The following is a 57,671-nucleotide window of genomic DNA, read 5'->3' as shown; positions in this document are numbered from 1 at the left end:
GCGGGCTGACGCTGAAGGTGAAGTTCAGGACCGACACGCTGCCGCATCTGCAGGTCTGGCGGAACCAGAAGGCGCCGGCGCATGTACTCGGCATCGAGCCAGTTTCGCATCGCCTGGCAAGCCGCCAGGAACTTGAGGCGAATGGGGAACTCGGGTGGGTCAAGCCCGGCGAAAGTGTCGAATACGGCCTACGCTTCTGCTTCGTCTGAGAGTTGTCGTTCGGCGATTGACGCCCAAAGGGCACCGTCGTAATGCTTGCGCCTCAAATAGAACGGAGGGCTAAGTCCATGGATATCCGCCAGATCAACGACGAGTATTCCGTCACCGGCCAGATCACCGTCGAGGAACTCGACCAGGTCAAGGCCATGGGTTTCAAGTCGGTCGTCTGCCATCGTCCCGATGACGAGGAGCCGGGCCAGCCGCATTTTGCGCAGATCGAAGCCCGCGCGAAGGAACTCGGCCTCGACATCCGCCACATCCCGGTCGGCCGCATGGGCGTCGACGAACAGGGCGTCAAGGCGATGGTCGATGCGCTCGACGAATTCCCGCGCCCGATGCTCGGCTTCTGCCGGTCGGGCGCCCGTTCGACGGCGATCTACGAAAAGAGCCAGCATCTGCGCGGCTAAAGATTTTCCGCGGCCTCGTGCCTTTTGCGCGGGGCCTCTTCCTGAAGCTCAATTTTTTTGAGGAGAATTCCATGAGCATCCAGCGCATCGAGCCTGCCGCCCGCATGAGCGGCGCCGTCGTCCACGGCAACACCGTTTATCTCGCCGGCCAAGTCGGCGAAGGCGAGAGCGTCACCGACCAGTGCAAGGACGCGCTCGCCGAAGTCGACCGCCTGCTGGCAGCCGCCGGTTCCAACAAGTCGAAGATCCTGCAGACGATCATCTATCTCTCGGACATCGCCTATTTCGGTGAAATGAACGCCGTTTGGGAAAGCTGGGTTGATCCGGCCAACCCGCCGGCCCGCGCCACCAGCGAAGCCAAGCTCGCTGCGCCGAAATACAAGGTCGAGTTCATCGTCACGGCCGCGATCTGATCGCTGCGCTATTGATTCAAAAAGCCGGCATATCGTTCTGATAGGCCGGCTTTTTCTATTTCAGGCCCTTTCGCGGATCTGGGTCAGCGTCCTTGCCGGCGTGATCGCTTCCGGGTCCAGCCTGACCTCGATGATCGAGGGCTTGCCGCTGGCGCGCGCCCGCTCGTAGGCAGGGCCGAATTCTTCCGTCTTCTCAACCAGTTCGCCATGACCGCCGAAGGCCTTGGCGTAGGCGACGAAATCCGGGTTGACGAGGTCGGTGGCGCTGACGCGGCCCGGATATTCCCGCTCCTGATGCATGCGGATCGTGCCATAGATGCCGTTGTTGACGAGCACCGTGATGATCGGCAGTCCATAGCGGACGGCGGTGATGAATTCCTGGCCATGCATCATGAAGCAGCCGTCGCCGGCAAAGCAGACGACTTCGCGTTCCGGAAACAGCTGCTTGGCGGCAACGGCGGCGGGCAGGCCGTAGCCCATCGAGCCGGAGGTGGGGGCGGACTGGGTATTGTATTTCCGGAAGCGGTGGAAGCGGTGCAGCCAGGTGGCGTAATTGCCGGCGCCGTTGGTGAAGATCGCGTTGTCGGGCACGTTTTCCTCGATCCATTGCATGATCGGGCCCATCCTGACCGGGCCGGGGCCGGCCTCAGGCGGCGTCGACCATTTGAGGTAGGCGTCGTGCAGCGCCGATTTCCGTTCGGCCCAGAGCGGCAGGGCGGGTGGTTCGAGGTCCTTCAGCGCGGCGACGAATTCCGCTGGCGCGGCGCAGATCGCCAGGTCCGGCCGGTACATGCGGCCGAGTTCTTCCGGGTCGGGGAAGATGTGGACGAGCTTCTGTTGCGGGTAGGGAATGTCGATCAGCGTGTAGCTGGAGGAGGGCATTTCCGACATGCGGCTGCCGATTAGTACCAGCAGGTCCGCCTCCTTGACCGCCTTGGCGAGCACGGGATTGATGCCGATGCCGACATCCCCCGCATAGGAGGGGTGGAGGTGATCGAACAGCATCTGGCGGCGGAAGGAGCAGCCGACCGGGATCTTGAAACGGCTGGCGAAAGCCTGGAAATCGGCAACGGCCTGTTCGCTCCAGCGGGTACCGCCGAGAATGAACATCGGACGCTGAGCGTTCTTCAGCATGATTTCGAACGCTGCGATCTGGCTTTTTCCGGGATGGCTTTCGACCGGCATATAGGCGCGGGCTTCAGGCGCCTCGACTTCATCGACCAGCATGTCTTCCGGCAGTGTCAGTACGACCGGGCCGGGACGGCCGGAGGTGGCGACCGCAAAGGCGCGGGTGACGAATTCGGGGATGCGGCGGGCGTCGTCGATCTCGCCGACCCATTTGGCGAATTCGGTGAAGGCGCGGCGGTATTCGACTTCCTGAAAGGCTTCCCGTTCCTTCATGTCGCGGCCGATCTGGCCGACGAAAAGGATCATCGGGATCGAATCCTGCTTAGCGATGTGCAGGCCGGCCGAGGCGTTGGTGGCGCCTGGGCCGCGGGTCACCATGCAGATGCCCGGCTCGCCGGTGAGGCGGCCCCAGCTGTCGGCCATCATCGCGGCGCCGCCTTCCTGGCGGCAGACGAGCACCTCGATGCCGCTTTCATGCAGCGCGTCGAGCACGGCGAGATAGCTTTCTCCGGGCACGCAGGAGATGCGCTTGACGCCGTTAGCCTTCAGCGCCTCGACGATGAGCTGCCCTCCGGTCTTGATGACGGTGTTCATTTTTCTCTCCCCTCTTTTTCGATTTGATCGAGCTGCGCCAGCACGTCAGCGGTATGTTCGCCAAGCGCCGGGCTCGGCCGGTGATAGACAAGCGGCGTTTCCGACAGGACGATCGGGCTGCGCACGCCGGGAATGACCGTACCGTCGGCTGCCTCGAGGTCGATTCGGAGCCCGCGCTCCTTGACCTGCGGATCGTTAAACATTTCGGCAATCGAATTGATCGGCCCGGCCGGCACGGCATTGTCACCGCAGGCGGCGAGCAGCTCGGCCTTTTTCCATTTCGACGTCTGCGCGAGGATCAGCCGGCGCACTTCGACGCGGTTGGCGACGCGCGCCTTGTTGGTGGCGAAACGCTCGTCTTCGGCCATCCCATCGATGCCGAGGATGCGGCAGAGGCGGCGGAACTGGCCGTCATTGCCGATGGCGAGAATGAGATACCCGTCTTCGGTGGCTAGGACCTCGTAGGGGCTGATGTTCGGATGGGCATTGCCAAGCCGCACCGGCGCCTCGCCGGAAACCAGGTAATTCATGTTCTGGTTGGCGAGGATGCCGGCCTGGACGTCGAGCAGCGCCATGTCGACATGCTGGCCTTCGCCGGTTTTCATCGCATGGATCAGCGCGCCCTGGATGGCGGTCACCGCATAGATGCCAGTGAAGATGTCGGCGATCGCGACGCCAGCCTTCATCGGCTGGCCATCCGGCTCGCCGGTAATCGACATGAAGCCCGACATGCCCTGGACGATGTAATCGTATCCGGCGAGATTGGCGTAGGGGCCGTTCTGGCCGAAACCGGTGATCGAGCAATAGATCAGCTTCGGATTGATCTTTTTCAGGCTCTCGTAGTCGAGCCCGTATTTGACGAGGCCGCCGAGCTTGAAGTTCTCGATCAGCACGTCGGCGGTCGCGGCCAGCCGACGGACGATGTCCTGGCCTTCCTCCGTCTTCAGGTCGACGGCGATCGAGCGTTTGCCGCGGTTGGTGGAGTGGTAATAGGCGGCCGACAGGTTTTCGCCGTCCTTGCCTTCGACGAAGGGCGGCCCCCAGGCGCGGGTATCGTCGCCGCCATCGGGATTTTCCACCTTGATGACGTCGGCGCCCATGTCCGCCAGCATCTGGCCGGCCCAGGGACCGGCAAGCACGCGGGCGAGTTCGATGACACGGATGCCGGTAAGCGGCGGTTTTTTAGGGGTCTGGGTCATGTCACGGGGTCACAGTTGATTTGGCGGCGCTGGTTACCGGCTTCATGGAGGCGACGCGGCGTTCCCGCCAGATGATGTAGAGGCCGGAGCCGATAATGATCGAAATGCCGAGCCATTTGATCGGATCGGGGAAGTCGCCAAAGACCAGCCAGCCGAACAGCGTCGCCGAAACGATCTCGAAATATTGCAGCGGCGCGATCACGGATGCCGGTGCGGCGCGATAGGCATAGACGGCCAGGATGCCCGACAGGGCCGCGAAGGCGCCGACGCCCGCGAGCCACAGCAAGGTCGTCCAGTCCGGCATGGAGGGCGCCAGGAAGGCGATTCCGGTCCGGTCGCCGACAAAGAGCAATATGGCTGAGATCGGAATTCCCCAGAGCGCCATCTGGAACTGCATCGACCAGGGATCTTCACGATGCGCCAGCGCCCGGGTCAGGATCGCGAAGATCGCCACGCAGAAGGCGGTGACGATCGGAAGCAGCGCCACGAAGCCGATCTCCTGGAAGCTCGGGCGGATGACGATCATGGCGCCGACGAAGCCGGCAGCGCACGCTGTATAACGCCGCCAGCCGATGGTCTCCTTGAGGAAGATGCTGGAAAGCACCGTCAGGATGATCGGCTCGACGAAGAAGATGGCGATCGCATCGGCCACTTCCATGACTGCCAGGGTCGCCACGAAGCAGACCATGGAGACCGTGATGAGGGTGGCGCGGATCGCATGGAAGACGCTGAGCCGCCAGGAGAATGTCCGCCAGTATCCATTCCAGAGCACGATCGGCAGCATGCAGAGCGCCTGGAAAACGAAGCGCGCGGCAGTGATGAACGTGGGCGACGCGGTATCGGTCGCAAGCTTCGAAAAGATGTCGATGAACGGGGCGATCAGCATCGCGACGATCATCAGGCCGAGGCCGTTGACGATCCGGTTCGGGGCTGATGCGGCAAGGCTTGCGGACGACGAACTCATCGATTTCCTATAGCCGGGACCGGTCCCGGAAGCACTTGATTAAATGTCATGAACTCATTCCGTTTGATATGCGGGGCCGTTTGATATGCAGGGCCGTTTTATATGGACTGTCGATTCAGATCGCCTGCGCCGGGACGGGCAGGGCAGCCCGGGCCCAGGCGGCGAACTCGGCGGTGGCGCGGGCGCGCACCGTATCGTTCAGCGTTTCGTGTCGGGTGCCCGGCCAGATCTTGGTCGTGACGTTCGAAAAGCCGTTGCGCTTGAAATGCTCCGAGAGCCACAGGATTTCACGGCCGCCATTGGTTGCCGGATCCTCGGCGCCGCCGATCAGGTGGATCGGCAGGGTTTTCGCGAGCCGATTGATGAGTGTCGGGGCGCGAAACGTGAGTTCGAAGAGATTGAGCCACAGCGAGACGCTGGCATCGAAACCGCACAGCGGGTCGGCGATATAGGCGTCGACGATATCCGGGTCGTGGCTCAGCCAATCGAATTCCGTACGGTGGCCGGGAATAGACTTGCCCCAGGCGCCGAACGTGAGTTTCGGCAGAAGCCCGCTCGGCACATCGGAGCCTTTGAGGGCTTTTTCGATGCGCAGGATTATTTGCGCAGCGCGTCCAGCCGGGCCGGGATGGAAGTTGGAATTCCAGACCGCGACGGCATTAAAGCTGTCGGGATGGTCTACAGCGGCATTGAGCGCGATCAGGCCGCCCATGGAATGGCCAAAGAGCAGGACCGGCAGGCCGGGATGGGCGCCCGCCGCCATGTCGCGCATGGCTTTGACGTCTTCGAGCACCAGGCTGACGCCGTCGTGCCGGGCGAAACGGCCGATCGGCGCATCCGGCGCCGTCGTCTCGCCGTGGCCACGATGATCGAAGGCATAGACATGGAAGCCCTGGCCGGCCATCGCTTCGGCGAAAGCCCTGTAGCGCTTGGAATGCTCGGCAAGCCCGTGCGAGATCAGCAGGATGGCATGCGCCGGTTCGGCCGGCGGCTGGTAATGATAGGCAAGGTTTGCGCCTGTCGGGCTCTTAAACCGCCTCGTTTCGTCGAACATCCTCGCTCCCTCGACCGTTCGCGCATTGCTCCCGGCCACCAATTCGCCTACATAGCGGCAAACCGAAATTCCCCCCGGAGCACTTTTATCCATGGCACGTCAGTTCATCTATCACATGTCGGGACTCAACAAGTCCTACGGCGCCAAGAAAATCCTTGAGAACGTCAATCTGTCTTTCTACCCCGATGCCAAGATCGGTATCCTCGGTCCGAACGGCGCCGGTAAGTCGACCGTGCTGCGCATCATCGCCGGGCAGGACAAGGAATATACCGGCGAAGCCTGGCTCGCAGAAGGCGCGACCGTCGGTTATCTCGAACAGGAGCCGCATCTCGATGCGTCCAAGACCGTTTTCGAGAATGTCATGGAAGGCGTCGCCAAGAAGACGGCCGTCCTCGACCGCTACAACGAACTGATGATGAACTATTCCGACGAGACTGCGGACGAGGGCGCCAAGCTTCAGGACGTCATCGACAGCCAGAACCTTTGGGACCTGGAAAGCCAGGTCGAGATGGCGATGGAGGCACTACGCTGCCCGCCGCGCGATTCGGAAGTCACCAGCCTGTCGGGTGGTGAACGCCGCCGCGTCGCGCTGTGCCGTCTTCTCCTGTCGCAGCCGGACCTGCTGCTGCTCGACGAACCGACCAACCATCTGGACGCCGAGACCATCGCCTGGCTCGAAAAACACCTGCGCGACTATCCGGGCGCCGTGATGATGATCACCCACGATCGCTACTTCCTCGACAACGTCACCGGCTGGATCCTCGAGCTCGACCGCGGCCGCGGCATTCCGTACGAAGGCAATTACTCGGCCTACCTGCTTGCCAAGGCCAAGCGCATGCAGCAGGAAAACCGGGAAGAGGCAGGCCGCCAGAAGGCGATCAGCCGCGAACAGGAATGGATCGCTTCCAGCCCGAAGGCGCGTCAGGCAAAATCTAAGGCCCGTATCAAGTCCTACGAACAGCTGGTGGAGGCCGCCGACAAGCAGCGTCCCGGCGACGCGCAGATCATCATCCCGGTCAGCGAGCGTCTCGGCCAGGTGGTCATCGAGATGGAAGGCATCACCAAGGGCTTCGAGGGCCGCACGCTGATCAACGACCTGTCGATCAAGCTGCCGCCGGGCGGCATCGTCGGCATCATCGGCCCGAACGGCGCCGGCAAGACCACGTTGTTCCGGATGATCACCGGCCAGGAAACGCCGGATGCCGGCACGGTCCGTATCGGTGAGACGGTCCATCTCGGTTATGTCGATCAGAGCCGCGATGCGCTTGCTGCCGACAAGACCGTCTGGGAGGAAATCTCTGGCGGCGCCGAAATCATCAAGCTCGGCAAGTTCGACATGAACTCCCGCGCCTATTGCGGTGCGTTCAACTTCAAGGGCGGCGACCAGCAGCAGAAGGTCGGCAATCTCTCGGGCGGCCAGCGCAACCGCGTTCACCTTGCCAAGATGCTGAAGGCCGGCGGCAACGTTCTGCTCCTCGACGAACCGACCAACGACCTCGATACGGAAACGCTGGGTGCGCTCGAAAGCGCGCTGGAAAACTTTGCCGGCTGCGCGATCATCATCAGCCATGATCGCATGTTCCTTGACCGCCTGGCGACGCATATTCTCGCCTTCGAAGGCGACGGCCATGTGGAGTGGTTCGAAGGCAACTTCGAGGACTATGAGCAGGACAAGGTCCGCCGACTCGGCCCCGACGCCCTCAACCCGGGCAGCCAGGCCCACAAGCGTCTGACGCGTTAAGTTTTTTAGCTTTGCCTAAGGTAAAACCCCGGCTCCGCCGGGGTTTTTGTTTTGTGCGAAGTTAACAAAAGCTAAAATCCGAACCCCCAAAATTATGGGTATTTTTGACGTGGCCCGATAAAGACAATCGCAAAGATTCCCGGCGCATTTTCTCGCCCCAGGGAGACCATGTCCGCCTGGGTCTTGACGCTGTCATGATGACGGCCCGTTTCAGAGGGTTTTATTCATGCTGCGTTTGATCGAACGTTTGCCTTTCCGTACATCGTTGACGCTTCTTGCTTCCGTTCCGCTTCTGGCCGTGATTGGGCTCGGCGCGTTCGCCAGCTGGGAATCCTACAACCAATACCGGGAGCTGAACCGTGCGATCGCTCTTGAGAGCCTGGCGCTTGCCGGTGGCGAGCTGATGAACGCCATCCCGGAAGAAAGCTTTGGTTCTATGGCGCAGCGGCCCCAGGCCCGCGCTAGCGTGGACGCGGCGGAAAAGCGACTTGTAAACCAGTATAAGGTCATCGATGCGCAGGGTTATGGCGAGGCCAGTTTGCGCGAGCTTGTCGCGGCGGTGGATGAACGCTTCCTGCGGATGCCGGAATATCGTGCCAAGATCGATAGCGGGGACACAAACCAGCTTCTGTCTGCGCAATACGTGACGCCGGTTTCGGAAAAGACGCTGGATATCATCGGCCGCGTCGGCGGCCTGACCGAAGACCGCGCGCTGGCGCGCTATGTCGACGGCTTCCATGCCCTTGTCCAGCTTAGCAACGGCTACGTCATCGTCAACCGGATGGGGCAGCAGTACACCAAAAACGGTGCATTGACCGTCGAAGAAGCCGCCCGTTTCATGCAGGGGCGGCAGCAGGTCCGGCTTTATGAAAAGCCGATGCGCGCTTTCCTGTCCTCCAAGTTGATCGCGCAGTACGACGCTTATTTCCAGACGCCCGACGGTCAGCTGATCACCAATACGATGAAGGCGCTCGACAGCCTGAAGCCCTATACGCCGGCCGCCGACGACTATAGCGCCTGGGCACGGGCCATGGAGAACCGTCGCACCTTCACTTCCGGCATCATCGCCCAGGCTGCGAGCGAGTTGAAAGCGTTGGGCGATCAGAAATCTTCCGACGCTGCGTCCAGCCTGCAGGTACTTTTTGGCTCACTCTCGATCTTCATCCTGGCTGTCATCGCGCTCAGCGTGATCATTGCCCGCAGCCTGTCCGGCTCGATCCGCAAGATCGGCGACCGGATGGCAAGTCTTGCGTCCGGCAATACCGAAGAGGCGATCCCTTATTCGGATCGCAGGGACGAAATCGGCGCCATGGCCCGCTCGGTCGAGGTTTTCCGTGAAGCCGCGATCCGCAATCTTCAATTGGAAGCCGAGGCAGAAGCCACCCGTCGTCGCTCGGAAGCCGAGCGTCTCGAAATGCAGCGCCAGAGCGAGGCAGATGCCGAGGCGAAGCTGACGCAGGCGACCGGCGCGCTTGCCGCCAATCTTCGTCGTCTTGCTGCCGGCGACATGCTCTGCGAAGTGAACGAAGCTTTGGCACCGCAGTTTGAAGGCCTGCGCCACGACTTCAATACCTCGGTCCGCCAGCTGCGCGACGCGCTGCTCAGCGTCGGCAATTCGGTTTCCACCGTCACCAGTGGTTCGCGGGAAATTTCCGACGCATCCGACAACCTGTCGAAGCGCACCGAGCAGCAGGCTGCTTCGCTGGAAGAAACAGCCGCAGCACTCGAGGAGATCACCGCCAATGTGGTCGCCACCTCGAAGCGCACCGGCGAAGCCCGCGACGTCGTCCGCGATGCCCGGACACGAGCCGATCAATCGGGCCAGGTCGTCCGCAACGCAGTATCTGCCATGGAACGGATCGAGAAATCGTCGCAGCAGATCGGCCAGATCATCGGCGTCATCGATGAGATCGCTTTCCAGACCAACCTTCTCGCCCTTAACGCGGGCGTCGAGGCAGCGCGAGCCGGCGAGGCCGGCAAGGGCTTTGCGGTCGTCGCACAAGAAGTCCGCGAACTCGCCCAGCGCTCGGCGAACGCCGCCAAGGAAATCAAGTCGCTGATCTCCAACTCGGCGGTTGCCGTCGGCGAGGGCGTCAAGCTCGTCAGCGAGACCGGCGAGGGGCTCAGCGTCATCGAACAGCTCGTCCAGACCGTCAACAGTCATATGGATGCGATCGCGATCGCAGCGCAGGAACAGTCGGTCGGCCTTGCGCAGGTCAATACCGCCGTCAATCACATGGACCAGTCGACCCAGCAGAATGCCGCCATGGTCGAAGAGATGAACGCCGCCGGCGCAGGCCTTGCCCAGGAAAGCGGCAAGCTCAGCGATCTGCTGTCGCACTTCCAGCTCGGCGGCAGCCCCTCGGGCCAGCTTCGCGAGACGGCAAGCCGTATGCGCGCACCGGCGGCTCCGGTCTCACGCCCGGTTGCCGCTGCCCCCACCCGGCCGGCGCCGGCCCGCGCTCCGGTTTCCCGCGGAAATACGGCTCTCGCACAATCGACCGACGAATGGGAAGAATTCTGATCCCACGCCACGAACAGAACTTGAGAGGGCGGCTTCGGCCGCCTTCTGCGTTTCAGGCGACCTCGTCGGATCCATCAGTTGCCGCTTGCATAGAACGGCAAAACGATATAAACATATCTTTATATCTTGATTGCGTAAGGATGCGGCTGAATGGGATTGGCGCTCGACACCCTGGTGGACGTACTGAAAACGGCGGGCGAACCGACGCGCTTCCGCCTGCTTGCGCTTCTCGCTGCCGGGGATCTGACCGTCACAGATCTTACCGAAATCCTGGGCCAATCGCAGCCGCGCATTTCGCGGCATCTGAAGCTGCTTGCCGAAGAAGCACTGATCGATCGCTATCAGGAAGGCGCCTGGGCCTATTTCCGGCTGAAGCAGGAAGGCAAGGCGGCAACGCTGGTCAGGACGCTGCTGGCGGCCGCTTCCGAGGAGGATCCGGTCCTGCTGAGAGACAGCGAGCGGCTGACGATGGTCAAGCGCCTGCATGCCGAACGCGCTCAGGCCTATTTCAGCCGCAACGCATCCGAATGGGACGAGCTTCGCCGCCTGCATATCAGCGACGCGGCCGTCGAGTCGGCGCTGCTGAAACTGATCGGCACGACGCCGGTCGATGCGCTTCTCGATCTCGGCACCGGCACCGGCTGGATCCTGCAGCTTCTGTCCAACATCTACCGTCGCGCCGTTGGCATCGACGCGAGCCGTGACATGCTCTCGGTCGCCCGCTCCAATCTCGACAAGGCTGGGATCGTCAAGGCGTCGGTGCGGCATGGCGACATTCTCAACCTGCCGCTCGAAGGCCAGGATTTCGACCTGATCACCGTTCATCAGGTGCTGCACTTCCTCGACCAGCCGGAACTGGCGATCGCCGAGGCAGCTCGCGTGCTGCGTCCGGGCGGCCGCCTGCTGATCGTCGATCTCGCACCGCATACGCTCGAATACCTGCGCAACGACCATGCCCATGTGCGTCTCGGCTTTTCCCATCAGGTGATGGCGGAATGGCTCGAGAAGGTGGGCCTCGAAGTCGAGCAGGCAATCGATCTGGGTTCGGGCAAGGAAGGCGGGCTTACGGCCACCGTCTGGCTCGCCCGCGACCGCCGCCTGCTGATTGCTGCCCATCACGCCTCCGCCCAATCGCAAACCGTTCTTTAAGGGAGCTGAACCAATGACCGCCGATAGCGAAACTTTCAGCGTTTCCTTCGAATTCTTTCCGCCGAAGTCGGACGAGATGGAGGGCCAGCTTTGGGATACGGTCGATGAACTGGCGCTCTGGGATCCGAGGTTTGTTTCGGTCACCTATGGTGCGGGCGGTTCGACCAAGGCGCCAACGATCAATACGGTGCGCCGACTGGTCGGAGAGACCTCGCTTGTGACCGCCGCACATCTGACCTGCGTCGACGCCACGCACGAAGAAACCCATTCGGTCGTCAGCGAGTATCGCGCCGCCGGCATTCGCCATATCGTTGCCCTGCGCGGCGATCCGGCGAGCGGTGTCGGCACCGAATATCGTCCCCATCCGCAGGGTTATGCCAATGCGGCGGACCTGGTGCGCGGATTGACCGAGCTCGGCGGCTTCGACATTTCCGTCTCCGCCTATCCCGAAAAACATCCGGAAAGCGCCGATCTTGGCGCCGACATCGAAATGCTGAAGCGCAAGGCGGATGCAGGCGCTGCCCGGGCACTGACCCAGTTCTTCTTCGACAACGACGTTTTTGAACGTTACCTCGAAAAGGTCCGTGCCGCCGGTATCCCGATCCCGATCGTGCCGGGCATCATGCCGATCCAGAACCTGACCCAGCTCAAGCGTTTCGCCGGCCGCTGCGGTTCCTCGGTTCCGTCCTTCCTGGATGCTCGTTTCGAAGGGCTGGACGACAAGCCCGAGGATCGCGCCAAGGTGGCCGCCGATATCGCCGCCGAACAGATCGAAGACCTGATCCGCCGCGGACTTGGCGACTTCCACATCTACACGATGAACCGGGCACCGCTCGTATCCGCCGTCCTGCAGCGGCTCGGCCGCCGGCAGATCCGCACGCCGCGTATCGCCGCTGCCTGAGCGCATTGAAAAAAACGCATGCTCCTACGAAAGGAGCATGCGTTTTCACCGGAAGTGCTGATTATCAAACGGTCGTGGATGCGATATTTTGAACTGGTAGTGGAACTGGTGGCGCTCAAATGAAGAGCATGGATGCCACAAACACAAACGCTGCACCGACTACCAAGACATTGAGAGAGTATGTACGTCCCATGTCTGCCTCCTTGCGTTGACGGGCAGACTTTATGTCGGTTTTGTGCCGGTTGGGAAGCGTCTTTCGATGCTGCAGCGCCGTGCGCCTGTTCACCTTGCGCCGACAATAAATACGCAAGTAATTGGTTTTTATCGATAAATCATCCGTTAATCTTAATTTCCGCAAAGTTAAAAAGCCGTGTACGGCTGTTAACTTCTGACATATTCCGTGATGGTTTCGCCCCGTTACGGCGCTCTCGATGCCACATTGCTGCGCCTGCGAAGAAGCCTTCCATCGAGCAGGACGAGGCCGAAGCCGATCAGCAGCATGCCGATCAGGTCGGTCGCCTCCAACCTTTCATCTAGGAAAAGCGCGCCGAGGAGGATAGCGCTCGGAGGCACGACGAGCGTGACCAGAGACGCATTCGTGGCACCCGCCAGTGCAAGAATCCGGAAATAGAGAAGATAGGCGAAGGCGGTCGACAGGAGCGCCAGGGCGAGGATCGCAAGAACGGCGTGTGTCGACGGGGCGGGCAGTGCCCAGGGCTGGTCGGCGAAGAGCGACACGGGCAGCATGATCAGGCTGGAGGCCGTAAGCTGTCCGGTGGCGGTGACAGGTGCCGGCAGGCCGCGGAAACGTTTGCCGTAGGTGCCGGCCACGCCGTAGGAGATTGCCGCAAGGATAGGCAGGATCAGCGCCCAGAACGGTACGGAGGCGGCTGCCGCGACGCCGGGACCGATGAGCACGGCCGTACCGGCAAGCCCCGTCAGGCAGCCGGCGATTTTTGCGGGTGTCAGCTTTTCGTCGGTGGTCCAGCGATTGGCGATCAGAACCGTCCAGATCGGCGTGCTGGCGTTGAGGATCGAGGCAAGCCCGGCGCCGATCTCGGTCTGGCCGAAGAAGATCAGCGTGTGGGGCAGGGCGTTGTTGATGAAGCCCATCACCAGAAACCAGCGCCAATGGGTGCGAAGCGTCGCATAGAGCCCGAAGCGACCGTGCAGGTAGATATGGAGCGCCAGCGCCGCCAGAAACAGGCGCAGGAAAACGAGCGTGAAGGGCGGAACTTCCAAGACCGCTACGCGCGCGAAGAAGAAGGACCCGCCCCAGATCAGCCCGAGCAGCAGTATCAGCGCCCATGCCACGGCGCCGGGTTTCGAAATGGCGGCGGTTGTCATGCGAAATCTCCTCGCGGTCAAGGCGAAGGGATATCCCGATGATCCACGAGTCGCCACCCGATTTCGCCGGGCGGCGATTGAATTTCAGAGCGCGGAGAGCAGGCCCTGGGTCGGCCAGCCGTCGGCCGGCAGGCCGAGGCGTGCCTGTTCTTTCTGGACGGCCTGGCGCGTACCCGATCCGAGGATGCCGTCGACCTTGCCGATATCGTGGCCGAGCGCTTCGAGCTTGGTCTGCAGCGCCTTCATGCCGGTATCGTCGAGACCCTGGTCCGGCGTGCCCTTCTGATAGGTCGGAGCGCCGGAAAGCCGGGTTGCGAAATAGGCGGCCGAAGTCGTGTAGATGAACGACTGGTTCCATTCCAGATAGATGTTGAAGTTCGGATAGGTGAGGAAGGTCGGTCCCTTGCGGCCCTGCGGCAGGATGAGGGCTGCGGGCAGGTTGCCGAAATTGGTTACGCCATCGCGCGGGACGACGCCCAGCTTGAACCATTCGCTCGCCGGGATTTCGTTGCCAAGGCCGGACTTGTCCCAAGGCAGGTTCTCGGGCAGCGTCACTTCCTGCATCCAGGGCTGGCCGGGTTTGAAGCCCATGCTCTGGATGAACTTGGCGGCTGTCAGGATGGCGTCCGGAGAACTGGTCTTGACGTTGACATGGCCATCGCCGTCACCGTCGACGCCGTGCGCGACGATATCCTTGGGAAGCATCTGCACCTGGCCGATCTCGCCGGCCCATGCACCCGTGTTGGTGGAAGGATTGAGGTCGCCGTGCTGGACCATCTCGATCAGGGCGATCAATTGTGGGCGAAAAAGTTCCGGGCGGCGGCAGTCATGCGAAAGCGTCACCAGGGCGTTGCGGGTGTTGAAGTCGCCCTGGACGGCGCCGAAATCGGTCTCCATGGCCCAGAAGGCGGTAATCACGCCTGGCGGCACGCCCAATTCCTTTTCGGCGCGGGCAAAGACGTCCGCATACTGCTTGATCTTCTGGCGGCCGATATCGAGGCGGGCCTGGCTGACGGTGCGCTGCGAGAACTCGAGGAAGGTCTGGCGGAAGACGCCCTGGGCCCGGTCGCGGGACAAGACCTTCTGGTCGATCTGCGCGCCGGCGAGTGCTTCATCCGCAGCACTTGCCGATGCGCCCTTGGAAATGGCTTCTGCCTTGACGCCGTTCAGGAAGGCACCGAGATCGCCGCCGCAGGCGGGAGCCGAGGTCTGGGCGAGAGCGGTGGAGGCGAGGCAGCTGGTGATGACGGAGGCGAGGGCGAGGCGGCGGGCAAAGCGAGCGGACATTCGGCGTTCCTAGAATCTGAGTAAGCGCCGCCTGATCTCGGAAAATTTTGTGACCGAAACATGGGCGGCAGCTCTGGTGGCGCAGTTTTTATCGCAACTGCTCACACATTGCCAGACACCTATTCGCCCTGCGAACGGAGTTACTTGTCCACCGCCGCAATCCAGTTATGCCAATTCTTGGACGTGCCCGCAAAAACGTTGATATCCATCTCGCCCTTGATGCCCGGAACGATGCCTGTCGAAGTATACTGCCAGAAAGCCCAGCGGCGATCCGGGTAGATCTTGGTGGGATGCTGCGCCACGGCGCGGAGCCAGAAATGGTAGTTGCTGAAGGCGCCGACCAGATTGTCCCGGTGGAAATCCACCGACGTATAGATGATCGGGCGCTTGCCGTAATAGGCCTCGAGACGGTCCATGAAGCGCTGCATCGACGCACGCACTGTTTCGGGATCGGGACGCGTCTTGCAGGTCGGCGAAGCCTGGTTCCATTCCATGTCGAGGACCGGCGGCAGCTTTACCGCATCCTTAGGCACGTTGTTGATGAACCAATCGGCCTGTTCGTCGGCCGTCGAGCAGAAATAATAGAAATGGTAGGGGGCGTAAGGAATGCCGGCCGACGCGGCACCTCGCCAGTTCAGCTCGAAGGTCGGATCGATGCGATCCCTGCCTTCGGTCGCCTTGATGAAGACGAAGGCTATCCCGGATTTTTTGACGGCGGGCCAGTCGATATCGGTGCCGTTCCACTTGGAGACGTCGATGCCATGGATTTCGTGCAGGCCCGGGTGGTTCTTGCCGAAATCCTGCGGGTCATTGTCCTTGAACCGCATCTTCTTGACCGATGACGTTTCCATCAGGTCATAGCTTGAGGATGTGCATCCCGTGATAAGGAACGCGGTCGCAAGGAGGGCCAGAAGGAGCCGAGGCATGAACATCCCGTGTGGTGTCGATGTGGAAGCCTCTTGCCCCGTTCGACGCGAAACAGGGAGGCGTGAACTCCATATTCACCATAACGTCGTAAAAAATCAGTTAGGGCAAGAGGAATTCCAGCTTCAAACGTCAGGAAGCGCCGGGATTCAGCGCCGGCGGCGGATGACGGCGTGCCACGCGTAGCCCCCGCCGATCTCCTCGAAGATCATATCGGCGTCAGCGTCGGCAAGCTTGCTTTCGAGCACCTCGTGCAGGTTCGGCCGCGGCGTGACGTGGAAACGCATGAGCCACGCCTTCAAAAACCGCCCGAACCAGCCCGGCAACCGTTCCTGCTGGCCGAAGTCGACGATGTGCAGCGAACCATGCGGCGACAGTGCCGCAAGCGAGGCTTCGACCGCCTTTTCCCAGTCGGGAATCATCGACAACGCGTAGGAGATCAGGATGCGGTCGAAGCCGGTCGTGCCGAATTCTTCCGCTTTGAAACTGGTGGCATCGGCGACCCGAAATTCCGGGGTGACCGGCTTGCCGCGGAAGTTGGCCTGGGCGCTTTCCAGCATCTCGGCGGAGATATCGAGGCCATAGAGCTTTGCAGCCGGGTAGTGCCGATGAGCGAGGGCGAGGTTACGGCCTGTGCCGCAGCCGACTTCGAGCAGCGAGGCATTCGGCGGAACATTCAATCCCGCGATCGCCCGGTCGCGGCCGAAGAGGTAATATTTGCGCGTGATATCGTAGATATGACGCTGATACCGGTACATCCGGTCCATGCGCTCGGCGTGGCCATTGGACAGGGGGCTGTTCGCCATATCCGTCGCCATCAGGCTTTTTTCACATAGATGTGGAAACCGCCATAGATCGCCGAGCGATCCTCGAGGTTGAGCTCGCTGGAGCGCTCTTCCAGATAGGACCACTGATCAAGCAGCGCCGGCGAGAGGCGACCGTCGAGCACGCTCTTTTCGGCGGCGGTGCGGAAGATCACGCGGGCGCCGGGGGCGGCCGTGCGGGTGATTTCCGACCAGACGTCGTTGAGCTGCTCGTCGTTCATCCAATCCTGCGCATCGAGCAGGACGTAACGATCGACCGAACCCGCGGCCTTCTGGGCCAGAAGCTCGGTGAAGCTGGCATGATGGACCGTGACGCGCTCGGCATTGTCGCGGATGGCGCGGTAGTTCTCGGCCTTCAGGTAGGTTGGCAGCGTGCCTTCCTCGGGCTTCGGATAACGGCGGGCGAAGGCCTGCCAGGCGAAATAGTTGTCGCGTAGCGGAAAGTGGCAGGCGAGCTTTTCGAGGCGCTGACGCAGGACCGGTGCGATCGAGCCGTCGGAGGCGAGGCTCGCCAGCTCGTCATATTGCTGCGGCGGAATGCCGAGACCGAACAGCGAGCTCTTGCGGCTGGTGATCCAGCGGATCAGCGGCCTGTCGAACAGCGGAGCGATGCGAGCGTCGAAGAACTGGCGCTGTTCGCGCAACGATTTGGCTTCTGCCATTTGGGTGAGGTCGATGCCATGCAGGCGGGCGATCAGGTGGCCGGCGCCGATGAAACGGCCGAGCAGGCCGGTCTTGTAGATATTGCGGTCGAACACCTCGATCCGGCGGCGGCCGGCGATCGAGCGCTTGTCCCAATAGGCGCGGGTTGCCGCATCGAGGTTCGGGGCGATGAAGGCGTCGTAGCTCTTGCTGTTGGTGCGGATGCCGTCCATGCCGAAATGGCGAACGACATCGCCGTGGCCAGGCAGATGGCGGAAGGCGGCGAGCTTCAGGCGGTTCAGCGCGACGTGATGGGGGTTCAAATCGACGACGTCGATCTTCTTCGGTGAGCGGGACAGGTAGGCGAGCATGTTGCAGCCGCCGGAGCCGATGGTGACGATCGAATGCTGGTCGGAAAGCTCCATGGCGATCATGTCGACTTCCGGGTCTTCCCAGATCTGCGGATAGACGAGACCGGAGAACAGCAGGCCGAAAAGCCTTTCTGAAAAACCCTGCCGAGACAGAGCTTTATGCTGCAAAAGTGCATCCTTGAGCTTCTGGTTTTTCCGAAAACCGGCTTCCTGTGCAATATCCGCCATGGTCGAGTCCCGCCTTGTTCAGAGTTTCAGGGCGTGTAAACCCGTCATGCTACAGATTGATGACGAGGCCTGTGTCCAGTCCCGCAATAGGCCCGGGCGTTGCCGATCGCCTCTTCCTTGGATCCGAGAATCCTGATTGCATGCGGCCGTCCAATGGGAGGCAGGCATGCGGTTCTTGATCCGGTCTTTGAAAATCCTCGTCGGCCTTATCTTCGTTGGCCTGATCGGGCTCGGGATCTGGCTCTATACGTCGCCTCCGGAACTGCTGAGGGTCGGCAGCGGCTATTCGGCCAAGATGGTCTGCTCGAACGTCTTCCTTGCCGGACGCGACAGCGATGAGGTTCTGGCGGTCGATGTCCAGGCTCCCGGCCATCCGCTTCTGAGATTGATGCGGGTTTCCGTCGATCGAACGGAAAAGCGGGTTCATGCGGCACTGCTTGGCATTTTCGCCGGCAATGACGCGGTCTATCGCGAAGGGCTCGGCTGCACCGTCACGCCTGACGGCGCAGCCGCGGCAGCCGCCACCGTTCCGGTGCCTGCCGTTACGTCAGCCGATCCGTCCGCGCTTTGGCCGGAAGGCGGAAAAGTGGAACCTGATCCGTCGGTTGCGCGGCTCCTCTCAGATGCGAATCTTGTCGGACCTGGCATGCGGGCGGTGGTGGTGGTCAAAGGGGGACGGGTCGTCGCCGAGACCTATTCGAGCGGTTTTTCGAAGGATACGCCGCTGCTCGGCTGGTCGATGACCAAGACCGTGAACGCCGCGATCCTCGGCACGCTGATCCGCGACGGGAAGCTCTCGCTGGATGACAAGGGACTGTTTCCCCAATGGCAGGGCAACCAGCGCGGCGATATCCGGATTGCGGACCTCGCAGCCATGGAAAGCGGGCTTGCCTTCAACGAGGATTATGGTGCGGTCGCGGATGTGACGCGTATGCTCTATCTCGAGCCGGACATGGCAAGTTTTGCCGCGGACCAGCCGCTCGAGGCCGATCCAGGTTCGCGGTTCAGCTATTCCTCCGGCACCGCCGTGCTGCTCTCAAGAATCTGGATGGAAAAGGTCGGCGACGGGACCTCGGCGCTCGCCTATCCCCGCACCGCCCTGTTTGGTCCGCTCGGGATGACAAGCGCCGTGATGGAGGCGGATGCGGCCGGCACTCTCGTCGGCAGTTCCTATATGTATGCGACGGCGCGGGACTGGGCCAGGATGGGGCTGCTGCTTGCGCGAGACGGCGTCTGGAACGGCAGCCGGATCCTACCGAACGGTTTTGTCGCGCTGATGTACCAGGCCAACGCCACGTCGAACGGCCGTTATTCGAAGATGCAGACCTGGCTGCGGGGCAAGAACAATCCGGACATGCCGGCGGATGCCTTTTTTATCCAAGGGCACGATGGGCAGACCATCACGGTCATCCCGTCGCTCGATCTGGTGGTGGTAAGACTTGGGCTGACGCCGAGCTGGAACCGCTACGACCCGACACGGCTTGTCGCCGAGGTCGTGAAAACAACAACGGCGCCCTGAGGCGCCGCGAGCGTTCTGGCTAAGCACTTTTCAGGCCCGGCTTACTTTTCCAGGACGTCCAGCATATCCTTGCGCTTGGCGTCATAATAATAGCCGCGCGCATAGAGCTTGATGGCGTTGTCGTTCTTGTTTTCGGCGACAAGCCAGGCGCCGCGCAGATACTTGATCGCGTATTTGAGGTTGGTCTCGGCATCGAGCAGGCCGGCCGGCGGGCCTTCGTAACCCATCGACTTGGCGGTCGAATACTTGATCTGCATGAGGCCCCAATAGCCGTTCTTGTGATAGGCCTTGGGATCGTATTTGCTTTCCCGATGCACGACGCGGTGCACCAGCGATTCCGGCACGCCGTACATGCCGGCATAACGCTTGATGAGCTTGCTCAATTCCGGCGGCGCATCGGACGCCGTGGTCGGCATAGGCTCGCCCGGAGCCGGCGGGAATTCCATGGCGGACAATGCTGCGATCGCTCTCGGCTGCGCTGCATAGGCAAGCGTCGCAGTGTCCGGGCGAGGGATCGGGACGACGGTCTGGAGTGCGACCATATCAGGCGTAAGTTCGGGTTCGTCGAGCGCGATTGCCGAGGCTGCGGCCGGCTGGATCCGGCCTTCGGTGACGGCAGGCGCGATCGGCGGCGACACGAGGCGGCTGCCCTTTGGCATCGCAAGGTTCGCCGGCTGGGCGGACGCGAGGATAGTCGAGGTTGTGCTGGCAGCGGGCGGCGGCATCATCGCCGGTCCCGGCGCCGGCGCAAAAGCGACGAGCGGGGCCATGGTGGGCGATGCCATCGCGGCCGACTGAACGGACATCGCATCGGCGGCGGCAGGCATCGGAACGGGAAGTCTTGCGGTCTTGGCGAGTGCCGCGGTCGGCTGGGTGCCGGCTACCTGGACGGTCGAGGCAAGCTGGACCCCCGGAAGGATCGTCTGGCCTGCAACCTGAACCGGCCCGTAGACCGGCAGGTCGGCTTTATGGGTGGTCGTCTGGCCATCCGCGGAAGCTGTCTGAACAGGTCCGGTCGCCTGGCCGTTGATCGGAGCAACCGACTGCGTCGCTGCAAGCTTCTGCTCGCGTTCGACGCTCGAACATCCTGTGAGAGCCGAAGAAACGGCGCACGCCACAACCGTCCCGCGGCCGAGGAATCGGATTATCGCCATTGGGTCGCTTTCATGAAAAAATGGTTACCCCAGTCCGCCCAAACGCCACCAAAAGAGCATTTCCATTAACCTATTGGGCGGCGTCCGGCAAGACGGCGAGCCTCACGCGGCGATCCGGCGATAGCCGGCGGTGACCGCACGCCGTGAAATGAAGCGCGTCTGGGGTTTACGCGAGGCGGCGTTGAGGTTGGCGGGGCGCCGTCTGCGACTGAGCACGCGGCGCGGAAAAAGCACGTGAATTCCGGCTCCAAGTGCTGCGCAAACAAGGAAGGTCGCCTGCATTTCGAGAAGCTGGGGAAGGAGCGACCGGTCGGGATCGACGAACTGGGCGAGCACGGCTGCAAGGACGACGGCATAACGCGCCTGGAAGGCGGATTTGCCGAACAGGCATCCAAAGATTCGCGCCGCCCGACACTCGGGAAGATTGTCATTGTCTGCGATGGGGCCGGAGATTCGCGGATCCTGGTAGGACCAGAGCACGTAGAGCATCAGGTAGCCCAGCCCCGCCCAGGAGATTACGTCGACGAGCTTCGGCAGATAGACGGCGACCAGGGCCATGGGGATCATCGCCACGATCAGGGCTGCCGACATTCCGACGGCAAGCCCCGGAACCGTTGCGATCGCCGTGCGGCGACCGCGCTGGAGCGAGAAGCTGGCGGTAAGACAAGCAAGAGGGCTTGGAAGGAGGGCGAGAAATATCGCGGTCGCAGCAAAAGCGAGCCAGATGTCAGCCGTCATTCCATTTCCTCCCGGACGCCCGTTGAGCGGCGCCCGCTAATTTTCTTGTCTCAAGCCGTTTCGAAGGGCTGACCGATATGGTTCATCACTTCGCCGAACCATTTTGCCGTCAGATCGAAATGTTTTCCACCCTTGATTCTGGGAAATTCGATCGTGCGCAGTTTCCCACGCTGATCCTCGTCGTGGCCGGTGACGCCGGAAACCTTGTTCAGCGCGCTTTCGACCGCGAGATCGACCATGCCCTGGATAAGGCGCAGGTCGTTGCCGTTGGCCGGCGCCGAGCGGGCGAAATAGCCGGACTTCTGCACCATCGAGCGATCGGCTCCGATCAGCGCCGCGAACTGCTTCTGGAACCAGCCGCCGACATTGATCGTATCGATCTTAACATGGCCGAACGCGTCGCGCTTGATGGATTCGCCTGCGGCTTCCCGCTCGGCGACGATCGCATCGAGGCCGGCACCTTCCGAAACGAACAAGGTCACGAAACCGCGCTTGTCCATGACGTCCTTGAGACGCGCGACCTCCTTGTCAAGGTCGAAGGCCATCTCCGGCAGGTAGACACCGTCGATGTTCTTCATCGCGCTGTTCATCATGAAGCCCTCGACATATTCATTGCCCCTGGTCTTCTGAATATAGGCCCGTGCGGTCGCGGCGGTAAGCCAGCCGCAGTGACGTCCCATCACTTCGTGAATCACAAATGTGCGAGGAGCGGCACTCTGCTCGTTGGAAACGTTGTCGAAGAAATATGCGCCGACTTCGGCAGCCGTCCAGGCGCCGAGCGACTGGCGGATCGGCACGATGTCGTTATCGACGGTCTTCGGCAGGCCGACGACGGTGAGGTCGTAGCCGTTGGCGCCGAGATAGGCGGCAAGGTCGGCGGCCGTCGTGTTGGTGTCGTCGCCGCCGATCGTGTGAAGGATGGTGATTCCATCGGCCGCCAACCGCTCGGCGGCAACGCGAAGCGGGTTTTCACCTTCCTTGACGAGGCCGCGCTTGACGCAGTCTGCGGCATTGGTGAGCTTGACGCGGCTGTTGCCGATCGGCGAGCCGCCGTAGCGGTGCAGCAGATGCGCTTTTTCGCGCATGTCCCCGGTGATTTCGATGCGGTCGCCGAGCAGAACGCCCTGATAACCGGAGCGGTAGGCAACCATCTCGATGTCAGGCGCGACGTCGTTGTAGCGCTCGATCAAGCCGCCGACGGCGGAAGACAGACAGGGCGCGAGGCCCCCTGCGGTCAGCATTGCTACTTTCTGTTTGGCCATCGATCCTCCTTGACGCGCATGCTCGCGTACAGTTCAAAACCGCTGAATGGATGCGACAGAGATACGCCCCTGTAAAGTGAATTTCTCAAGAAAAACCGCAGCTTCGACTTCGTGGCGCAGGAGAGGCTAATATAATCGATTCAACTCTTACGGCACCCAAGCCTCGCCTGTGGAAAAACAGACCTGCAGGCCTCGTCAATTGTCCCGGAGTGCAGGGTCACCTGTCTGTGAGCGCCGGTGATTGTTCGGAAAACATGAACATAGTTTAATCTAAGACGGGCCGTCCGTCGTCTTGCAATCGCGGCTGCAATCTGGTCCACTATTCTGATGATCTGGGATTTTGCTTGCCTTCAGTTTTCTTCTCTATGGGAACGGCTTCTCGGCGCCATGGGCGACGCAGCCGGCAACGCGCTCGGTCGCGTCGTCGAGGCGATCCGCACAATGTTCGAAGGCGATCCGGAAACGCGCCGGCAGGTGTCGTTTTCGGTTGCCATCATCGCGCTGTCGGCCAAGATGGCGAAGGCCGACGGTATCGTTAGCGAGGCCGAGGTCAAGGCCTTTCAGCAGATATTCGATTTTCCCGACGAGGAAGCCCGCAACGTCGCACGCCTCTATAACCTCGCGCGCCAGGACGTTGCAGGTTACGAAGCCTATGCGACCAAGCTCGCGGGCCTGTGCAGCCCCGGTGCCGGCAAGGCTCAAAATTGCCCGATGCTGGAAAACGTCGTAGACGGCCTGTTCCATATCGCCAAGGCAGATGGGCTGGTGCATGAGGCGGAACTTGCTTTCCTGTCCCGCATCGCTGAAATCTTCCGCATCGACGAGGGGCATTTCCGCCGCATCATGGCGCGGCACGTGCATCTCGAGGGCCGGGATCCCTATCTGGTGCTCGGCGTTTCGCCGGAGGACGATTTCGCCAAGATCCGCAAGCAGTACCGGTCTCTTGTCTCCGAGCATCATCCCGACCGGTTGATCGCCCGCGGTGTTCCTGCTTCGCTGCATGCCGCCGCCAATGAGCGCATGGCGGCACTCAACGCCGCATATTCGGCGATCGAGAAAGAGCGCCGCGCCGCATGACGCCGTTCAACGCCGATTATGCCGGCGCGACGGTAAGGCCTTCTCCCAACCATGGCGAACGTGCCGACAGTCGCCGGCCCGACATGATCATCCTGCACTATACGGGCATGCCGAGCGGCGATAAGGCGCTGTCCTGGCTCTGTAACGAAGAGAGCCAGGTCTCCAGCCATTATTTCGTCCACGAGGACGGGTGCGTGGTACAGCTCGTGCCGGAGGATCGCCGTGCCTGGCATGCCGGCAAGAGCGCCTGGGCCGGCGAGACCGACATCAATTCCTGTTCTATCGGTATCGAGATCGCCAATCCGGGCCATCCCGGAGGCCTGCCGGCCTATCCATCCGCGCAAGTCGAAGCAGTCGTCGAATTGTGTCGCGATTGCGGCGAAAGGTGGCAAATCCGGCCGGAAAGGGTGGTCGGACACTCGGATGTCGCCCCGATCCGCAAGGTCGATCCGGGCGAAAATTTCCCCTGGGGAAAGTTGTACCTTGAAGGGATCGGCCATTGGATCGATCCAACGCAAATCAGCGGCGGACGGTTTTTCCAGCTCGGCGAGAGCGGCCAGCCCATCGAAGCACTGCAGTCGATGCTGTCGCTCTATGGCTACGGAATTGAAATCACGGGCACTTTCTGCGAGCGCACGAAGGGTGTTGTCGAAGCCTTCCAGCGCCATTTCCGGCCGCAGCTCATCGATGGAATCGCCGATTTCTCGACGATCGACACTTTGCATCGGCTGCTCAAGTCCTTGCCAAAATTCAATTGACGCCGAGCGCCGCGGCGGTCGTTTGAACCGGCGGAAAACCGCAAAAATCAGCAGTGCCACATCATCTCCTTATTAGCCCGGTCTAAAGGACCCGCTAACGGCAGCCGCCATGTTGGACGGGGGTTGCAGAGATAAACGACCAGGATCGTTCAGACATCGCGCCGTCAATCCGGCGACGCGCTGAGAGGGTGTTTGCGTAACGACACCCACGGTTCCTGTTGGTCCGGAGATACTTCACCTAAATGAATACAATGATTGTTGCTGCCGCGGCGGGCCTTGCCATGCTGGTCGCGGGAACCGAACTCGTGCGTGCTCAAGACGACGACGTCACCACCTATACCAAGCCGCTGATCATTCCATGGGAAACGCGCGAAACCGGTTTTGCCGCGCCCACCGACGAAGCCAAGCGCCTGGTTCGGCAGCTTCATTATTCCCAGCTGATCTCGAAATATGCGGACGAATACGATGTTCCGGAAGAGCTTGCGCTGGCGGTGGTGCAGATCGAGAGCAATTTCCGGCCGACCGTCAAGGGCAGTGCCGGCGAGATCGGGCTGATGCAGATCAAGCCGGCAACGGCGAGGCTGATGGGTTACCGCGGGCCGGATTATGGCCTCTACGATCCCGAGACCAATATCCGCTACGGCATGAAATACCTGGCCGGTGCGCATGAGCTCGGCGGCGGCAAGATTTGCGGCACCATCCTCAAATACAATGCCGGCCATGGCGCCAAGCGCATGAACCCGGTTTCGAAGCGTTATTGCAACCGGGTCCAGGCGGTGATCGAAACTGCGGAGCAGACGGCCGAACAGACCGCGTCGCTTTCGCCTGTGGCATTTTGATTCCGAAAACGGCTAGAAGTGCTTCGAACAGAAGACATTTCGGCCGGTGGAATCGAAAGGCGAGGGTATGACGGAACGGTTCAGATTTATCGTGATCGGGAGGGGCATGATGGGCGCTGCGGCGGCCCGCTACCTCTCGAAATGGACCGACGGTATTGCGTTGGTCGGTCCCGGTGAGCCGGCGGACTACGGGCGCCATGAAGGCGTCTTTGCCAGCCACTACGACGAGGCGCGCATCACCCGGACGATCGATCCCGATCCCGTGTGGGCGCGCCTCGCCAATCGTTCGATCGAACGTTACGGCGAGATCGCCCGTGAAAGTGGCTTGGATTTCTATTCCCAATCGTGCTGCCTGCTGGTCGGCCCGAAGCGCGGCGACGGCCCGTCCTACGTCGCAAACGTCCTCGATGCGGCAGACAAGCTCGGCGTTGCAACCGAGACGCTGTCGGATGCGGACCTTGCTGGCCGATTCGGTTTCTTCTCGTTCCCGAAGGAGAGCGAGGGTGTCTGGGAGCCGAGGAACGCCGGGCACATCAATCCGCGCCGGCTGGTGAAGGCCCAGGCTCTGATCGCCGAGCGTCAGGGTACGGCAATCATTCCGGAAACGGTTTCCTCGGTGCGCCAGGATGGCGATCAGGTCACCGTCACCACCAGCGAGGGCAACAGCTATTTTGCTGAAAAAGTGCTGGTCGCAGCCGGCGGCTTCTCGATCAACGAGAACCTGCTGCCGCGGCGTCTTGACCTCAACGTCTATGCCCGCACCGTCGCCTTCTTCGAGGTAGACGAGGCCGCGATGGATGTCTGGGGCAGGGTGCCTTCGCTGATCTGGAAATGGCGCGAGGGCGAGGATGGCATCTACCTCCTGCCGCCGGTGCGTTACCCCGACGGCAAGATTTATCTGAAGATCGGCGGCGATCCGGACGACCTGCTGCTGCCGACGGAGCCGGACATCCGCGCCTGGTTCCGTTCGGGCGGGCGGGAAAGCACGCGCGCCCGGCTTGCCGAGATCATGACGCGGCTGATGCCGGACCTCGATCTCTCCCGCTCGTCGATGGCCGCCTGCGTCACCTCGTTCACCCCGACCGGATATCCGGCAATCGCGATGACCGATGCCGATCGAATCGGCATCCTCAGCGGCGGCTGCGGGGCGGCGGCCAAGAGCTCCGACGAGATCGGCCGGCTCGGCGCGGAGCTGATCTTCCATGGGCAAATCCGGGACGACACCTATTCGACGGATTTCCGGGCCGATTATCTCTGACGAGATATCTCTCGCCCGATTGTCGCGGGGCTATGGCTTTCGCTCGGCATCTCGGTTATGTGACCGCTGCCAGTTGGCCGGGCAGCCGCGCTTTACCAATGCCGAAAGGCGGTAGGGTGAGGAAAGTCCGGGCTCCACGGAAACACGGTGCCGGATAACGTCCGGCGGGGGCGACCCTAGGGAAAGTGCCACAGAAAGGAAACCGCCCCGCTTGCTGTACCGCTTTCGACAAAGCGGCAGAGCTAGCGGGGTAAGGGTGAAAGGGTGGGGTAAGAGCCCACCGCGCTTCTGGTAACAGCGGCGGCAAGGTAAACCCCACCGGGAGCAAGACCGAATAGGGATGACACGGGCCACGTGAAAACGCGGCTACAGCCTGTTTCCGGGCCAGTCATCCGGGTGGGTTGCGTGAGGCGGCATGCAAATGTCGTCCCAGATGAATGGCTGCCACGTTCCGGTGCTTGCACCGGGGCCATACAGAACCCGGCTTACAGGCCAACTGGCGTTTACCTCCTCTCGCGGGCGCGATTCGGTCTACACCCTTCGGGGAAGACACCCCTGCGGCCGCTTTTTGCGGCGCAGCGTTTATATCAGGAATTTCGAAAGCTCCTTTGTTTGTCGGAGCTTAACGAGGGTCGAAAATCCACTTGCCGGAAACTGCCGAGGCGGTTTCTTCACGTCCTCCGATAACCCTTTGTTAAACTTAACAGCTTATAAATAAATCCTGCTTGGGAGTGGCTAGCGGGGCTTCTCCCATTGACGCCCATATGGTCCCATGGTATCCCAAAATCGCACTGCACAAGGGCGAATGAGCGCCCGCCAATCCCTGAGTTTCGGTCGTCCTACGGCCGGGCGGTTATCCGCCCATCCGGGCGGCGAAGCTGTGTTTGGTGTTGTGTCAACGGGTGGGCGGGCTTCCGTCCTGAACCATAACGGAGCGGATGTTTGGCGTGATGAGCCGCTTCCTGTCAAATGCGACGAACAGGATCGATGCGAAGGGACGGGTCTCCGTTCCGGCGAGTTTTCGTTCGGTCCTTTCGGAGCGCGGGATCCAGGAGCTTTATTGCCTTCAGGATTTCACCTATCCGGCGATCAGCGTCGGCGGGCCGGATCTGCTCGATCGTTACGAGCGGCAGATCGCCTCCGTCGATCCGTTTTCGCCGGAAGCGAACCGGATGTCGCTGCTCGTTCACGGTGGCGGCCTCTTCATGAGGCTCGATGCGGAGGGCCGGCTGATGGTCACGGATTTCATCCGCGACTTCACGGGAATCAGCTCGGACGTTACCTTCGTTGGGCGCTCGGATCATTTTCAACTTTGGCAGCCGCAGGCGTTCCACGAGGCGCAGGCGGCGGCGAGAGAGGGGCGCTTCGGTTCGCGTCCCGCGTAAGACAGGGGAACGGAATGGCGGCGAATCCAGGCGACGGAACAACCGAGCCCGAAGGCGGACCGGTTCGTCACATTCCGGTTCTTCTGAAAGAAGTTCTCGAGGCGCTCGAGCCTCGGGCCGGCAAGATCATTCTCGACGGTACGTTCGGGGCAGGTGGTTATACATCGGCGATCCTTGCGGCGGATGCCGAAGTGATCGCGCTCGATCGCGACCCGAATGCGATTGCCGCCGGCAAGGCGCTGGTCGATGCCCACAAGGGCCGCCTCCATCTCATTCAGTCGCAGTTCTCCCGTCTTGCCGATCATGCGCCGGAAGGCGGGCTTGATGGCGTGGTGTTCGATATCGGCGTCTCCTCCATGCAGATCGACGAGGCCGATCGCGGTTTCTCCTTCCAGCGCAACGGGCCGCTCGATATGCGCATGTCGGCGAGCGGCGTCTCGGCGGCGGATGTCGTCAATCGCGCCAAGGTCGGCGATCTCACCCGTATCTTCGGTTTTCTCGGCGAGGAAAAGCAGTCGGGCCGCATCGCCCGCGCCATCGAGAAGCGTCGTCTAACCGAGCCGTTCACTACCACGCGCGAACTCGCAAACCTCATCGAGACCGTCAACCCGCGCAAGGCCAAGGACAAGATCCATCCGGCGACCCGCGTCTTCCAGGCGCTGCGTGTCTTCGTCAACGATGAACTCGGCGAACTCGCCCAGGCGCTGTTTGCCGCCGAGCGGGCGCTGAAACCCGGCGGCCGGCTGGTCGTCGTCACCTTTCATTCGCTCGAAGACCGGATCGTCAAGCAGTTCTTCGCCGATCGTTCCGGCAAGGCTTCCGGTTCGCGCCACCTGCCGATGGTGGAGGCCAAGCCAGCGATTTTCGAACCCCTCGGCAAGTCGATGATCTCGGCGAGCGACGAGGAGGCGGAATTGAACCCGCGCGCCCGGTCCGCAAAGCTTCGCGCCGGTGTGCGGACGGAAGCCGCGCCTCGGGCGGCCGACATATCCATTTTCGATCTGCCTGATCTCGCCAGCCTTGCAAAGATGGGAGCCTGATACATGCTGCGTAGCTTCGATCTTGTTCTGATCGGCGTCATGACGGCAGCGGCCGTCGTCACCTATTCGATCAAGCACCGCGCCGACGAGAAGCTCAGCGAGGTTCGTCGGCTCGAGTCGGAAATCAAGCTGGAGAAGGATACGATCGATCTCCTCAAGGCTGACTGGGCCCTGCTGACCCAGCCGAACCGCCTGCATCGGCTGATCAACGTCTACAATACCGAGCTGGCGCTCGCCCCGACCGAAACGACCCAGCTTGCGATGCCGAAGGAGCTGCCGATGCCGAAGGCGCGGCTTCCGCAGCCCGAGACGACGATCGAGGATATCATCGCCGGCAAGAACAGCGAGGTTGCCGCAGCCCTGAAGGGGGTTGCTGCCGCCAAGGCCAAGCCCGCTCCGAAAATTCCCGTGCCGCTGCGGCGCGGTCCCGTCGAAGTCATTTCAACAGGATCGGTGAAACGCTGATGTCTTTCCTGTCCCGCATCATGATCGTCAAGAGCCGCGCGCATTTTTCGTCCGGCAGCCGTGGCCGCGGTTCTGAAAAGGCTTCCTTCGAGGGAACCCGCAAGCGCAAGTCTGCCCAGGCGAAAAACCGCGTCGGCCTGCTGATTGCCGGTTTCGCGGTCTTCTATTGCGTCATCGGCGGCCGCCTGATGCAATATGGCGTCGCGCAGCCGCTGACGACCTCGAGCATCCTGCCGGCAGATCGGCTGCTGGCGTCACGTCCCGACCTCGTCGACCGCAACGGCGCGGTCCTGGCGACTGACATCCGCACAGTCTCGCTGTTTGCCGAGCCCAACAAGATCATCGATCCCGACGAGGTGATCGAGAAGCTGGCGACAGTCCTGAACGACCTCGACGTCAAGGGCACCTATTCGAAGCTGACCTCGAATTCGCGTTTCCAGTGGCTGCGCCGCCAGCTGACCCCGAAGCAGCAGAGCCAGATCCTGGCGCTCGGCATTCCGGGCATCGGTTTCCGGCCCGAAAAGCGTCGTTTCTATCCGGGCGGCCCGACCGCCGCGCATGTCGTCGGTTACGTCAATATCGACAACCGCGGCGTCGCCGGCATGGAGCGTTATGTCGACAATCAGGGTCTCGCCGATCTCGCAGCCGTCGGCATGACGTCCAGCCAGCCGCTGGAGCCGGTCAAGCTGTCCATCGATCTGCGCGTCCAGTCGATCGTCCGCGACGTGGTGACCGAAGCGATCAGCAAGTACAGCTCAATCGGCGCCGGCGCGGTCGTCCTCGACGTACATACCGGCGAGGTGCTCGCCATGGCGTCCGCGCCCGATTTCGATCCCAACAATCCGGCCGAAGGCGGCGAGCAGGGCTGGTTCAACCGCGTGTCGAACGGCACGTTCGAAATGGGCTCCACCTTCAAGTCTTTCACGATCGCCATGGGTCTCGATTCCGGCAAAGTGAACCTTCAGAGCACGTTCGACGCCCGGTTCCCGATCCGCATTGGCGGTTTCACCATCAAGGATTTCCACGGCAAGGGGCGCATCCTGAGCGTTCCGGAAATTTTTCAGTTTTCGTCGAATATCGGTACCGCCAAGATCGCCGACACGGTCGGCATCGAAGGCCACAAGGATTTCCTGACCAAGCTAGGCCTGCTGACGAAAATGCGCACCGAGCTTCCGGAAGTCGCTTATCCGAGCCAGCCGCGCGAATGGAAGAAGATCAATTCGGTCACCATCTCCTTCGGCCACGGTGTCTCGACGACACCGCTGCAGACGGCGGTCGCCGGTGCGGCGCTGGTCAACGGAGGCAAGCTGGTCGAGCCGACCTTCCTGCCGCGTACCCGCGCGGAGGCCGACAAGGTCGCTACCCAGGTGATGAAGCCGACGACCAGCAAGGACATGCGCTTCCTGTTCGAATGGAACGGCGTCAATGGCTCGGGCAGAAACGCACGTGTGGCGGGCTTCAACGTCGGCGGCAAGACGGGCACGGCGGACAAGGTCGTCAACGGTCGTTACGCCCATGACAAGAACTTCAACGCATTCCTCGCCGCATTCCCGATGGACAATCCGCAATATGTCGTCCTGACGTTCTGCGACGAACCCAAGACCGAGAAAGGCAACGGCGCAGCTCTTGCGGCAACCTCGGCTGCTCCCATGGTCAAGGAGATCATCACCCGCGCTGCGCCCATTCTGGGTGTGAAGCCGAAGTTCGGCAATGACGGTTCTGCCCTGCTTGTGTCTTATTGAGCGATAACAACGTGAGCGGACGATTCGAGGGGACGACGCTCAGAATGGACAATCAACCGATGAAGTTGCGAGAACTTGCCGGACGGGATTTCCCGGAAATAGCCGAGCTGATGGCCGGACCGGCAGGCGATCTCGATGTGACGGGCCTGACTTCCGACAGCCGCAAGGTAACCTCCGGCATGCTGTTTGCCGCACTCGCCGGCACCAAGGCGGACGGGTCGAGCTATATCGGCGATGCCGCTGCCCGCGGCGCGGTCGCGGCGATCGCCGGCCATACGGCGGACGCGGGCATCCCTGTTCTTGCCGTTTCCAACCCCCGCCGGCTGCTGGCACTCGCGGCCGCCCGTTTTTACGGTGCGCAGCCAGAAACCATGGTTGCCGTCACGGGCACCGCCGGCAAGACCTCCGTTGCCTCCTTCACCCGCCAGATCTGGGCGCATGCCGGCCATGCCGCGGCTCAGATCGGCACGACCGGCGTCGTTTCGCCGACCCGCAACGATTATGGCTCGCTGACCACGCCCGATCCGGTCGAGTTGCAGAAGCTGCTCTCGGAACTGGCTGCCGAGGGCGTCACCCACGCCGCCATGGAAGCTTCCAGCCATGGCCTAGACCAGAGCCGGATCGACGGCGTGCGTCTTTCCGCCGCCGGCTTTACCAATCTCGGCCGCGACCATATGGACTACCATCCGACCGTCGAGAGCTACATGGCCGCCAAGATGCGGCTTTTCGATACGCTGATGCCGAAGGGCTCGCCCGTCGTCATCTTCGCCGACGATGCCTGGTCGGAGGAGGCGATACGGGTGGCGACGGTTGCCGACCTGGATGTCCGTACCGTCGGTCGTCGGGGCGATTATCTCTGCCTGAAGCGGGTCGAGCATTTCCGTCATAAGCAGACGGCCGAAATTCACGTCGGCGAGCAGATTTTCGAAGTCGATATTCCGCTCGCGGGCGATTTCCAGGTGTCGAACGCGCTGGTCGCGGCGGGGCTTGCCATGTCGACCGGGGTTCCGGCCGCCGTTGCCATGGCCGCCCTTGAAAAGCTGGTCGGCGCCTCGGGTCGTCTCGAACTGGTCGGCCAGACAAAGGACGGCGCACTCGCCTATGTGGATTATGCCCACAAACCGGACGCACTGGAAAACGTGCTGGCATCCGTCCGCCCCTTCACGACCGGCCGCGTCATCGTGGTGTTCGGCTGCGGCGGCGACCGCGACAAGGGCAAGCGGCCGATCATGGGCGACGTGGCGACGCGGCTTGCCGATATCGTCATCGTCACCGACGACAATCCGCGTTCCGAGATTCCCGAAGTGATCCGCTCCGAGATCATGGCGGCCGCTCCGGGCGCCGTCGAGATCGGTGACCGGGCCAATGCGATCCGCGAGGCGGTTGGCATGCTGCAGTCGGGCGACACATTGATTGTTGCGGGCAAGGGCCACGAGGAAGGCCAAACGATCGGCGCCACGGTCCTGCCGTTCTCCGATCACGTCGAAGTCCGCAAGGCATTGCAGGAGCTGAAATCGTGAACTGGCTATGGACATCCGAGGATTTGACCGCCGCCATGGGCGGCCGGCCGATCGGTTCGCTTCCGGTGGGCATTACCGGCATTTCGATCGATAGCCGTTCGATCGGGCCGGGAGAAGCCTTCTTCGCCATCAGGGGCGACCGCGTCGATGGCCATGATTATGCAAGCCTCGCGGTCGCCAACGGTGCGACGCTGATCGTCGTCAACGAATCGAAGTTGCCGGCGCTCGGCAAGCTGAGCGTGCCGATGATCGTCGTCGAAGACGTGCTTGCAGCGCTTGGGAAACTGGCGCTTGTTGCGCGTGCGCGCAGCCGGGCACGCATCGTCGCCATCACCGGTTCGGTCGGCAAGACGACGACCAAAGAAATGCTGCGCCACGCACTTGTACCGTCCGGCAAGGTGCATGCGGCCGTCGCCTCCTTCAACAACCACTGGGGCGTGCCGCTGACGCTCGCCCGCATGCCTGCCGATTGCGACTTCGGCGTCTTCGAGATCGGCATGAACCATCCGGACGAGATCCGCCCGCTGGTGAAGATGGTGCGCCCGCATGTGGCGATGATCACCACGATCGCCGCAGCCCATCTCGGCCATTTCAAGAATCTCGAGGAGATTGCCGCCGCCAAGGCCGAGATCTTTGAAGGTCTGGAGCCCGGCGGTTCGGCGATCCTCAATCGCGACATCAAGCAGTTCGGCTTTCTCCAGAAAAAGGCGCAGGAGGCGGGTGTCTCGCACATCCATACCTTCGGCCAGCATGCCAAGGCGGATTTCCGGCTGGCAGACTTTGAAGGCAATGGGGAAAACTCGGTCGTCTGGGCGGTGCTGAACGGCGAGACGTCGGAAGTCCATATCGGTGCTCCCGGCCGGCATATCGCCGAAAACGCCATGGCGGTTCTCGGCGCCTGCCTGCTGGTCGGCGCGGACATGGCCGGCGCCATGGCGGCGCTTGCGGAGCTGAAGCCGGTCAAGGGTAGGGGCGAACGCCACCGCCTCGGCATCGGCGAAGGCCATCTGACGCTGATCGACGAGAGCTACAACGCCAACCCTGCCTCGATGCGGGCAGCGATCGCGCTTCTCGCATCCGCGATGCCGGAACTGACCGGCCGGCGGATCGCTGTGCTCGGCGACATGCTGGAAATGGGCGAATTTTCCGCAAAGGTGCATGAGGAACTGGCGGGTCCGCTGCTTGCCGCGGGTATTGAACATGCCTGGCTGGCAGGTGCGGAAATGGTAGCGCTACGCGATGCGCTGCCCGATAGCGTCGACGTGCACTATTACGAGAAGACCGCGGATCTTGCGGAATTCGTGGTGCGCTCGGTGATCCCGGGCGACGTGGTGATGGTGAAATCTTCGCTTGGCATCGGTTTCGGCAAGATCGTCGCCGCGCTTATTGACAACTACCCGGCATTCTCCGACACGGAGCGCCACTAATTGAGACGGGCTTCTGGAAAGGGCGCTGAATGCTGATCTGGCTTGTGGAACTGGCGGATAAAGTCCAATTTTTCAACCTGTTCCGGTACATCACCTTCAGGACGGGCGCAGCTCTGTTCACCTCGGCGCTGATCGTCTTCCTGTTCGGGCCGATGATCATTGCATCGCTCCGCCTGCGCCAGGGCAAGGGACAGCCGATCCGCGCCGACGGGCCGCAGACCCATTTCAAGAAGGCCGGCACGCCGACCATGGGCGGACTGATGATTCTCGCCGGCATCGTCGGCGGATCGCTGCTCTGGGCCGATCTTTCGAACGTCTACGTGGTGGCGACCCTGCTCGTCACGCTGGGCTTCGGCGCAATCGGCTTTTATGACGACTATCTGAAAGTCACCAAGCAGACCGACAAGGGATTTTCCGGCAAGGCGCGTCTTGGCATCGAGTTCGTGATCGCGGGGATCGCCGTCTTCTTCATGATGCGGGTGGCGCTCGCCACCGGCCAGTCGAGCAATCCGACGCTCGGCTCCTCGGTCGCCTTTCCGTTCTTCAAGGACCTGTTCATCAATCTCGGCATCTTCTTCGTCCTGTTTGGCGGTTTCGTCATCGTTGCCGCCGGCAATGCGGTGAACCTCACAGACGGGCTCGATGGGCTGGCGATAGGGCCTGTCATGATCGCCGCGGCCTCGTTCGGCGTCATCGCCTATCTTGCAGGCAACGCGGTGTTTGCGGGATATCTGCAGATCAATTTCGTGCCCGGCACCGGCGAGCTTGCCGTCATTCTCGGAGCGGTGATCGGGGCGGGTCTCGGTTTTCTCTGGTTCAACGCGCCGCCGGCTGCGATCTTCATGGGCGATACCGGCTCGCTAGCGCTCGGCGGCCTGATCGGCTCGGTTGCCGTCGCCACTAAGCACGAGATCGTCATGGCGATCATCGGCGGCCTGTTCGTGATGGAGACACTGTCTGTCATCATCCAGGTCGGTTTCTTCAAGATGACCGGCCGGCGCGTCTTCCTGATGGCGCCGATCCACCACCATTTCGAAAAGCTCGGCTGGACGGAAAGCCAGGTGGTCATCCGCTTCTGGATCATCGCGGTCGGCCTTGCCATGCTCGGCCTTTCGACGCTCAAGCTGCGGTGATACGGCGATGATCGCGGTCACCACATTCAAGGACAAGCCGGTCGCGCTGTTCGGGCTCGGCGGCTCCGGATTGGCCACGGCCAGGGCCCTGGTCGCCGGCGGCGCGAAGGTGATCGCCTGGGACGACAATCCCGACAGCGTCGCCAAGGCCACGGCCGAGGGCATCGCGACCGCCGATCTGCGCGGCATTGACTGGTCTGTCCAGGCCGCCTTCGTGCTGTCGCCGGGCGTGCCGCTGACCCATCCGAAACCCCATTGGAGCGTCGATCTCGCCCGCGCTGCCGGCGTCGAGATTATCGGCGATGTCGAGCTTTTCGTACGCGAACGCCGGGCGCTTGCGCCGGATTGCCCGTTCATCGCGATTACCGGCACCAACGGCAAATCGACGACCACGGCGCTGATCGCTCATATTCTGAGATCAAGCGGCCGCGACACACAACTCGGCGGCAATATCGGCACCGCGATCCTGACGCTCGATCCGCCGAAGTCCGAGCGCTATTTCGTGGTCGAATGCTCGTCCTACCAGATCGATCTGGCGCCGACCCTCAACCCGACCGCCGGCATCCTGCTCAACCTGACGCCCGATCATCTCGACCGCCACGGCACCATGCAGCATTACGCCGACATCAAGGAACGGCTGGTCGCCGGCAGCCGGACCGCCGTGATCGGCGTCGACGATTCGTTCTGCGCCCTCATCGCCGACCGCGTCGAACGGGCCGGCGTCAAGGTGCGTCGGATTTCCAAACGGGTCGTCGTTGCCGACGGTCTCTATGCCGAGGGTAGCCGGATCATCGAGGCGCATGGCGGCGCGACGTCGCTGCTCGTCGATCTCGACGGCATCCAGACGCTCAAGGGCAGCCACAACGCCCAGAACGCGGCAGCGGCCATCGCCGCCTGCCTGGCGGTCGGCGTATCGAAGGACGAGATTCGCGCAGGGCTGAGATCCTTCCCGGGCCTGAAGCATCGGATGCAGCCGGTCGGGCGCCGAACCCAGGTGGTGTTCGTCAACGATTCGAAGGCGACCAATGCGGATGCGGCCGCTCCCGCGCTCTCCAGCTACGACCGGATCTACTGGATTGCCGGCGGCCTGCCGAAGGAGGGCGGCATAGTCAGCCTCGCTCCACTCTTCCCGCGTATCGTCAAGGCCTATCTGATCGGAGAAGCCGCGCCGGCATTCGCGGCGACACTCGGCGAGGCGGTGCCCTACGAGATTTCGGGCACGCTCGAAAAGGCGGTCGCGCATGCCGCAGCGGATGCAGGAGCCGACACCACACCGTCCGCGGTGATGCTGTCGCCGGCCTGCGCCAGCTTCGATCAGTTCAAGAATTTCGAGGTTCGCGGCGATGCCTTTGTCGGCCATGTCGCAAGCCTCGATGGCGTCACGATGTTGGTCGATTTAGATTGATCGAGACGGAAAAGGGGAACGACAGATGGTAAGCCGCGCAGACCGTGGGCCGCTCGCAGACTGGTTCTGGACGATCGACCGTTTCTTCCTCGTCGCCTTCGTATTGCTGATGGGCGTCGGTTTCATGCTCTCGTTCGCGGCATCGCCGGCGGTGGCCGAGCGTATCGGCCTCAACAGCTTCCACTTCGTCGAGCGCCACGCGCTGTTCCTGCTGCCATCGCTGGTGGTGATGATCGGCCTCTCCTTCTTGACGCCGCGGCAGGTGCGCCGCACCGCTATCGTCCTTTTGATCATCGCGCTGGCGCTAATGGTGCTGGCGTTGTTCTTCGGCGTCGAGGTCAAGGGATCGCGGCGCTGGATCGGCGTCGGCATGTTCTCGATCCAGCCGTCGGAATTCATGAAGCCGGCCTTCGTGGTCGTCTGCGCCTGGCTGTTCGCCGAGCACGCGCGGCAGCCGGAAATCCCTGGCAATCTCTTCGCCATCATTTTGTTCGGCATCGTCGCGGCGCTGCTCGTCGCGCAGCCGGACCTTGGCCAGACAATTCTAACGAGCGTCGTCTGGGGCGGGATGTTCTTCATGGCCGGCATGCCCTGGCTGTGGATCGTCATGCTGGGCGGCGTCGGTGCGGGCGGCATCGTCACCGCCTATTACATGCTGCCGCACGTGACCGCCCGTTTCGACAAGTTCCTGACCGGCGAGGGCGACCGTTTCCAGATCGAGACGGCACACGAAGCGATCCTGCAGGGCGGCTGGTTCGGGCAGGGGCCGGGCGAGGGCATCGTCAAGCGCATCCTGCCGGACAGCCACACGGACTTCGTGTTCTCCGTTGCAGCCGAAGAATTCGGCATTATCTTCTGTATGGCACTGGTGGCGATCTTCGCCTTCATCGTGCTGCGCGGCCTGAACCACGCCTTCAAGGAGCGCAATGACTTCAACCGGTTCGCGGTCGCTGGCCTCGTCCTGCAGATCGGCATGCAGTCGCTCATCAATATCGGCGTCAATCTCGAACTCATGCCGGCCAAAGGCATGACGCTCCCCTTGATCTCCTATGGCGGCTCCTCGATGATCGCGATCTGCATCACTGCAGGCTTCATCCTGGCGCTGACCCGCCATCGTCCGGAGAAGCGAGCGCAAGAGCGGAGCCTGTTCCGGGTCGCCCAGGGCGTACCCGCGGAGTAAAAGTCCAATGACCAAGGGCATCATATTGCTTGCCGCCGGGGGAACCGGCGGTCATGTGTTTCCGGCAGAAGCGCTGGGACACGAACTGAAGGACCGCGGCTATTCCGTGCACCTCGTCACCGACAGCCGGGCCGAGCGTTATGCGGGCACGTTTCCGGCCGACGAAATCCATGTCGTACCGTCCGCCACCTTCGGCTCCAAGAACCCGATCGCGCTCGCCCGTACCGGCTGGAAGCTGTGGACGGGCCTGCGGGCCGCTCGCCGCCTGATCGGCCGGCTGAAGCCGCTCGCCGTCGTCGGTTTCGGCGGCTACCCGACCGTGCCGCCGCTGATGGCCTCGACCGCCATGGGCGTGCCGACGATGATCCACGAACAGAACGCCGTGATGGGCCGCGCCAACAAGGCGCTGGCCGCCAAGGTCCAGGCAATCGCCGGTGGCTTCCTGCCGGAAACCGGCGGTCCCTTTGCAGACAAGACCGTGACTACGGGCAATCCGGTACGTCCGGCCGTGCTTGCGGCCTCCAATGTCCCCTATGTCGCGTCCCGTGGCGACGATCCGTTCCGGCTGGTCGTGTTCGGCGGCAGCCAGGGCGCGCAGTTCTTTTCCTCGGCCGTGCCGACGGCGCTCAGCCTGCTCGACCAGGCCGAGCGTGATCGTGTCGTCGTTACCCAGCAGGCGCGTCCGGAAGACAAGGATCGCGTCAGTTCCTGCTTTGCAAAGCTCAAGGCTCCCGCCGATGTCTCGTCGTTCTTCTCGGACATGGCCGAACGGCTTGCCACCGCGCATCTGGTCATCTGCCGCTCCGGCGCCTCGACGGTCTCGGAAATCGCGGTGATCGGCCGTCCGGCCATCCTCGTGCCTTACCCGCATGCTCTGGATCACGACCAGGCAGCCAATGCCGAGGCGCTGGTGGCGACCGGCGGCGCAAAGGTCGTGCAGCAGTCGGATCTGTCGCCGGAAAAGCTTGCCGCGATCATTTCGGGTGCGATGAAGGATCCGGATAAGCTGGAAAGAATGGCAGCGGCCGCCAAGTCCGCCGGACGGCCGAATGCTACCGGCAAGCTTGCTGATCTGGTCGTGGCGATCGCCGAGCGGAAATCGATTTCGGAATTTAAGGGAGTGCGTGCATGAAGATGCCGAAGGCCATAGGGCTCGTCCATTTCATCGGCATCGGCGGTATCGGCATGAGCGGTATCGCCGAGGTGCTGCATAATCTTGGCCATAAGGTCCAGGGATCCGACCAGGCCGACGGCGCCAATGTTCAGCGCTTGCGCGACAAGGGCATTCCGGTCTTCGTCGGCCACCAGGCCGAGAATATCGGCGACGCCGAGGTGGTCGTCGTTTCGACCGCGATCAAGAAAAACAATCCGGAGCTGATGGCGGCGCGCGAAAAATCGCTGCCGATCGTGCGCCGGGCCGAAATGCTCGCCGAGCTGATGCGCTTCCGCAATGCGATCGCCATCGGCGGCACGCATGGCAAGACCACCACGACCTCGATGGTCGCAGCGCTGCTGGAGGCCGGCAGTCTCGACCCGACCGTCATCAACGGCGGCATCATCAACGCCTACGGCACCAATGCCCGCATGGGCGAGGGCGAGTGGATGGTGGTCGAGGCCGACGAATCGGACGGCACTTTCCTGAAACTGCCCGCCGACGTCGCCGTCGTCACCAATATCGATCCCGAACATCTCGACCATTACGGCAATTTCGACGCCGTTCGTGCCGCCTTCCGGCAGTTCGTCGAAAACGTGCCGTTTTATGGGTTCGGCGTGCTCTGCCTCGATCATCCGGAAGTGCAGGCTCTGGTCAGTCGCATCGAGGACCGCAAGATCGTCACCTATGGCGAGAACCCGCAGGCGGATGCGCGTTTCTCCAACGTCCGCATGGAAGGCACCAAGTCGATCTTCGACGTGGAAATCCGCCGCCGCCGCACCGGCCGGGTATTCCAGTTCAAGGACCTGGCGCTGCCGATGCCCGGACGTCACAACATTTCCAATGCTACAGCAGCGATCGCAGTCGCCAACCGGCTCGGCATTTCGGAGGAGGACATCCGCAAGGGGCTCGCTAATTTCAGCGGCGTCAAGCGGCGCTTCACGCTGACCGGTACCTGGAACGGCGTTTCGATCTTCGACGACTACGGCCACCATCCGGTGGAGATCAAGGCGGTGCTGCGGGCAGCCCGCGAATCGTGCCAGGGTCGCATCATCGCGGTCCACCAGCCGCATCGTTACACGCGTCTGTCGAGCCTGTTCGAGGATTTCGCCAATTGCTTCAACGATGCCGATAGCATCATACTGGCGCCAGTCTACGCCGCCGGCGAGGAAGCCATCGACGGGGCCAATTCGGAAGCGCTGATTTCGCGCATCCGTTCGGGCGGCCATCGCGACGCTAGATACATGGCATCGCCGACGGAACTCGCTTCGATTGTATCGGGCATTGCGAAACCGGGTGATTTCGTGGTTCTTCTGGGGGCGGGCAATATCACGCAGTGGGCTGCGGCATTGCCGAAGGAACTGGAAAGCATATCGGGACAGTAGGAAATGAAACAGGTGAATGGGGAAAAGCTTCTGGCGTCGTTGGGGGATGACGTCAATAAACTGCGCGGAAGGCTGACGCCGGATGCGCCGATGGATCGCGTCACCTGGTTCCAGGCCGGCGGCCTCGCCGAACTGATGTTCCAGCCCCATGACGTCGACGACCTTGTGACTTTCCTGCAGATCCTGCCGGAAGACGTGCCGCTGACGGTAGTCGGCGTCGGTTCGAACCTGCTCGTCCGTGACGGAGGCATTCCCGGCGTCGTTCTGCGCCTCTCAGCCAAGGGGTTTGGCGGGGTCGATCTCGTCGGCGACAACCGTATCAAGGCCGGCGCGATCTGCCCCGACAAGCACATTGCCGCAATGGCGATGGACAACGGCATCGGCGGCTTCGCTTTCTATTACGGCATCCCCGGCTCGATCGGCGGCGCTCTGCGCATGAATGCCGGCGCCAATGGCGGCGAAACGGCCGGTCGCGTGGTCGAAGTTCATGCCGTCGACCGCAAGGGCGGCACGCATGTCTTCTCGACTGCCGAGATGGGCTACAGCTATCGCCATTCCTCGGTTCCGGCGGAGATGATCTTTACCCACGCGGTCTTCGAAGGATATCCCGAGGAGCGGGCAAAGATCCGTGCCGAGATGGATGCCGTGCGTCAGCATCGCGAGACGGTGCAGCCGATCAAGGAAAAGACCGGCGGCTCGACCTTCAAGAACCCGGAGGGCCATTCCGCCTGGAAGCTGATCGACGAGGCAGGCTGCCGCGGGCTGGTCAGCGGGGGAGCGCAGATGTCGTCGCTGCATTGCAATTTCATGATCAATATCGGCTATGCCAGCGGCTATGACCTCGAATATCTCGGCGAGACCATCCGCCAGCGAGTTTTCGAACATTCTGACATCAAGCTCGAATGGGAAATCAAGCGACTCGGCATCTTCATGCCCGGCCGCGAGGTGAGGCCGTTCCAGGGCATGACGAGCGAATGACGGGAGCCGTCCAGGGTGAGGCGAATGCCTCCCGTGGCGAGTTATCTTGTAAATTTAAAGCGTTGCAGCGGTCATCTCGTGTTTTGATTCAGTTAGGTGGCGCCGCCGCGTGCCGGGATGTTTCACGAGTTGCTTATTCATTGAGCATTCATGAGAATAGATCGCATAATACGCCCGTCTTGAATGAGATTCGCGCTTGAGACCGGCGGGGTGCCGGGGCGCGAGCAGGGGGATTAAAATGTTCAAAAAATTAGCGGCCGAGTTTTTCGGCACTTTCTGGCTTGTCTTCGGCGGATGCGGCAGCGCGGTTCTGGCGGCTGCATTTCCGGATCTCGGTATCGGCTTCGTCGGCGTTGCGCTCGCATTCGGCCTGACGGTGCTGACCATGGCTTATGCGGTCGGCGGTATTTCCGGCGGGCACTTCAATCCGGCGGTATCGGTGGGACTGACCGTCGCAGGCCGGTTCCCGGCATCGAGCCTTCTAGCTTATATCGTCGCGCAGGTCGTCGGGGCGGTCGTTGCGGCCCTGGTTCTCTATCTCATCGCTTCCGGCAAGGCTGGTTTCCAGCTCGGCGGCTTTGCGTCCAACGGTTATGGCGAGCATTCTCCGGGCGGCTATTCATTGACCTCCGCGCTGTTGATAGAACTGGTTCTCACCGGTTTCTTCATCTTCATCATTCTCGGCGCGACCGGGCCGAAGGCGCCGGCAGGCTTTGCTCCGATCGCAATCGGTCTTGCGCTGACGCTGATCCATCTGATCTCGATCCCCGTCACCAACACGTCCGTCAATCCGGCCCGTTCGACCGGGGTGGCGCTGATCGTCGGGGACTGGGCTCTCGGGCAGCTTTGGCTTTTCTGGGTTGCACCGATCGTGGGCGCCGTCCTCGGGGCGCTGGCCTGGAAGCTGGTGGACGATTCGGAAGCGCGGGTCGCGGCCTGATCTGAAGAAGAACGGCGCATTCCGCCGAGGTAAAAGAGCCCGCGAAGCTAACCGCTTCGCGGGCTTTTCCGTGGCGCAGACCTCAAGAATCGCATGCCGATTCGAGCGCCTTAGCGGTCATTTCAGCGCCGTTCCGAATGTTGCCGCAAACTGCGCGTTAACATTCCGGGATTCGATTTTTCCTTTGTTTTCATGCTTTTGGCTACCCGGGTTAATCAAGGTAAACGGTTTGTTAACTATATTCGGGCACTAATGCAGGCATGCCTAACGTCCGGCGGGAATCGTCAGAGAGCAGGTTGGCGCAAGCGCCGTACTTTTGAATTGTAGTCCTTTTTGGCTGGAGTGATTGATGAGCGACAAGCACGTGGCTGTTTTGATGGGAGGGTTTTCCTCCGAGCGGCCTGTCAGCCTGTCCTCGGGCACTGCCTGCGCGGATGCTCTCGAAGGCGAAGGCTACCGCGTCACCCGCGTCGATGTCGGCCGGGATGTGGCGGCCGTCCTCTCTGAGCTTCGGCCGGACGTCGCCTTCAACGCCTTGCATGGGCCTTTCGGCGAAGACGGGACGATCCAGGGCATTCTCGAATATCTCGAAATTCCCTATACCCATTCCGGCGTGCTCGCGTCTGCGCTCGCCATGGACAAGCATCAGGCCAAACATGTTGCCAAGGCGTCCGGCATTCCGGTCGCCGAAGCCAAGGCGATGAGCCGGTTCGATATCGGCAATGCTCATCCGATGAAGCCGCCTTACGTGGTGAAGCCGGTCCGCGAGGGGTCGTCCTTCGGTGTCGTGATCGTCCAGGAAAATCAGTCGCATCCGCCGCAAATTATCGGTTCGTCCGAGTGGCGCTACGGCGATCGGGTTCTGGTCGAGCGGTATGTCTATGGCCGCGAGCTCACCTGCGGCGTGATGGGCGATGTGGCGCTTGGGGTTACCGAAGTGGTGCCGCTTAGCCACGCTTTTTACGATTACGACGCGAAATATGCGGAGGGTGGTTCGAAACACGTCATTCCGGCGCAAATTTCACCGAATATTTACCAAAAGATTCAAACACTAGCGCTTAAGGCGCATCAGGCGATGGGCTGCCGTGGCGTCAGTCGCTCCGACTTTCGCTACGACGACCGCTTCTCCGAGAACGGCGAGGTCATCTGGCTGGAAATCAATACGCAGCCGGGCATGACCCCGACATCCTTGGTGCCCGAAATGGCCGGCCATGCCGGCCACTCATTTGGTGAACTCGTCCGTTGGATGGTGGAGGACGCTACGTGTTTGCGTTGATCGGCAGAAAAGCGGGTGGACCGCGTGGCCGTTCTCAGGCTCTTTATCTCGGTGCCGAAGAGCGCCGGGTGCTTCCGCGCCCGCTTCGCCGGGTGTTTCGTTTCTGCGTCAGCCTCGCCACGGGCCGCATCCATATTCCGGCCCATACCGGAACCGTTTCCGCTGCCGGCTTCTTCGCCGCGGTCGGTCTCTACGGCATGTCGCTCGGCGGTCACGGTCAGGCCGTCGCGCAGGCGACCACGGCGGCTGTCGGCTTTGCGATCGAAGACGTTCGCGTTTCCGGTAATGATCAGACCTCCGAAATCGACATCCTGCAGCTTCTCGGGCTCGATGGCACGACGTCACTCGTCGCTCTCGATATCGATTCGGCTCGCCGCAAGCTCTCGGCGCTTCCCTGGGTCCAGTATGCGGAAGTCCGCAAGATCTACCCGAAGACGATCGAGGTGATGCTGAAAGAGCGTCAGGCCTTCGGCATCTGGCAGCACGGTTCGGAACTCTCGCTGATCGAAAAGAACGGCAGCGTAATTGCGCCGCTTCGCGACAACAAGTTCGCTTCCCTGCCGCTCTTCGTCGGCCGCGATGCCGAGGCGGCTGCGGCCTCTTTCGAGGACGCCCTGTCGGGCTGGCCGGAGCTGAAGAACCGGGTGAAAGCCTATGTCCGCATCGCCGGCCGCCGCTGGGATCTGCACCTCGACAACGGCGTCGTGCTGAAGCTGCCTGAGGGCAATGTCGCCAAGGCGCTCGCCATGCTCGCCAAGCTCGAAAAGGATCAGGGCGTGCTGGAGCGTGACGTCGCCGCCGTCGATCTTCGGCTTGAGGATCGCACCACTGTTCAGCTCACCCCTGGCGCTCTGGATCGCCGCAGGGAAGCGCTCGACGCACGATCAAAGGCCCTGAAGAAACTGGGAGAGCAGTCTTGAGCGTATTCGGTTCCTCCCATTTCGGCCTGCCGCGCATGAAGCCGCTGTCTTCCAAGCGTAGCCATGTCGTTTCGGTCCTGGATATCGGCTCCACCAAGGTGGTCTGCATGATCGCCCGGCTGACGCCTCGCCAGGAAAGCCAGGTCCTGCCGGGCCGCACCCACAATATCGAGATCATCGGCATCGGCCACCAGCGCTCGCGCGGTGTGAAGTCCGGCGTGATCGGCGATCTCGACGCAGCTGAAAGCGTCGTCCGTTTGGCGGTCGATGCCGCCGAGCGTATGGCCGGGCTTACCGTCGACAGCCTGATCGTCAATGTCTCCGCTGGCCGCATCACCAGCGACGTCTATACCGCGACGATCGATCTCGGCGGTCAGGAAGTGGAAGAGGCCGATCTCAAGAAGGTTCTGATTGCGGCAAGCCAGCAGTCGCTGCGCCAGGACCGCGCCATCCTTCATTCGCTGCCCACCGGCTTCTCGCTCGACGGCGAGCGCGGCATCCGCGATCCGCTGGCGATGTTCGGCGATACGCTTGGCGTCGACATGCATGTGGTCGCAGCCGAGCGTGCCACGCTGAAGAACCTCGAACTCTGCATCAACCGCGCCCACCTCTCGGTCGAGGGCATGGTCGCGACACCCTATGCCAGCGGCCTTGCAGCCCTCGTCGACGACGAAGTCGAACTCGGTTGCGCCGCGATCGACATGGGCGGCGGCACGACGACGATCTCGGTTTTCGCCGAAGGCAAGCTCGTTCATACGGACGCGATCAGCCTTGGCGGCCATCACGTGACGACCGACCTTGCCCGCGGGCTTTCCACCCGTATCGAGGATGCGGAGCGGATGAAGGTCGTACACGGTTCGGCGCTCGCCAACGGGTCCGACGAACGCGACGTGATCTCCGTCCCGCCGATCGGCGAGGACGACCGCGACCAGCCGACGCAGGTGCCGCGCTCGCTGGTCACCCGTATCGTGCAGGCCCGTATCGAAGAGACGCTCGAACTCATCCGCGACCGCATCCAGAAGTCGGGTTTCAGCCCGATCGTCGGCAAGCGCGTCGTGCTGACCGGTGGCGCCAGCCAACTCACCGGCCTTTCGGAAACGGCGCGCCGGATCCTCGCGCGCAACGTCCGGATCGGTCGCCCGATGGGTGTCTCTGGCCTGCCGACGGCAGCCAAGGGACCGGCGTTTTCGACGGCGGTCGGCCTGATGATCTATCCGCAGGTCGCGGACTTGGAAACACACGCTTCGCAGAGCGGCCTGATGGCCACGCTGGGAAGCGGCAATGGCCGGCTGGCCCGCGTCGGTCAGTGGTTGAAGGAAAGTTTTTGATGTGAGGGGCTCGCCCGCCCGCATCGGAGCAAAGTTGCAATGAATTGGCCGGCGGCGATGCGGCCAGAAAAAGAAGGAACTGGTGCAATGACCATCAAGCTGCAAAAGCCTGATATCACCGAGTTGAAGCCTCGGATTACCGTGTTTGGCGTCGGTGGCGGCGGCGGTAACGCCGTCAACAACATGATCACCGCCGGCCTCGAGGGTGTCGACTTCGTCGTCGCCAACACCGACGCCCAGGCGCTGACCATGACCAAGGCCGAGCGCATCATCCAGATGGGTGCCCGAGTCACTGAAGGTCTCGGCGCCGGTTCGCAGCCGGAAGTCGGTCGCGCCGCCGCGGAAGAATGCCTCGACGAGATCGTCGATCACCTGCATGGCACACACATGTGCTTTGTCACCGCCGGCATGGGCGGCGGTACCGGCACGGGTGCAGCCCCGGTCGTCGCACAGGCAGCCCGCTCCAAGGGCATCCTGACGGTCGGCGTCGTCACCAAGCCGTTCCACTTCGAAGGCCAGCGCCGCATGCGCCTTGCCGAGATGGGTATCCAGGAATTGCAGAAGTCGGTCGACACGCTGATCGTCATTCCCAACCAGAACCTCTTCCGCATCGCCAACGACAAGACGACCTTCGCCGACGCGTTTGCGATGGCCGACCAGGTTCTTTATTCGGGCGTCGCCTGCATTACCGACCTGATGGTCAAGGAAGGCCTGATCAACCTCGACTTCGCCGACGTCCGCTCGGTGATGCGCGAGATGGGCCGCGCGATGATGGGCACCGGCGAAGCATCCGGCCCGGGCCGCGCCATGCAGGCCGCCGAAGCCGCGATCGCCAACCCGCTGCTCGACGAGACCTCGATGAAGGGCGCTCAAGGCCTGCTGATCTCGATCACCGGTGGTCGCGACCTGACGCTGTTCGAAGTCGACGAAGCCGCGACCCGCATCCGCGAAGAAGTCGATCCGGATGCCAACATCATCCTCGGCGCGACCTTCGACGAAGCGCTCGAAGGCCTGATCCGCGTGTCGGTCGTAGCGACCGGCATCGATCGTGCCGCCGGCTCGGTCGACATTCGCGCCGCCGAGATGCGCGCTGCCGCAAAGCCGATCATCCGTCCGTCGGCAGCGATTGCTCCGGCTCCGGTTGCCGCCCAGCCGGCTCCGGTCATGCAGGCCGCTCCGGCTCCGAGGCCGGCCGTCGACCCGATCGCCGAAACGATCCGCATGGCGGAAGCCGAGATGGAACGGGAACTGGCGATCGCAGAACCGCAGCACCAGTATGCGGCTCCGGCACCCCAGCCGGTCGCTCCGCAGCCGGTCATGCAGCAGCAGGAAGAGTTCCGTCCGCAGAGCCGCATCTTCGGTGCTGCTCCGGTCGAAGCACCGGCTCCGGTCATGAGCCGGCCGGCTCCTGCACCGCAACCGGCCCCGGTTCACCAGCACGTACAGCCGCAGCCTGCTCCGATGATGAGCCAGCCCGCTCCTCGCCCGGCACAGCCGGTCTATCGTGAGCCGATGGCGCCTTCGATGTCGCAGGTGGTACAGCCGGTTCGCATGCCGAAGGTCGAGGATTTTCCGCCGGTCGTGAAGGCCGAGATGGATCACCGCGCCCAGCCGGTGAGCCATGTGCAGGAAGAACGCGGCCCGATGGGTCTCCTGAAGCGGATCACCAACTCGCTTGGTCGCCGCGAAGAGGAAGAGCCTGCTCACGTCGAGCCGGCCGCACCGGCTCCGCAGCAGCGTCGTCCGCTGTCGGCGGAAGCAAGTCTTTATGCACCGCGCCGCGGCAATCTCGACGATCATGGACGTGCGGTTCCGCAGGCCCATCACGAGGAAGACCAGCTCGAAATTCCGGCCTTCCTGCGCCGTCAATCGAACTGAGTTAAAGACGGTCACGAAACGTGAAGAAGGCCCGGATCACGCATCCGGGCCTTCAGGCGTTTTATCAATCAGGACGCAGAGTTAACAACGTAACAATCCGAAATGAACAGTGATTTGGATTGTGCCAAACGGCTGCGTATGAAAGACGCTAAGGGACGCCAAAAGAGATCGACCGATTCAGGCGATCGGTCCGGCTGGCGCTAAAGAATATCGGATCCTTCTGCTTTACGGATCCGGCGACAAGAAGGCAGCAGGAATGACTATCGGACTGTTCGGTTTCCAGACCACCATCGCCTCCCCGGTAACACTGAAGGGGATTGGCGTTCATTCTGGAGCCCCTGTCAGCCTCACTTTTCAACCGGCCGAAGCTGGTACCGGCGTGATCTTCACGCGCCTTCTGGACGATGGCAGCTCGGTTGAATATCGCGCCGTTTCCTCGCAGGTCGGCAATACCGATCTCTGCACCGTTCTCGGCACTTCGCTTTCCCGCGCCGTCGCGACGATCGAACACGTGATGGCCGCGCTCTACGCGCTCGGTGTCGACAATATCATGGTCGAAGTCGATAGCGGCGAGATGCCGATCATGGACGGCAGCTCCTATCCTTTCATCGAAGCCATCGAACAGGTCGGCATCGTCAATCTCGGCATCAAGCGCCGTTATATCCGCGTCCTGAAGCCGGTCCGCATCGACTCCGGCGCTTGCTGGTCGGAATTCCGGCCCTATGACGGCACTCGCTTCGAGGTGGAGATCGACTTCTCTTCGCCGCTGATCGGCCGCCAGAGCTGGAAAGGCGACCTGACCGCCGAGACCTTCAAGCAGGAACTCTCCCGCGCCCGCACCTTCGGTTTCATGCGCGACGTGGAGCGTCTCTGGGCTGCCGGCTACGCACTCGGTTCCTCGCTCGAAAATTCGGTCGTCATCTCGGACGACGACACGATCGTCAATGTCGAAGGCCTTCGCTACAAGGACGAATTCGTCCGCCACAAGACGCTTGATGCCGTCGGCGACCTGGCGCTTGCCGGCGCCCAGTTCATCGGCTGCTACCGGTCCTATCGCGGCGGCCACAAGATGAATGCCAATGCGTTGAAGGCGCTGATGAGCGACCCGACGGCTTATGAGGTCGTCGAGGCTCCGTCGTCGCGTGCGGCCCGCGTACGGGCACGGGAGTTCGTACCGGTCAACGTGCCGGAACTGACGTCCTGGTTTGCCTGATAAAGTTGACCCAGTCGACTCGGCCGCTTCTCCGGAAGCGGCCTTTTTCTTTTTGGGAGACAGGTTCCGATTTAACCTTGAAATGCCGTATTGCGGCGACGTGCCACAAAAATGCATTAATGCCGCAGCATTGCGTTGCTCTCCCTTTGCTTTTATGGCTAGAACGGCCTGCTTAGGCGGCGGGCTTATCAGGCGCGGGACGATCAGGAATTGTCGAATGAACCATGTAAGGTCTGTTGGAATGCGTAAGACGGCAAGAGTAGCGCTTGTGTCGCTGGTGCTGGCCGGCGCCGGCTTTGGCGTGACCGCCTGCCAGTCGGATCCCGATATCGACATCACCAAGCTCGGTCTCGAAACGGATGCGCCGGAGACGCTCTACAACCAGGGTCTCGCCAACATGAAGGCCGGCAACCTTGCCGAAGCAGGCCGCAAGTTCGATTCGATCGACCGCCAGAATCCCTTCACCGAATGGGGCCGCAAGGCGCTCGTCATGAGCACCTTCACCAAGTACCGGCTCGGCCGCAACGACGAGGCGGTGGCCACCGGCAACCGCTACATGAGCCAGTATCCGCAATCGCAGGATTCAGCCTATGTCCAGTATCTCGTCGGCCTTGCTTACTCCAAGCAGATCGCCGACGTGACCCAGGACCAGCGCGCTGCCGTGCGCACCATCGATGCGATGAACAAGGTCGTGACCAATTATCCGACCTCGGAATATGTCGAGGATGCGCAGGCGAAGATCCGCTTTGCGCGCGATCAGCTCGCCGGCAAGGAAATGCAGATCGGCCGCTATTATCTGGAGCGCAAGGAATACCTTGCCGCGATCCAGCGTTTCCGCAACGTGGTCGAGCAGTATCCCAACACCAACCAGGTGGAAGAGGCGTTGGCGCGTCTGACCGAAGCCTATTATGCGATGGGCATTACGGAAGAGGCGCAGACCGCTGCCGCGGTCCTCGGGCGCAATTATCCAGACAGCCAGTGGTATGCGGATTCCTTCAAGCTGCTGAAGGGCAACGGCGTCGAACCGCGCGAAAATCGCGGTTCGTGGATTTCCCGCGCCGGGGCCAAGCTGATCGGCGCTTAAGGTCTGAGACATGCTGATCCAGTTGTCGATCCGCGATATCGTTCTGATCGAGCGGCTGGATCTTGCCTTCGAGACCGGCCTTTCGGTGCTGACCGGTGAAACCGGCGCCGGCAAATCGATCCTGCTCGACAGTCTTTCGCTGGCGCTCGGCGGCCGTGGCGATGGCGGCCTGGTCCGTCATGGCGAGGATAAGGGCCAGGTGACGGCCGTCTTCGACGTGTCCGGCAGCCACGGCGCCCGAAAACTCCTGCGCGACAACGGCATCGACGACGATGGCGACCTGATCTTCCGCCGCATCCAGTCGGCCGATGGTCGCACGCGCGCCTCGATCAACGACCAGCCGGTCAGCGTGCAGCTGATGCGCCAGGCCGGCCAGCTTCTGGTCGAGATCCACGGACAGCACGACGACCGGGCACTGATCGATACCGACGCGCACCGTACGCTGCTCGACGCCTTTACCGGCTTAAGCGACGAGGTGCTGCAGCTTTCCGGTCTTTATCGCTCCTGGAAGGACGCGGATCGGGCCTTCAAGACCCATCGCGCCAAGGTCGAGGCCGCGGCCCGCGAAGCCGATTATATCCGTGCCTCGGTGGAAGAGCTGGAAGCGCTGTCGCCGCGTGATGGTGAAGAGGACGAGCTTGCCGAACAGCGTTCGCGAATGCAGAAGTCCGAGCGCATCGCCGGCGACATTTCCGAGGCCTCGGAATTCCTCAATGGCAATGCATCGCCCGTGCCGCTGATCGCCTCGCTGGTGCGGCGCCTGGAGCGCAAGAGCCACGAGGCGCCGGGCCTGCTCGAAGAAACCGTCGAGCTTCTCGATCAGGCGCTCAACTACCTCTCCAATGCCCAGATGGAAGTCGAGGCGGCGCTGAGGCGCACCGAATTCGATCCGCGCGAACTGGAGCGGGTCGAGGAGCGCCTGTTTGCGCTCCGGGCCGCCGGCCGCAAATATTCGATCCCGGTCGCCGACCTGCCAGCGCTTGCCGAAAAGATGATATCGGACCTTGCCGATCTCGATGCCGGCGAGGAGAAGCTCGCCGAGCTGGAAAAGCTGACCGCCGCCGCCAAGGCCGCCTACGATCGGGCCGCCGCCGTCCTGTCCGAGAAGCGCCGGCATGGTGCCGAGGCACTGGCCGAAGCCGTGATGGCCGAGCTGCCGGCGCTGAAGCTCGAACGGGCCCGTTTCATGGTCGATGTGGCGAGCGACCCTGAGGCTGCCAGCGCCGAGGGCATCGATACCGTCGAATTCCACGTCCAGACCAATCCCGGCACGCGTCCCGGCCCGATCATGAAGGTCGCCTCCGGCGGTGAGCTGTCGCGTTTCCTTCTGGCGCTCAAGGTGGCGCTCGCCGACCGCGGTTCGGCTCCCACGCTGGTCTTCGACGAAATCGATACCGGTGTCGGCGGTGCTGTCGCCGATGCGATCGGCCAGCGGCTGAAACGGCTGTCGGACAAGGTGCAGGTGCTTTCCGTCACTCACGCACCGCAGGTGGCCGCGCGCGCCGCGACCCATCTCCTGATCTCCAAGGGACCGGCCGGCGAGGGCACCGACAAGATCGCCACCCGCGTCGCGACCATGGAGCCGGAACACCGCACCGAAGAGATCGCCCGCATGCTCGCCGGCGCATCGGTGACCGACGAAGCGAGGGCTGCGGCGAAGCGGCTGCTGGCGGGGAACGGCTAGGCTCATCCGCCTAGACCCTCCATCCGCTCTTCCCATCGGTAAATTTTGCGCTACAAAACGACTCCTCGCTACCCGAGGAGTAGACCCGCATGCCCGCCGAACAAACGCCCGTCGAAAACCTGACCGAAGAACAGGCCGCAGCCGAGCTCGCCTATCTGGCGGCGGAGATTGCCCGCAATGACGAGCTCTATCATGGCCATGACGCGCCGCAGATTTCGGATGCAGATTACGATGGGCTGAAACGGCGCAACGATGCGATCGAAAAACGGTTTCCGCAGCTGATCCGCGCCGACAGTCCGTCGATCCGGGTCGGCGCAGCACCTTTGCCGACATTTGCGGCGATCACCCATTCGCGGCCGATGCTGTCGCTCGACAACACGTTCTCGGACGACGATGTCCGTGACTTCGTCTCTTCCGTCTACCGTTTCCTCGGCCAGCTTCCGGACGGCTCGATCGCGTTTACCGCCGAGCCGAAGATCGACGGGCTTTCCATGTCGATCCGCTACGAGAATGGCCGGCTGGTGAATGCCGCGACCCGCGGCGACGGTACGACCGGCGAGAACGTCACCGAGAACATCAAGACCATCAAGGAAATCCCCAATCGCCTGCCCGCGGGCGTGCCCGACGTCGTCGAGGTGCGCGGCGAGGTCTATATGACGAAAAGCGACTTCCTGGCGCTTAACGAGAAGATGGCGGCGGAAGGCAAGCAGACCTATGTCAACCCGCGCAATACGGCCGCCGGCTCGCTGCGCCAGCTCGACGCCAAGGTGACCGCCAGCCGTAACCTGAAATTCTTCGCCTATGCCTGGGGCGAAATGTCAGAAATGCCGGCCGATACCCAGATGGGCATGGTCGAGAAATTCAGGGAATGGGGTTTTCCGGTCAACCCGCTGATGAAACGCCTGCATGCGGTCGAGGATATCATCGCGCATTACAAGGATATCGGCCTCAAGCGCCCGGATCTCGACTACGAGATCGACGGCGTCGTCTACAAGGTGGATAGGCTCGATCTGCAGGCCCGACTCGGCTTTCGCTCGCGGTCTCCGCGCTGGGCGACGGCGCATAAATTTCCGGCGGAACAGGCCTTTACCCATGTCGAGCGGATAGACATCCAGGTCGGCCGCACCGGCGCGCTGACGCCGGTGGCGCGGCTGACGCCGGTCACCGTCGGTGGCGTGGTCGTCACCAATGCGACGCTCCACAACGAAGACTACATCAAGGGGCTCGGCAATTCCGGCGAGCCGATCCGCGAGCCGGATCACGATATCCGCGTCGGCGACACCGTCATCGTCCAGCGGGCAGGGGATGTCATCCCGCAGGTGCTCGACGTGGTGATGGAGAAGCGTCCTCCGGAAGCCGTGCCTTACGAATTCCCGAAGAAATGCCCCGTCTGCGACAGTCATGCGGTGCGCGAGCGTAACGAAAAGACCGGCAAGCTCGATTCGGTCACCCGCTGCACCGGCGGTTTCGTTTGCCGTGCGCAGGCGACCGAGCACCTCAAACATTTCGTGTCGCGCAACGCCTTCGATATCGAAGGCCTCGGCTCCAAGCAGATCGATTTCTTCTTCGAGGCGGAAGACGACGCGCTGAAGATCCGCACCGCGCCGGATATCTTTACGCTGAAGCGGCGGCAGGAGGGGTCGACGCTTACCAAGCTTGAAAATATCGAGGGCTTCGGAAAAGTCAGCGTCAAGAAACTGTTCGATGCGATCGACGAGCGGCGCGAGATCGCGCTGCACCGCTTCATCTACGCGCTCGGCATCCGCCACGTGGGCGAGACCACCGCCAAGCTGCTGGCGCGCGCCTACGGCACCTACGAGGCGTTTGCGAAGGCCATGGACGATGCGACCGAGTTTTCCGGCGACGCCTGGGACGATCTCAACAATATCGAGGGCATCGGCGAGGTGATGGCGCGCGCCATCGTCGAGTTCTTCAAGGAGCCGCGCAATGTCGAGGTCATTACCCGGCTTCGCGAAGAGGTGACGCCGCAAGCGGCCGAACAGCCGGTCGCCTCGAACAGCCCGATCGCCGGCAAGACGGTGGTCTTCACCGGATCGCTCGAAAAATTCACCCGCGACGAGGCCAAGGCGAGGGCGGAAAGCCTTGGCGCCAAGGTGGCCGGGTCGGTCTCCAAGAAGACCGACTATGTGGTCGCAGGCCCGGGCGCCGGCTCCAAGCTCGACAAGGCGAGGGAACTCGGCGTCCAGGTGATGGACGAGGACGAATGGCTCGCCTTTATTGCTTGAAGGCCTTCATCGGGTGATGAAGATCACGTCCTGAGCCGCGCCATCGAATAGGCATCGACATATCGTCCTTCGCGGAAGGCGAATTGTTTAAAGTGGCCTTCGACCTCGAAACCGAATTGCCGGTAGAGCGCCAGCGCCGGTTCGTTGTCGGTGTAGACGGTCAGTTCGACGCGCTTCAGGTCCAACCATCGGTCGGCGATGGCGAGGATTTCGCCGATCAGGGCGCGGCCGATCCCGCGGCCAATATAGGCGTCGTGGACGCCCATGCCGATACTTCCGGCATGGCCCCGCCGATTTGCATAGCGGGTCATCCCGACATCGCCGACGATCCTGTCCTTGAGGACCGCGACCAGCGAGATGAAATTGGCGGACTGGTTCTCGATGCTCTTGCGGATTTGCTCCGGGCTGTGGTGCGGCGTGCGCAGTGTGCCAAAACGATAACCGGGCATATTATGCAAGGCGGCAATGGCTGGCGCATCCGCCGGCGTGCGCGCGCGGATCGACAGGCCTTCGGGCCATCGCGCATCGGGGTCTAAGGGTGGTGGGATATCGAACTCTGTCATGCTTGCTCTCCTTGGTTTTCGCCGAGGCAGAGCGGATGTACCGAACCCTGCCATCGGCAGGGTCGGTGGACGGATGACCGATTAACGCGCCAAAACCGCCACGCACCCTGCGGGGTGAATGGTCACGGTAAGATGCATGTGGGCGGCGAAACGGATCATGGTGGCCAAGGTCTCAAACAAGCGCCGAGACGTCAATAGAGTGAAAGCGCTGGCCGTCTTTGCCGAATCGAATTCCCACCTGTAGAAGTCTGCCGAAGCTCATCCGGAACTCGCCCTTGAAAACCATCGCCATCGATTTCGAAACCGCCAACGAGCAGCGCGGCAGCGCGTGTTCGGTCGGGCTTGCCTGGCTGGAGGGCGACGAGGTAGTGCGGGTGGAGGAACGGTTGATCCGCCCGAAGGACATGCGGTTTTCCTCCTTCAACGTCGCGATCCACGGCATCCGGCCGGAGCATGTCGAGGATGCCGGCGAGTTCCCCGAGGTGATGGACGAGTTCGCCGATGATTTTCGCGGCGCGACGATGATTGCCCATAACGCCGCCTTCGATTTCAGCGTCTGGCGGGCCTGCCTCGATGCCTATCGGCAGAGCTATCCGGAGCTTTCCTATCTCTGCAGCGTAAAGATGTCGCAGAAGGTCTGGCCGCAGCTCGGCTCGCACAAGCTCAACGTCCTTGCCCAGCATCTCGGCCTTCGCTTCGCGCATCACAACGCGGCCGAAGACGCGGCCGTCTGCGCGCGGGCGACGATCGCGATCGCCAAATCTCTTGCCGTGCCGCATGTCCGTGACATTCCGGCGATGATCGGCATGAAGGTCGGGCGACTGTTTTCCGGCGGTTACGCCCCCTGCACCTGCCGGCTCAAATAAGAGTTCCCGGACATCCGCTTGTTTCCGCCCCGGCAATCCTTATCTCAGATCACGGATCGTTTACCGGAGCTGTAGTCCCCATGACGCAACCAATGAGCCGCCTTGCCTGCCTTGCATCCGCCACAGCCTTTTCGCTCGGCGTGCTTGCCCTTCCCGCTTCCGCCCAGGTGGTCGGCGAAGTCGGCGTCGACTGGACCGGCAATGACATCATCGTCGAGGCGGTCGCCGATCCGCAGATAAAGGGCGTAACCTGCCACGTCACCTATTTCGAACGCGGCATCATAGACCGGCTTAAGAACGGCAACTGGTTCGAAGACCCCTCCAACAATTCGATTGCCTGCCGCCAGACCGGTCCGATCGAGATTGGCGAGATCGACCTCGGCAAGGGCGGCGAGGAAGTGTTCCGGCAGGGCCGTTCCCTGATTTGGAAGAACCTGCTCGTCAAGCGTATCTACGACAAGGCGAACGACACGCTGATCTATCTCGCTCATTCGCGGCAGGTGGTGGACGGGTCGGCCAAGATGGCGATCTCGACCATTCCGCTCTATAACCAGAACGTCGCCTGGAAGAACGGCAAGCCCAAGCCGTAATCTTTTCAGGCCCGGGCTTAGGCGAGGGCGGCCGCAGCCGCCCGGCCGGCGTTGCGGCCGGAAAACAGGCATCCGCCGAGAAAGGTGCCTTCCAGCGCCCGATAGCCGTGCATGCCGCCACCGCCGAAGCCGGCGGCTTCGCCGATTGCATAGAGGCCCGGAATCGCTTCTCCGTTCTCACCGAGCACGCGGGCCGAGAGGTCCGTTTCGATTCCCCCGAGTGTCTTGCGCGTCAGGATGTTCAGCCTCACCGCGATCAGGGGCCCGTGCGCCGGATCGAGAATGCGGTGCGGTCTTGCCGTGCGCACCAGCTTTTCACCGAGCGAGCGGCGGGCATTGTGGATGCCCATGATCTGCGCGTCCTTGGCAAAGGGATTGGCTACCTGTCCGTCGCGGGCAACGACTTCACGTTCGATATCGGCAAGGTCCAGGAGGTTGCTGCCGGCAAGCCGGTTCATGCCCGCGACCAGTTCGCCAAGGTTTTCGGCGATCACGAAATCCTCGCCGTGTTCCTTGAAGGCCTCGACCGGACCGGTCGCCTTCCTGCCGATCGCTCGTTTCGCCGTCAACTTCCAGTCGCGACCGGTGAGATCGGGGTTCTGTTCCGATCCGGACAGCGCGAATTCCTTGCGGATGATGCTCTGGTTCAGCACGAACCAGCTATAGTCGTAGCCGGTCGCCATCAGGTGCTGCAGCGTGCCGAGCGTATCGTAGCCGGGATAAAAAGGGGCGGGCAGGCGATTGCCCGTCGCGTCGAACCACAGCGAGGAAGGGCCGGGCAGGATGCGGATGCCATGGTTTTGCCAGATCGGGTTCCAGTTCCGCAGGCCCTCCGTATAGTGCCACATGCGGTCGCGGTTGATCACCTGCCCGCCGGCGGACCGCGCAATGCCGATCATCCGCCCGTCCACGTGCTTCGGCACGCCCGAGACCATGATGGCCGGCGGTCGCCCAAGCCGTTCCGGCCACATCTGCCGTACGAGATCCTGATTGCCGCCGATGCCGCCCGAAGCGACGATGACGATCGGCGCATTGAGTTCGAAGTCACCGGCCGGTGTCCTGGAGGTTTCTTCGCCACGCAGCGCCGTACTCGCCTTCAGAATTGTGCCGGCAACGCCGGTCACAGCCTTCCCGGTTTTCACCAGATTGTCGACGCGGTGCCGCCAGAGGAAGCGGATCTTTCCGCTCGTCTCCGCCTCGCGCGCCCGCCGTTCGAACGGTTCGACGACGCCGGGGCCGGTGCCCCAGGTGGTGTGGAACCGCGGCACCGAATTGCCGTGCGAAGTCGCCGAGCCGCCGCCGCGTTCCGCCCAGCCGACCACCGGGAAGATGCGGTGGCCCATCTGCCTGAGCCATGCGCGTTTTTCGCCGGCGGCAAACGCCACATAGGCTTCTGCCCAGAGGCGTGGCCAATGGTCCTCCTCGCGGTCGAAACCGGCGGTGCCGAGCCAGTCCCGCCAGGCGAGCTCGAGCGAATCGCGGATGCCCATCCGCCGCTGCTCGGGAGAATCGACTAGGAACAGCCCGCCGAGCGACCAGAAGGCCTGGCCGCCGAGGTTCTGTTCCGGTTCCTGGTCGAGGATGACGACAGAGCGGCCGGCATCTGCAAGCTCGGTCGCGGCAACGGGGCCCGAAAGCCCCGCGCCCACCACGATGACATCAACTCCGTCGCTCAAGCGCGCTCCTCCCAAAGCGTGAAGATACAAACCATGTGCATCCTTACCGCGAATACAGTCATGCGGTGTGGCG

Annotated in this window: 49 protein-coding genes and 1 other RNA gene (1 of these 50 only partly in view); 36 read left to right on the top strand and 14 right to left on the bottom strand. The window is 62.3% G+C overall.

From position 1 onward, the window contains the following. The 3 genes from RG540_RS10950 to RG540_RS10940 all read left to right on the top strand — a co-directional run. On the top strand, window positions 1-209 hold the 3' portion of the coding sequence (locus RG540_RS10950; RefSeq protein ID WP_038587667.1) for a DUF4432 family protein. It extends 631 nt beyond the left edge of the window; only the last 209 of its 840 coding nucleotides appear in the window; its start codon lies off the left edge, out of view; the stop codon is at window positions 207-209. Window positions 210-287: 78 nt separating this feature from the next. Then, window positions 288-626, top strand: coding sequence for a TIGR01244 family sulfur transferase (locus RG540_RS10945; RefSeq protein ID WP_038587664.1), 339 nt, complete (start codon window positions 288-290; stop codon window positions 624-626). Between the two features lie 71 nt (window positions 627-697). Then, window positions 698-1,039, top strand: coding sequence for a RidA family protein (locus tag RG540_RS10940; protein WP_038587660.1), 342 nt, complete (start codon window positions 698-700; stop codon window positions 1,037-1,039). A 60-nt stretch (window positions 1,040-1,099) separates the two neighbouring features. Here the strand turns inward: RG540_RS10940 and RG540_RS10935 are convergent, their stop codons facing one another. The 4 genes from RG540_RS10935 to RG540_RS10920 all read right to left on the bottom strand — a co-directional run bounded on the left by RG540_RS10935 (window position 1,100) and on the right by RG540_RS10920 (window position 5,978). Continuing rightward, window positions 1,100-2,761, bottom strand: a complete 1,662-nt coding sequence (locus RG540_RS10935) for a thiamine pyrophosphate-binding protein (RefSeq protein WP_038587656.1) — start codon at window positions 2,759-2,761, stop codon at window positions 1,100-1,102. Next, complete coding sequence (locus RG540_RS10930; protein WP_038587653.1) at window positions 2,758-3,960, bottom strand: CaiB/BaiF CoA transferase family protein; 1,203 nt, start codon at window positions 3,958-3,960, stop codon at window positions 2,758-2,760. Before RG540_RS10930 ends, RG540_RS10935 begins: the two co-directional genes overlap by 4 nt. 1 nt (window position 3,961) lies before the next feature. Further along, window positions 3,962-4,924 (bottom strand): DMT family transporter, encoded by a 963-nt coding sequence (locus RG540_RS10925; RefSeq protein WP_038587650.1) that lies wholly within the window; start codon window positions 4,922-4,924, stop codon window positions 3,962-3,964. A gap of 115 nt (window positions 4,925-5,039) precedes the next feature. After that, the gene (locus RG540_RS10920; protein WP_038587647.1) at window positions 5,040-5,978 is read right to left on the bottom strand and encodes an alpha/beta hydrolase; all 939 of its coding nucleotides are present in this window, start codon (window positions 5,976-5,978) and stop codon (window positions 5,040-5,042) included. 91 nt (window positions 5,979-6,069) lie between these two features. On the opposite strand from RG540_RS10920, the gene ettA reads away from it, so the two are divergent. The 4 genes from ettA (at window position 6,070) to metF (ending at window position 12,293) form a co-directional block, all read left to right on the top strand. Further along, on the top strand, window positions 6,070-7,719 hold the full coding sequence (gene ettA / locus RG540_RS10915) for an energy-dependent translational throttle protein EttA (protein WP_038587644.1): 1,650 nt from the start codon (window positions 6,070-6,072) through the stop codon (window positions 7,717-7,719). Window positions 7,720-7,945: 226 nt separating this feature from the next. Next, entirely contained in the window at window positions 7,946-10,243 is a 2,298-nt protein-coding gene (locus RG540_RS10910) for a methyl-accepting chemotaxis protein (protein WP_038587641.1), read from the top strand. 150 nt (window positions 10,244-10,393) lie between these two features. Then, entirely contained in the window at window positions 10,394-11,392 is a 999-nt protein-coding gene (locus tag RG540_RS10905) for an ArsR/SmtB family transcription factor (protein ID WP_038587638.1), read from the top strand. A gap of 13 nt (window positions 11,393-11,405) precedes the next feature. Further along, window positions 11,406-12,293 (top strand): methylenetetrahydrofolate reductase [NAD(P)H], encoded by an 888-nt coding sequence (gene metF, locus RG540_RS10900; RefSeq protein WP_038587635.1) that lies wholly within the window; start codon window positions 11,406-11,408, stop codon window positions 12,291-12,293. Between the two features lie 417 nt (window positions 12,294-12,710). Here the strand turns inward: metF and RG540_RS10895 are convergent, their stop codons facing one another. The 5 genes from RG540_RS10895 to RG540_RS10875 form a co-directional block, all read right to left on the bottom strand. After that, on the bottom strand, window positions 12,711-13,640 hold the full coding sequence (locus tag RG540_RS10895) for a DMT family transporter (protein WP_038587632.1): 930 nt from the start codon (window positions 13,638-13,640) through the stop codon (window positions 12,711-12,713). 84 nt (window positions 13,641-13,724) lie between these two features. Continuing rightward, window positions 13,725-14,927, bottom strand: coding sequence for a lytic murein transglycosylase (locus RG540_RS10890; RefSeq protein ID WP_038587629.1), 1,203 nt, complete (start codon window positions 14,925-14,927; stop codon window positions 13,725-13,727). Between the two features lie 140 nt (window positions 14,928-15,067). Beyond that, window positions 15,068-15,853: a glycoside hydrolase family 25 protein gene (locus tag RG540_RS10885; protein WP_038593533.1), complete on the bottom strand. Its 786-nt coding sequence runs from the start codon at window positions 15,851-15,853 to the stop codon at window positions 15,068-15,070. A 147-nt stretch (window positions 15,854-16,000) separates the two neighbouring features. Then, complete coding sequence (locus tag RG540_RS10880; RefSeq protein ID WP_038593530.1) at window positions 16,001-16,657, bottom strand: class I SAM-dependent methyltransferase; 657 nt, start codon at window positions 16,655-16,657, stop codon at window positions 16,001-16,003. Between the two features lie 11 nt (window positions 16,658-16,668). Then, window positions 16,669-17,916: a DUF3419 family protein gene (locus tag RG540_RS10875; protein ID WP_038587627.1), complete on the bottom strand. Its 1,248-nt coding sequence runs from the start codon at window positions 17,914-17,916 to the stop codon at window positions 16,669-16,671. A gap of 166 nt (window positions 17,917-18,082) precedes the next feature. Here RG540_RS10875 and RG540_RS10870 point away from each other — a divergent pair, with 166 nt between their 5' ends. Beyond that, window positions 18,083-19,435, top strand: coding sequence for a serine hydrolase domain-containing protein (locus tag RG540_RS10870; protein WP_038593527.1), 1,353 nt, complete (start codon window positions 18,083-18,085; stop codon window positions 19,433-19,435). 41 nt (window positions 19,436-19,476) lie between these two features. Here the strand turns inward: RG540_RS10870 and RG540_RS10865 are convergent, their stop codons facing one another. From RG540_RS10865 to RG540_RS10855, 3 genes are all read right to left on the bottom strand, one after another. Further along, a complete protein-coding gene (locus RG540_RS10865; RefSeq protein WP_038587625.1) occupies window positions 19,477-20,589 on the bottom strand; it encodes a lytic transglycosylase domain-containing protein in 1,113 nt (370 codons plus the stop codon). A gap of 102 nt (window positions 20,590-20,691) precedes the next feature. Further along, a complete protein-coding gene (locus RG540_RS10860; protein WP_038587623.1) occupies window positions 20,692-21,327 on the bottom strand; it encodes a LysE family translocator in 636 nt (211 codons plus the stop codon). Window positions 21,328-21,377: 50 nt separating this feature from the next. After that, window positions 21,378-22,589 (bottom strand): pyrophosphate--fructose-6-phosphate 1-phosphotransferase, encoded by a 1,212-nt coding sequence (locus RG540_RS10855; protein ID WP_038587621.1) that lies wholly within the window; start codon window positions 22,587-22,589, stop codon window positions 21,378-21,380. 327 nt (window positions 22,590-22,916) lie between these two features. On the opposite strand from RG540_RS10855, the gene RG540_RS10850 reads away from it, so the two are divergent. From RG540_RS10850 to ligA, 26 genes are all read left to right on the top strand, one after another. After that, window positions 22,917-23,666 carry a J domain-containing protein gene (locus RG540_RS10850; RefSeq protein WP_038587618.1) on the top strand — a complete coding sequence of 250 codons (750 nt, stop codon included), beginning with the start codon at window positions 22,917-22,919 and terminating at the stop codon, window positions 23,664-23,666. Further along, window positions 23,663-24,424, top strand: coding sequence for an N-acetylmuramoyl-L-alanine amidase (locus RG540_RS10845; protein WP_038587616.1), 762 nt, complete (start codon window positions 23,663-23,665; stop codon window positions 24,422-24,424). Before RG540_RS10850 ends, RG540_RS10845 begins: the two co-directional genes overlap by 4 nt. Window positions 24,425-24,666: 242 nt before the next feature. After that, a complete protein-coding gene (locus RG540_RS10840) occupies window positions 24,667-25,263 on the top strand; it encodes a lytic transglycosylase domain-containing protein (RefSeq protein WP_038587613.1) in 597 nt (198 codons plus the stop codon). A gap of 67 nt (window positions 25,264-25,330) precedes the next feature. Further along, a complete protein-coding gene (locus tag RG540_RS10835) occupies window positions 25,331-26,521 on the top strand; it encodes an NAD(P)/FAD-dependent oxidoreductase (RefSeq protein WP_038587610.1) in 1,191 nt (396 codons plus the stop codon). A 69-nt stretch (window positions 26,522-26,590) separates the two neighbouring features. Continuing rightward, window positions 26,591-27,025: RNase P RNA component class A (gene rnpB, locus RG540_RS31205), an RNA gene on the top strand. Between the two features lie 446 nt (window positions 27,026-27,471). After that, window positions 27,472-27,906, top strand: coding sequence for a division/cell wall cluster transcriptional repressor MraZ (gene mraZ / locus RG540_RS10830; protein ID WP_038549302.1), 435 nt, complete (start codon window positions 27,472-27,474; stop codon window positions 27,904-27,906). Between the two features lie 14 nt (window positions 27,907-27,920). After that, window positions 27,921-28,946 carry a 16S rRNA (cytosine(1402)-N(4))-methyltransferase RsmH gene (gene rsmH, locus RG540_RS10825; protein ID WP_038587607.1) on the top strand — a complete coding sequence of 342 codons (1,026 nt, stop codon included), beginning with the start codon at window positions 27,921-27,923 and terminating at the stop codon, window positions 28,944-28,946. A 3-nt stretch (window positions 28,947-28,949) separates the two neighbouring features. After that, entirely contained in the window at window positions 28,950-29,411 is a 462-nt protein-coding gene (gene ftsL / locus RG540_RS10820) for a cell division protein FtsL (RefSeq protein ID WP_038543546.1), read from the top strand. Next, window positions 29,411-31,153, top strand: a complete 1,743-nt coding sequence (locus RG540_RS10815) for a peptidoglycan D,D-transpeptidase FtsI family protein (RefSeq protein ID WP_038587604.1) — start codon at window positions 29,411-29,413, stop codon at window positions 31,151-31,153. Before ftsL ends, RG540_RS10815 begins: the two co-directional genes overlap by 1 nt. A gap of 59 nt (window positions 31,154-31,212) precedes the next feature. Further along, window positions 31,213-32,673, top strand: coding sequence for a UDP-N-acetylmuramoyl-L-alanyl-D-glutamate--2,6-diaminopimelate ligase (locus RG540_RS10810; protein WP_038593524.1), 1,461 nt, complete (start codon window positions 31,213-31,215; stop codon window positions 32,671-32,673). Further along, window positions 32,670-34,100, top strand: a complete 1,431-nt coding sequence (locus RG540_RS10805; RefSeq protein ID WP_038587601.1) for a UDP-N-acetylmuramoylalanyl-D-glutamyl-2,6-diaminopimelate--D-alanyl-D-alanine ligase — start codon at window positions 32,670-32,672, stop codon at window positions 34,098-34,100. The genes RG540_RS10810 and RG540_RS10805 overlap by 4 nt, the downstream gene beginning before the upstream one ends. Before the next feature lie 29 nt (window positions 34,101-34,129). After that, window positions 34,130-35,233 (top strand): phospho-N-acetylmuramoyl-pentapeptide-transferase, encoded by a 1,104-nt coding sequence (gene mraY / locus RG540_RS10800; RefSeq protein WP_038587600.1) that lies wholly within the window; start codon window positions 34,130-34,132, stop codon window positions 35,231-35,233. 7 nt (window positions 35,234-35,240) lie between these two features. Continuing rightward, on the top strand, window positions 35,241-36,638 hold the full coding sequence (gene murD, locus RG540_RS10795; RefSeq protein ID WP_038587597.1) for a UDP-N-acetylmuramoyl-L-alanine--D-glutamate ligase: 1,398 nt from the start codon (window positions 35,241-35,243) through the stop codon (window positions 36,636-36,638). Between the two features lie 25 nt (window positions 36,639-36,663). Further along, entirely contained in the window at window positions 36,664-37,818 is a 1,155-nt protein-coding gene (gene ftsW, locus RG540_RS10790; protein WP_038543537.1) for a putative lipid II flippase FtsW, read from the top strand. A 7-nt stretch (window positions 37,819-37,825) separates the two neighbouring features. Further along, complete coding sequence (murG, locus tag RG540_RS10785) at window positions 37,826-38,950, top strand: undecaprenyldiphospho-muramoylpentapeptide beta-N-acetylglucosaminyltransferase (protein WP_038587594.1); 1,125 nt, start codon at window positions 37,826-37,828, stop codon at window positions 38,948-38,950. Next, a complete protein-coding gene (murC, locus tag RG540_RS10780) occupies window positions 38,947-40,356 on the top strand; it encodes a UDP-N-acetylmuramate--L-alanine ligase (RefSeq protein ID WP_038587591.1) in 1,410 nt (469 codons plus the stop codon). The genes murG and murC overlap by 4 nt, the downstream gene beginning before the upstream one ends. A gap of 3 nt (window positions 40,357-40,359) precedes the next feature. Then, window positions 40,360-41,334 (top strand): UDP-N-acetylmuramate dehydrogenase, encoded by a 975-nt coding sequence (murB, locus tag RG540_RS10775; protein ID WP_038587588.1) that lies wholly within the window; start codon window positions 40,360-40,362, stop codon window positions 41,332-41,334. A 238-nt stretch (window positions 41,335-41,572) separates the two neighbouring features. Continuing rightward, the gene (gene aqpZ, locus RG540_RS10770) at window positions 41,573-42,274 is read left to right on the top strand and encodes an aquaporin Z (protein WP_038587587.1); all 702 of its coding nucleotides are present in this window, start codon (window positions 41,573-41,575) and stop codon (window positions 42,272-42,274) included. Between the two features lie 349 nt (window positions 42,275-42,623). Beyond that, window positions 42,624-43,550 (top strand): D-alanine--D-alanine ligase, encoded by a 927-nt coding sequence (locus RG540_RS10765; RefSeq protein WP_038587584.1) that lies wholly within the window; start codon window positions 42,624-42,626, stop codon window positions 43,548-43,550. After that, window positions 43,538-44,470, top strand: coding sequence for a cell division protein FtsQ/DivIB (locus RG540_RS10760; RefSeq protein WP_038587581.1), 933 nt, complete (start codon window positions 43,538-43,540; stop codon window positions 44,468-44,470). The genes RG540_RS10765 and RG540_RS10760 overlap by 13 nt, the downstream gene beginning before the upstream one ends. Next, window positions 44,467-45,798 (top strand): cell division protein FtsA, encoded by a 1,332-nt coding sequence (gene ftsA, locus RG540_RS10755; protein ID WP_038587579.1) that lies wholly within the window; start codon window positions 44,467-44,469, stop codon window positions 45,796-45,798. Before RG540_RS10760 ends, ftsA begins: the two co-directional genes overlap by 4 nt. 87 nt (window positions 45,799-45,885) lie before the next feature. Next, window positions 45,886-47,676, top strand: a complete 1,791-nt coding sequence (ftsZ, locus tag RG540_RS10750; protein ID WP_038593522.1) for a cell division protein FtsZ — start codon at window positions 45,886-45,888, stop codon at window positions 47,674-47,676. Window positions 47,677-47,932: 256 nt separating this feature from the next. Further along, window positions 47,933-48,889, top strand: a complete 957-nt coding sequence (gene lpxC, locus RG540_RS10745) for a UDP-3-O-acyl-N-acetylglucosamine deacetylase (protein WP_038587576.1) — start codon at window positions 47,933-47,935, stop codon at window positions 48,887-48,889. A 241-nt stretch (window positions 48,890-49,130) separates the two neighbouring features. Beyond that, the gene (locus RG540_RS10740; protein WP_407668888.1) at window positions 49,131-49,973 is read left to right on the top strand and encodes an outer membrane protein assembly factor BamD; all 843 of its coding nucleotides are present in this window, start codon (window positions 49,131-49,133) and stop codon (window positions 49,971-49,973) included. 10 nt (window positions 49,974-49,983) lie between these two features. After that, a complete protein-coding gene (gene recN, locus RG540_RS10735) occupies window positions 49,984-51,657 on the top strand; it encodes a DNA repair protein RecN (RefSeq protein ID WP_038587568.1) in 1,674 nt (557 codons plus the stop codon). Between the two features lie 89 nt (window positions 51,658-51,746). Further along, on the top strand, window positions 51,747-53,903 hold the full coding sequence (ligA, locus tag RG540_RS10730) for an NAD-dependent DNA ligase LigA (protein ID WP_038587566.1): 2,157 nt from the start codon (window positions 51,747-51,749) through the stop codon (window positions 53,901-53,903). 23 nt (window positions 53,904-53,926) lie between these two features. On the opposite strand, the gene RG540_RS10725 is transcribed toward ligA, so the two are convergent. Next, window positions 53,927-54,466 carry a GNAT family N-acetyltransferase gene (locus tag RG540_RS10725; protein ID WP_038587563.1) on the bottom strand — a complete coding sequence of 180 codons (540 nt, stop codon included), beginning with the start codon at window positions 54,464-54,466 and terminating at the stop codon, window positions 53,927-53,929. A gap of 275 nt (window positions 54,467-54,741) precedes the next feature. On the opposite strand from RG540_RS10725, the gene RG540_RS10720 reads away from it, so the two are divergent. Both RG540_RS10720 and RG540_RS10715 read left to right on the top strand, forming a co-directional pair. After that, on the top strand, window positions 54,742-55,332 hold the full coding sequence (locus tag RG540_RS10720; RefSeq protein WP_038587560.1) for a 3'-5' exonuclease: 591 nt from the start codon (window positions 54,742-54,744) through the stop codon (window positions 55,330-55,332). A gap of 92 nt (window positions 55,333-55,424) precedes the next feature. Further along, window positions 55,425-55,922, top strand: a complete 498-nt coding sequence (locus tag RG540_RS10715) for a CreA family protein (protein WP_038587557.1) — start codon at window positions 55,425-55,427, stop codon at window positions 55,920-55,922. A 17-nt stretch (window positions 55,923-55,939) separates the two neighbouring features. Here RG540_RS10715 and RG540_RS10710 read toward each other — a convergent pair whose 3' ends face one another. Then, window positions 55,940-57,598 carry an FAD-binding dehydrogenase gene (locus RG540_RS10710; protein WP_038587554.1) on the bottom strand — a complete coding sequence of 553 codons (1,659 nt, stop codon included), beginning with the start codon at window positions 57,596-57,598 and terminating at the stop codon, window positions 55,940-55,942. Between the last annotated feature and the right edge of the window lie 73 nt (window positions 57,599-57,671).

The organism is Neorhizobium galegae bv. orientalis str. HAMBI 540, assembly GCF_000731315.1.
Lineage (GTDB): Bacteria > Pseudomonadota > Alphaproteobacteria > Rhizobiales > Rhizobiaceae > Neorhizobium > Neorhizobium galegae.
Note: the sequence above shows the minus strand (reverse complement) of the source record. Positions and strands in the feature narration are given on the sequence as shown.

Coding starts and splice junctions, on each gene's coding strand:
- RG540_RS10945 (WP_038587664.1), top strand. CDS start 288: ATGGATATCCGCCAGATCAACGACGAGTATTCCGTCACCGGCCAGATC.
- RG540_RS10940 (WP_038587660.1), top strand. CDS start 698: ATGAGCATCCAGCGCATCGAGCCTGCCGCCCGCATGAGCGGCGCCGTC.
- RG540_RS10935 (WP_038587656.1), bottom strand. CDS start 2,761: ATGAACACCGTCATCAAGACCGGAGGGCAGCTCATCGTCGAGGCGCTG.
- RG540_RS10930 (WP_038587653.1), bottom strand. CDS start 3,960: ATGACCCAGACCCCTAAAAAACCGCCGCTTACCGGCATCCGTGTCATC.
- RG540_RS10925 (WP_038587650.1), bottom strand. CDS start 4,924: ATGAGTTCGTCGTCCGCAAGCCTTGCCGCATCAGCCCCGAACCGGATC.
- RG540_RS10920 (WP_038587647.1), bottom strand. CDS start 5,978: ATGTTCGACGAAACGAGGCGGTTTAAGAGCCCGACAGGCGCAAACCTT.
- ettA (WP_038587644.1), top strand. CDS start 6,070: ATGGCACGTCAGTTCATCTATCACATGTCGGGACTCAACAAGTCCTAC.
- RG540_RS10910 (WP_038587641.1), top strand. CDS start 7,946: ATGCTGCGTTTGATCGAACGTTTGCCTTTCCGTACATCGTTGACGCTT.
- RG540_RS10905 (WP_038587638.1), top strand. CDS start 10,394: ATGGGATTGGCGCTCGACACCCTGGTGGACGTACTGAAAACGGCGGGC.
- metF (WP_038587635.1), top strand. CDS start 11,406: ATGACCGCCGATAGCGAAACTTTCAGCGTTTCCTTCGAATTCTTTCCG.
- RG540_RS10895 (WP_038587632.1), bottom strand. CDS start 13,640: ATGACAACCGCCGCCATTTCGAAACCCGGCGCCGTGGCATGGGCGCTG.
- RG540_RS10890 (WP_038587629.1), bottom strand. CDS start 14,927: ATGTCCGCTCGCTTTGCCCGCCGCCTCGCCCTCGCCTCCGTCATCACC.
- RG540_RS10885 (WP_038593533.1), bottom strand. CDS start 15,853: ATGCCTCGGCTCCTTCTGGCCCTCCTTGCGACCGCGTTCCTTATCACG.
- RG540_RS10880 (WP_038593530.1), bottom strand. CDS start 16,657: ATGGCGAACAGCCCCCTGTCCAATGGCCACGCCGAGCGCATGGACCGG.
- RG540_RS10875 (WP_038587627.1), bottom strand. CDS start 17,916: ATGGCGGATATTGCACAGGAAGCCGGTTTTCGGAAAAACCAGAAGCTC.
- RG540_RS10870 (WP_038593527.1), top strand. CDS start 18,083: ATGCGGTTCTTGATCCGGTCTTTGAAAATCCTCGTCGGCCTTATCTTC.
- RG540_RS10865 (WP_038587625.1), bottom strand. CDS start 20,589: ATGGCGATAATCCGATTCCTCGGCCGCGGGACGGTTGTGGCGTGCGCC.
- RG540_RS10860 (WP_038587623.1), bottom strand. CDS start 21,327: ATGACGGCTGACATCTGGCTCGCTTTTGCTGCGACCGCGATATTTCTC.
- RG540_RS10855 (WP_038587621.1), bottom strand. CDS start 22,589: ATGGCCAAACAGAAAGTAGCAATGCTGACCGCAGGGGGCCTCGCGCCC.
- RG540_RS10850 (WP_038587618.1), top strand. CDS start 22,917: ATGATCTGGGATTTTGCTTGCCTTCAGTTTTCTTCTCTATGGGAACGG.
- RG540_RS10845 (WP_038587616.1), top strand. CDS start 23,663: ATGACGCCGTTCAACGCCGATTATGCCGGCGCGACGGTAAGGCCTTCT.
- RG540_RS10840 (WP_038587613.1), top strand. CDS start 24,667: ATGAATACAATGATTGTTGCTGCCGCGGCGGGCCTTGCCATGCTGGTC.
- RG540_RS10835 (WP_038587610.1), top strand. CDS start 25,331: ATGACGGAACGGTTCAGATTTATCGTGATCGGGAGGGGCATGATGGGC.
- mraZ (WP_038549302.1), top strand. CDS start 27,472: ATGAGCCGCTTCCTGTCAAATGCGACGAACAGGATCGATGCGAAGGGA.
- rsmH (WP_038587607.1), top strand. CDS start 27,921: ATGGCGGCGAATCCAGGCGACGGAACAACCGAGCCCGAAGGCGGACCG.
- ftsL (WP_038543546.1), top strand. CDS start 28,950: ATGCTGCGTAGCTTCGATCTTGTTCTGATCGGCGTCATGACGGCAGCG.
- RG540_RS10815 (WP_038587604.1), top strand. CDS start 29,411: ATGTCTTTCCTGTCCCGCATCATGATCGTCAAGAGCCGCGCGCATTTT.
- RG540_RS10810 (WP_038593524.1), top strand. CDS start 31,213: ATGAAGTTGCGAGAACTTGCCGGACGGGATTTCCCGGAAATAGCCGAG.
- mraY (WP_038587600.1), top strand. CDS start 34,130: ATGCTGATCTGGCTTGTGGAACTGGCGGATAAAGTCCAATTTTTCAAC.
- murD (WP_038587597.1), top strand. CDS start 35,241: ATGATCGCGGTCACCACATTCAAGGACAAGCCGGTCGCGCTGTTCGGG.
- ftsW (WP_038543537.1), top strand. CDS start 36,664: ATGGTAAGCCGCGCAGACCGTGGGCCGCTCGCAGACTGGTTCTGGACG.
- murG (WP_038587594.1), top strand. CDS start 37,826: ATGACCAAGGGCATCATATTGCTTGCCGCCGGGGGAACCGGCGGTCAT.
- murC (WP_038587591.1), top strand. CDS start 38,947: ATGAAGATGCCGAAGGCCATAGGGCTCGTCCATTTCATCGGCATCGGC.
- murB (WP_038587588.1), top strand. CDS start 40,360: ATGAAACAGGTGAATGGGGAAAAGCTTCTGGCGTCGTTGGGGGATGAC.
- aqpZ (WP_038587587.1), top strand. CDS start 41,573: ATGTTCAAAAAATTAGCGGCCGAGTTTTTCGGCACTTTCTGGCTTGTC.
- RG540_RS10765 (WP_038587584.1), top strand. CDS start 42,624: ATGAGCGACAAGCACGTGGCTGTTTTGATGGGAGGGTTTTCCTCCGAG.
- ftsZ (WP_038593522.1), top strand. CDS start 45,886: ATGACCATCAAGCTGCAAAAGCCTGATATCACCGAGTTGAAGCCTCGG.
- lpxC (WP_038587576.1), top strand. CDS start 47,933: ATGACTATCGGACTGTTCGGTTTCCAGACCACCATCGCCTCCCCGGTA.
- RG540_RS10740 (WP_407668888.1), top strand. CDS start 49,131: ATGCGTAAGACGGCAAGAGTAGCGCTTGTGTCGCTGGTGCTGGCCGGC.
- recN (WP_038587568.1), top strand. CDS start 49,984: ATGCTGATCCAGTTGTCGATCCGCGATATCGTTCTGATCGAGCGGCTG.
- ligA (WP_038587566.1), top strand. CDS start 51,747: ATGCCCGCCGAACAAACGCCCGTCGAAAACCTGACCGAAGAACAGGCC.
- RG540_RS10725 (WP_038587563.1), bottom strand. CDS start 54,466: ATGACAGAGTTCGATATCCCACCACCCTTAGACCCCGATGCGCGATGG.
- RG540_RS10715 (WP_038587557.1), top strand. CDS start 55,425: ATGAGCCGCCTTGCCTGCCTTGCATCCGCCACAGCCTTTTCGCTCGGC.